The organism is Microbulbifer mixtoriginis (SeqCode) (genome assembly GCF_052467515.1).
Map to the genome: position 1 here is coordinate 3340693 of NZ_CP174314.1, position 57671 is coordinate 3398363.

Consider the following 57671-nt stretch of genomic DNA (forward strand, 5'->3'; position numbering starts at 1 on the left):
GCCCCCCGCCCCCCACGGGTGCCAGGAGTACATCCGGAGTAAAACCCTGATCGCGGCATTGCTGCACCACTTCCAGAGCAACGGTACCCTGCCCGGCGATAATACGACTATCGTCAAAAGGCGGAACCACATGGGCCCCCGTCTCCTCTACTACGGTTTGCAGTGCGGCCTCGCGCTCCGATTGGGTAGGACCACAAATAATTATTTGTGCGCCATAACTCTGTACAGCCTCACGCTTAGCCCTGGGCGCCGTCTCGGGCATCACCACAATGCAGGGTAGGCCCAGCTCAGCAGCAGCCCAGGCCAAAGCAGCACCATGATTTCCCGAGGAGTGAGTCGCTACCACTTCAGTTCCAGCGGGTAGATTGGCAAGGGCATTGGTGGCACCGCGGGCTTTGAAGGCACCTACTTTCTGTAGGTGTTCACACTTGAACCAGAGGTTAGCGCCCCCCACTTGGTCGAGTAATTGGGAGCGAATTAGCGGTGTTCGGTGGACAGAGTCAGCAATGGTTTGCGCGGCACAAAAAACATCCGCACTGGTGGGTAGGTCATTACGATCCGAGGGCATAGCATTTTTATCTAAATAATTTTTGCTGAATGTACCAATTCAGCCCCCCAAAAAACCAGTAAAATCCCCGCTGCTGGTCACACTTCTCAGTATTTCTACTTCTGCAGCATTCTCAACAAACTGAATTTGCGTTTGCTGTAAGGGGCGTAACGTAAATTAACATCCAAAATATTTTTGCGCTTCATTACCGCTTTATAGTGGCTAAAAGTTTTAAAGCCATGTTCACCGTGATAACAACCCATACCGCTGGCTCCCACCCCACCAAATGGCAGATCTTGGGCCAGCATAAACATCATGCAGTCATTCACACAGGCGTTACCGGAACTGCAGCTGGAAAGAATCCGCTCGGCCAAGCTGTCGCTTTTAGTAAAAATATACAGGGCCAGCGGTTTTTCCCGCTGATTGACAAATCCCTCCACTTTTCCGAAGTCATCCAGTTCGACTACCGGCAGGATTGGCCCGAAGATCTCATCTTGCATCACAGAAGCTTCGAGATCGACGCAGCGCATCAGTGTCGGCGCTATATAGCGGTTGTCGGCATCTACCTCACCGCCATAAATAACATCTCCACCACTGAGAAGATCTGCCAGGCGCAGGGTATGCCGGCTATTGACGATACGTCCGTAGTCCGAGCTCTTTTGCGGGTCCTCTCCGAACATTTTTGTCACCGCCTGCTGAATAGCAGGCACCAGGAGATCGGCGGTGTGACGGGTGCACAGCACATAATCCGGTGCGATACAGGTCTGCCCTGCATTGGTAAACTTTCCCCAAGCAATGCGGCGGGCGGCGAGTTCAATATCGGCATCGTCAGCCACAATACAGGGGCTCTTGCCCCCCAGCTCCAATGTAACCGGCGTCAGGTGCTCAACTGCAGCCGCCATAACAATCCTGCCGACTCTAGCACCACCGGTGTACATAATATGATCCCAGCGCTGCTCCAGTAACTTAGAGGTCTCGGCCGCAGCGCCTTCAACACAGGCAAAAGCGTCGTGGTCGAGGTAACGTGGCAGCAGTTCAGCAATCAATTGGGAGGTACTGGGAGCCAGCTCCGAGGGTTTCACAACTGCGCAGTTACCCGCAGCAATCGCGGGAACCAATGGCGACAACAACAACTGCAAAGGGTAATTCCAGGCACCAATAATCAGAACCACCCCAAGCGGTTCCGGCTGGATGTAACTGTTTGCGGGCTGGGTCAAAAGTGGGGAGGGTACTTTGCGAGGGCGAACCCAGCGCTTCAAGTGTTTCAGAGTATGTTCGATATCAGCGTAGAGGAAAGCAATCTCGGTCAGATAAGCTTCTTGTGGCGCCTTATGTAAATCTTCACCCAGGGCCTGAATAAAGCGGGATTCATTTTCACTGAGCATCTTGCGCAGTTGATTCAACTGCCGGCGTCTCCAGCTCAGTTCCACAGTGGCACCACTACGGAAATAAGCCCTAAGGCCAGCAACCAAAGCTGCGGTATTGCCACCACTTGCCACACTGAGATCTGACAGCATTTGTGCTTCCAGTAATGAAACCTTCAACCCCTGCATCCTCCACTAAGTATATGTCGCCCGCAGCCAGGCAAAGAACCTGGATTTTGTAGCGGGCGCAATCTTCTTGGATACTGGTGTTAAGTCAAGTAACTGTTAGCAAATTAATCCCACTTTATAATTTTTTGTGGAACTTTGATTCCAATGGGTGCGAGTGTTCACATTTAGAAAAACAAGACAGTAAGTGCCAGTGCGGTAATCCACAGCAGTAGGGACCTGGATAGTAACGCCTGCAAGCCCTCGATCTCCGCACCACTCTGGCGCTGGATATGGGAGAGATCTGCAGAGGCGCTACACTCACTGGCATCAATCCCTCCCAGGGCCCCCTCCAAATAGGATTCGAGAACCTGATCAGTATCCCGTTCCCGGCACATCAGACACTGCCTCCAGGCCCTGTAACAGCCGGCAAAGTTACCGACAATGGCGAAACTTAGCCCCATCAACCTTACTGGCACCCACTCCAGCAACCACAGCCAGCGCGCGGCCACAGCCTCCTGTTCGGTTCCCCGAGCACGCTCCGCGTAAAGAGCGCTCAGGCGAAACAGCAGCGCCCCCGGAATACCCAGCAGGATAAACCAAAACAAAACGGCAAAAAGTCGCTCGAAGGCGGAATAGGCCGCTCCGCGAAATACCTGCTCATGCAAACGTCCGCCCTCGGCGGCACTCTCGTGAATTTCCCGCAACAGGGGGCGTGCTGCTTCGGCGGCCCCGTTAAAATCACCCCGATACCAGTTGCGCAGATAAGCACTCAAAGTCTCATTAAAATTTCCACGCCCCAGGCAATAGAGCAGTAGAGGGACCCCTAGCAAAAGCCCCCCCAAAGCCCCAGCGGAAGATTGGGCAAAAGCCATTGCCAGCGCCGCCATCAGAACCGGCGGCAGGACGCTAAATCCGAGTAGCAAGCCTTCTTTTCCCTGTAGCGGGGAAAGCCCCTCGATGTGGGTACTCCAGCGATCGAACCAGTGATCGCGATGTAAAGGCGCGCCCGATCCCCAAATTTGTACCAAACCCAAGGTCAATAAAATAATCAGCAAGGTCATAACGTTGCCGTGATAGTGCGTAAAGAAATTCAGTTACCGGCACAAAAGTGCCGAGATTCGATTGTAAGACTCTAATTAATAAATATGCGCCAATAATACCGTTCACAATTACTCGGCGACTTTTTTTACGTCCCCCAGATAGCGCTGCCAGTCAAAGCCTGGGCCCGGATCTAATTTGCGCCCAGGAGCTATATCAGAATGCCCGGTAATTTTATCGACCCCTATCCCTGGATAAGCCTGCATAATCGCTCGGGTAACTTCTGCCAGCGCCAGATACTGAGCATCGGTATAAATATCTGTATCCAGGCCCTCCAGCTCAATACCAATGGAAAAATCATTGCAGTTGCTGCGCCCCCTAAACTCCGACTTGCCCGCGTGCCAGGCTCGCCGGTCCAAAGGCACATATTGAGTGACGATGCCGTCGCGATCGATAAGCAAGTGGGCAGAAACCTGTAAAGCGGCAATTTCCGTGAAGTAAGGGTGGGCATCAATGTCCAACTGCCCAAGGAAAAACGTATCAATATAAGGGCCACCGTACTGACCTGGGGGCAGGCTTATGCTGTGAATCACCAGTAGGTCTACAGGGCAGTTATCCGGCCGGCTGTTGCAGTGTGGGCTGGGAACACGACGCGCCCCTGATAACCAGCCGGAATCCACTTGATATTTCAATCTGCGATCTCCGCTCCAAAAAAACTACCAACCCGAGTAGCCCGGGATTTCAGCAGTAACCATTTTATGGAAGCGTTGATCGATATGCCAATCCGTTTGGAACTGTCTGACGACAGAAGTGGAAACCCGATCTAGACTGCCGGGTATATGAAATTGCCTTTTTATTCCCTAACGCTGTTCACTGCGTTTTTTACGTACATTACCGATTACTGACTGCAGGGCGCGCTCGAACAACATGCCGTCATCTAGGGGTAACAACTGTGCTGAGCGTAGGGCATGGGCCAGTTCCAGGCGGGCAAATTCCGCTACTTTGGCACCATTGCGATTTACAAAAATAAACTGGTCGATATCCCGGATCACCGCCGCCAAACGACAGCGGAACTGTTCCTCTTCGGATCGCTTCAGCTCGAACCAGCTACCCTGAGCCAGGCGGAAGGTCATCTGCCAGTGGGGATCGTCTTCATCGAGTTGTGCCAGTCCCTGCTGCTCTTCGGTAATCGGGGCGACTTCAGCTTGGGCCACCGCCTGCTCTATCTCCTCCATAGGCGGCAGAGCAACTTCCTCCTTGGCTTCGGCACTATCAACCGCTACCCGATCCTCAGCCAAGGCCACTTCGGCTTCTGGCGATTCTGCAACTGCTTCAATCTTGGCTGTTTCAGCCGGTGTTTCCGCCACCACTTCTACGGCAGTAGCCGCTTGGACTTCCCTGGCTACCTGCTCTTTGACTAAGCGCTCACGCTCCTCTGTTAAGCGTTGTGCCAAGGCGAAGCGCTCGCGATAAATTTCCTTAAGGCCAGCAAACAGACTACGGGCCTCAAAGGCATTGTAGGAAAGCGCCTCAATACCTTCCCTCAGGCGCTCCTGCAAAGTTGGCAGAAGGCTCAAAAGCTGCTTGCGTGCTTCCGGCATCGGCGCCTGCACACTCCAGACCAGGTCCCGAGCGGTGCGTACATCGCGACTCCAGGCCTCACTGTCAGTACCCTCTTTAACGCAGGTGAGGAATAAAACGTTATTCCAAACCTTGTTGAGCCAGTCCTGCACAACCGGCGGCAGATCGCGCTCCGCCACCAACGCATCCATAACAGCGGCAACGCGCGCTCGTGCGGCCTGGGTTTTTGCACGGCCATCGGCCTCATCCACCACCCGGCGTTCTAGCATCTCGGCGCGTTTGCGCTCACGGGCTATAAATTCACGCAGGGACTCCAACAAGGCTGAAAAGATATGAATATCCTGATCAAACTCATTCAGGGCGCGCTCAACAATCTGGGAGATTTCCCGGTAAAGAGGGTCGGACTCATAGTTTTCCGGAGCCTGCCAACCCGTGGCTGCATCGGCGAGTTCGTTGAGCAGCTTACGTGCGGGGTGCCCCCCTTTACTAAAGAATGATTTATCGGCGATAGCCACCTTTAGCAAAGGCAGCTGTAAACGACCCAACAAGGATTTAATGGGCGTTGCCAGGCTGCGATCTTCCAGGATAAAGGAGAACAGCATCTCCACCAGCTTGATAACATCACTGTCCACTTTCGCCAGCGATGCCGCTTGGTTTGCCTCTACCAAACGCTGCTGTAATAGCTCACCCACATTGAGCAATTGGGCCGTACCACCGCCCTGGTAATGAGCTCCGCTCTGTAAGGCGCCCAGGTGGCTGAGCAGATCTCCCGCCGGCATGGGGGTCATACCAGCTGTAGCAGGTACTAGGCCCGGAGCAACGTGGCCGCTAACTGGAACGCCTGAAGCAACCGGCCCCTGCCCCTCAGCCGCAGCATGGCCAGTACTCACTGTAGTCTGGGCACCACCTGACACCGGCGTAGAATGTGCAGGCCGTTGGCGCGCCGCACGCTGTTGCTCCCTCAGAGAGGGCAATACCCCCTGCTCCACCAACAACTGGTTACAAAAATCATAAAACCCCCGCAGCTGTTGCATAACAAGCTGCTCAAACTTTTTCAGCAGGGTGAGGCGGGCGCGAATATGTAGATCGAGGGGCTGGATTGCCTCCACAAAGGCGTCGCAAATAACATCGGGCCCCAAGGGGTTGTTCTTGTCGTAAATCTTAACCGAATAAAGGGTGTCCAGGCGCAGACACAATTCCGTTAAAGGTTCTGCAAAATCGCGTTTTGCAGAAGCCACCATGGTATCTGCAGCCACCAACTGCTCTAGATCATCGTTGTGAACCAGTGACAGATTATCTGGAGCAAAACTGGGTGTGTCCTGAGCCTCCTGGCGAATCTGAAAAGCCTGTTGGACATTGCCGATGAAGTTTTCTGCAATATTGCGGCGCTCAACCCGCAACAGGCGCAAGGCTTGGAACAATCCATCTTGCTCTTCCTGACCATGGGCACGCTCGGCCATGGCAAAAAGTGAGTCATCCACTTTGCCAAACAGTGACTTGACCCGCTCGAATAACTCGGCGCAAGCCTTCTCCTTCAACATTGCAACGGCCGATGGAAGCACCATGGCTTTACCTGCAAGCGCCGTAGATCGCTCTGCGCTTTTCTCTGAAAGGGAAACTACCTTGCTGGATTCACTCATTTCCAAGAGGTCCTTCAAATACCATCCGGCTATTACGTATTTGCTGGCTTAAATCTTGTTGGCCGCACAAGTCGCGGTAAATAACCAAGCCTTACTTTTTACCCACACCACTTCTATCAATCAGTGGAAACAGGTTGGGATGCACACCGCCACCACTAATTGAAATTAATCGACATCTTGCTTGAAAAAAACCAATAACCTCTTGATTTTGCTCAGATTTCAAGCTTTTTAATGCAGGTAAATTGAATAGTGAAGACAGGGATAACGTGCGCCTACGCCGATACCCATCCGCCTTGGATTTTACCCATGATAACTGCCCTATTGACACAGTTTCGCGACACATTTGAGACACTTGTCACAGCGAAATGTTGGGGCAGCTGCTATCGGGAAAAATACATGCAAAGGAGTGGCATGGCCCCCCAGGCAATCCAAATCCCATGGGTTTTGGTAAACTGCCCGCGCGTTTATTTCGAGGTTTGCCAATGCACCCTAAAGACTCCACCATCCCAAACATCATGACCGACCTGCAAAGGGCTGTGCGAACGGCACTGGAGGAGGATATTGGCGATGGCGATATCACCGCCCAGCTGATCCCCGCTGATCGCAGTGCCCGCGCCCGCGTGATCACCCGCGAGGACTGCACCCTGAGCGGGCGCGCCTGGGTTGAGGAGATCTTTCGACAACTAGATCCCGACCTGCAATTAACCTGGCATTTTACCGATGGCGATAGGGTTTCCGCCAATAGCGTGATTTTTGAACTCGAGGGCAATGCCCGCACAATCCTCACCGGCGAGCGCACCGCACTTAACTTTCTGCAAACCCTGTCCGGCACAGCAACCACTGCCGCAGAGTTCGCCGAACGCGCCACCGGTACCGAGGTGAAAATCCTCGACACCCGCAAAACCATTCCAGGCCTGCGCAGCGCGCAAAAATATGCCGTACTGTGCGGCGGCTGCCACAATCACCGCATCGGCCTCTACGACGCTTTTCTTATCAAGGAAAATCATATCGCCGCTGCCGGTGGTATCGACAAGGCCGTAGCCCAGGCGAGAACGATTAAACCGGGGGCACTGGTAGAAGTTGAGGTGGAAACTCTCGAAGAACTCCAGCAAGCGCTAGATAGCGGTGCAGATGTAATAATGCTCGATGAATTCAACGATGCGGACACCCGCAGTGCTCTGGATATGGCCAAGGGGCGCGCGAGAATTGAAATTTCTGGCAGTGTAGATCGGGAGCGAATCGCACAGCTGGCGGAACTGGAAGTCGACTACATATCCTCTGGCAGTTTGACCAAGCACCTGCGTGCTGTCGACCTATCGCTGCGTATCGAATTTTAGATTTGATGGGGCACAGTGCTGCTACTGCCGTGCCCCACAAGCCCGCCAACAACAATCAGTGATGATGGTGGTGGCTTTCTTCCTGTGGCTTCTCCTCAACAGATTCCACGGCATTCATAGCACCGTGATTGCTGTGATCTCCGTGCCCCCCATGGCCGAGAGCGCCCCACAATGTCCAAAAGCCAAACAGCATAATCGCAGCGGCAAACCCCAGACGCACCCCTGGCTTCTGCACGAAATTACGCACCTGTGCGGCGGCGGCGCCAGTGGCCAACATGGCTGGCAAGGTGCCTAGGCCGAAAGCAAGCATCGCCAACGCCGAGCGTTCCGCACTGCCCTGGGCCAAAGCAAAAGTCAGGGCGCTGTAGACTAAACCGCAGGGCAACCAACCCCACAGAGAACCCAGTGCAATAGCCTGTCCCGCGGAACGCACCGGCAACAACTTAGCGGAAAGCGGCTGAACATAGCGCCAGAGATAGCTACCGCCCTTCTCCAACCACACCAGGCCGCGCCAGATGCCCGCTACATAGAGCGCCATCACAATCAACATTATTCCTGCAGCAAACCGCAAGGGTGTCAGTGCCGGAATGACAGCAGCCCCCAGGGCACCGGCCAGGCCACCCATCAATGTGTAACTGGCAACGCGCCCCAACTGGTAGGAACCCAGTTGCACCCAGGCAGTCTGCCTACCTGGCACCGCCATGCCCAGCGCGCCAGAAATCCCTCCACACATACCAATACAGTGACTACTGCCGAGAAAACCAATGGCGAGCGCAGCCGCCAAAAAACCCCAATCCCCCACGAACTACTACTCCTTTTCCTCAGTCTTTGTGGATGATGCCTGCAGATCATCTTCAAACAAGATTCGTCGTCCCTCCGTCTCCAGATCGTCATATTGGCCATTATTTACGGCCCAGAAGAAGACCCTTATGGCGAGAGCAACAAATACCACCGCAATAGGAATCAGGAAATAGAGACTGTCCACGCTTCACTCCTCTGTATTAATCCGCCAATCTGGGGCGAATATTGGGCTCTACACGGCTGGTGTCCTCTGTAGAAGGTGCGGCTCGAGACAAGCGCAGTGCATTGATAACCACAACCAGAGAGCTCAGAGACATACCAATAGCGGCAGCCCATGGAGGCACCAGGCCGCACACCGCCAGGGGCAGTGCTATGACGTTATACCCCAGGGCCCAGGCCAGGTTTTGACGTACCACCCGGCGACACTTACGCGCCAGAGCGATAGACTGCGCCAACACTCGCAGATCACCGTTGAGCAGAATCGCATCCGCGCGGGATTGGGCCAGGTCAGCGGCAGACATCATCGCCACCGACGCGTCAGCACCTGACAATACCGGCACATCATTGAGACCATCACCCACCATCAGGACTTTCTCCCCCGCATCCTGCCGCTGCTTCATATGGGAGAGCTTGTCTTCGGGCGATGCACCAGCGCGGAAACCTTCAATGCCCGCCTGGGCAGCCAACCGTTTTACTTCAGCGGATTGGTCGCCGCTCAACAATTCAACTGACAGGCCCATTTGGCCCAGCTGCTCAACCGCCTGTGCGGCGGAGTCCCGCAATTTATCGCCAAGCGCGATCCAGGCGATAGCGCCAATATCATCGGCCAGCAACAGCCACTGCCCCTCTCCCTGTGGAGCCGCAATAGATTGCGTGATGGCAAAATCGGCACGGCCCAGGCGGTAGCGGTTGCCCTCTATCTGCCCCTCCAGGCCGCAGCCTGTATGTACCTTGAGCTGGCTTGCAGTCAGGTTGCCACGCCAGGCACGAAATGCCCGCGCCAGTGGATGGTGAGTTTGGGACTCGAGTGCTGCAGCCACATCTTTGACTTTCTGTTCGGTCCAGCCATCACGCAGTAAATCAATATGCAGGATGCGCGGCTCACCACGGGTCAAGGTACCGGTTTTATCGAACACCACACGACTGATGCGGGGCAAGGTCTCTAAAAGACTGCCGCCAGCAACCAACAAGCCCAGCTCCTGCAGACGCAGAGTTGCTGAGGCCAATGCCGCAGGTGTCGCCAAAGACAAAGCACAGGGACAGGTCACCACCAACACGGATAAGGCCACCCAAAATGCCCTACTCGGGTCCAGTTGCCACCAGACCGCGAAAGCACTCAGGGCTGCAACCAGTACGACTCCGACAAAAATGCCGGCAACCCGATCCGCCAGGGCTACCTGAGCTGGTTTCTCCAGCTGGGCGCGCTCCACAAGACGCTCAATCGCCGACAAGCGCGTGGATTTTCCGGCGGCGGTGACACGCACGGTAAGACTGGAATCGCCGTTGACGCTGCCTGCATACACAGGGCTGCCCACGGTCTTTTGCTGTAGCGCGGATTCACCACTGAGTAGCGATTCATCTACGCCACTCTCACCTTCGAGTACCTCACCATCAGCGGGAATCGTATCGCCGGGGCGCAGTAAAATCCGGTCGCCAGCCGCCAGGGCTGCTACGGGGACGTGGGTAATCTCAGTGCCGTCATATCTTGCCGCGGTCATGGGCAACAGCTGCGCGAGCCCACCGCTGGCTAGTCCCGCTCGGTGGCGCGCGCGCATCTCAACAGTGCGCCCCAACAGCAAAAAGAAGGTAAACATGGAGATGGATTCAAAATATACCTCGCCGGTACCGAATACGGTGGCATAGAAACTGGCCCCATAGGCCAGGCCAATAGCGAGGGAAACCGGCACATCCATACTCAAGTGGCGCGTGCGCAGACTGCGCAGGGCCGCGCTAAAGAAAGGCCGCGCGGCATAGAACACTACAGGAGTGGCTACCAGCAGAGAGACCCAGCGGAAGTAACGTTCGAACTCACCCACATCACCGCTGCCGGCACCAAAATAGAGGGCGATGGCGAACATCATCACCTGCATGGTACCGAGACCAGCGACCCCGAGGCGGCGCAGGGCAGCGCGATGCTCACTCTGGATCACACTTTCGCGATTGGCAGCAGTCGCCGGCGCAGGGCGGTAGCCGATCTGCTCCAGGGCCTCAAACAGGGCGCTGGGTTGAATCTGCTCTGGATCGAAAACAATTTGCGCGCGCTGGGTACTGGCGTTGACCGAGACTTTCTCGATACCGGCCAATTGCCCCAGATGTTTTTCTATCAACCAGACACAGGCGGCACAAGTAATACCACCGATCAGCAGCGCCGCCATTTGGCGCCCGCCATCCCAGTCGTGCACAAACTGCTGCTGCACTTCGGGAAGATCATAAGCACTCCAGCGATCCTGTGGCTGGTTCTGCTCCGGGCGATCACTTTGTTTTTCCCGATAACGGTAAAAGCCGTCCAATCCCCCGGAGACAATTGCACTCGCCACGGCCTCACATCCGGGGCAGCACATGCTGCGCGGGACACCTTCAATCACAACAGAGTGATTACTGCCAGCGGGAACCGGTAGCCCACAGTGATAACAGGGTGACTTCATTGACTGCCGGGATTCATGGGCGCCGCGTTGCCCAGGTCGAAGTTAATCTCGCCTTTCAAACGCCACTCGGCTTGCTGGTGTGCACTTGGGTCAAGTTCAGGCATCAGACGCAGGTACCAGCGGCTTTTTAAGGCGCCCGGTACTTCACCGGAATAGCGCCCCACAGAGAGCTGTGACAACTCGATATGCTGGTCCAGATCCTCTTCCATCGGGTGGCTCAAAGTCAGCAGAAGTTTTTCAGGGTAGTCGGTATTGCCATTCAATTCGACAGTAACGCCACCTTCAGTGCGCTGGAACTGCACCAAGGCCGCCAGCCCCAGAGCCTTGGCACGCTGGTCTTGCTCCGCGGAAAAATGGTACATGCGGCTGTCTTTGTAGTAGGTATCGCTGACCTGATCATCAGCAAAGCGCACGGCAATGGAGACCGTAATAGAGGAGACTACAACCACCGTAATCAACGGTGCCAAGACCATCCAGGCCCAGAATTCCCGATACCAGGGTTTCGACGTTGGTTCATTCATCGCGTTACCAAAATTACCGTTTTATGCAGAAAAGCAGAGCCCGCCTGAGCGGGCCCGTACTTTGCAACGGGAACGGCTTCCCGTCTACTGCTTGGGACCAATAAATACCGCTCGATGCTTATTGACCAGCTCCGGGTCATCGACAGCCTGCACCACGATATCAATATCGTGCTTGGTGTCCTTTAGCTGGGTCTCGGGCACACTCACCCGAATCGGTACCGGGTAGATCTCCCCGGCCTTCAGGTAAATATTGCGCGGTTTGCGCACCGAATAATCATAATTCGGATTGCCCTCAACACGGATCGTGAACTCATGAGCTGCCTGATCCATATTGCTGATCTTCACGGTATACACATTCTGCACCAAACCTTGTGAAACCCGATACATACGGGCACCGCGGTCACGGGTGACTTCTGCCTCGATAGGACTGCGAGTTGCCACCTGATGCGAAAACAATCCTATCATGGCCAGCAAAACGACTGCGTAGCCAAACAGTCGCGGACGTAAAAAGTTCGTCTTGCCAGTCTGTAGCTCGTCTTCAGAGGTGAAGCGAATTAAGCCCTGCTCATAGCCCATCTTATCCATGACGCTGTTACAAGCATCGACACAGAGACCGCAGTTGATACACTCAAACTGCAAGCCATCGCGAATGTCGATATCCACCGGGCAAACCTGCACACACCAATAGCAATCGATACAGTCACCCATACCTTCGGCTTTGTAGTCCACGTTCTTTTTGCGCGGCCCGCGAGTCTCACCACGCTTGGCATCGTAGTAAACCGCAAGGGTATCCTCGTCGTACATCACCGACTGGAAGCGTGCGTAGGGGCACATGTATTTACATACCTGTTCCCGCAAGAAGCCCGCGTTCATGTAAGTGGCAAAGGTAAAGAAAGCTACCCAGAAGACACCTTGCGGATGAGCTTGGAAGGTGGCGAGGTCTACAACCAACTCACGAATGCCATAGAAGTAGCCAACGAAAGCCAGGGCTGTAGCCAGGGAAATCAACAGCCATAAAGCGTGCGTGCCGCCCTTGCGCAGAACCTTTTCCACGTTCCACGGGGCCTTATCCAGCTTCATGCGCTTGTTGCGATCACCCTCGCAAATACGCTCTGCCCACATAAACATCATGGTCCATACGGTCTGAGGGCAGGTGAAGCCACACCAGACCCGCCCCATCCAGGTGGTAACAGCAAATAGGGCGAAGGCGGCAATAATCAGTAGCCAAGCCAGTAGGAAGCCGTCTTGGGGGCCAAAGGTTGTCCAGAAAATATGGAATTGTCGGGTGGGGAGATCAAAAAAGACTGACTGGCGCCCGTCGATATTGATCCAGGGAAGAAAGAAGAAAGCCAGCAACAATGGCAGGCCGGTATATTTGCGGATACGGGTGAAAACACCCTTGATATGTCGGATGTAAATTTTATCGTCCGACTCATACAGCATGCGATAGCGAACCTCGCCATCACCTTCCTGTTCCTCACGGGTTGGAATTAAATCACTCACACAAACCTCACTCTCGCACGGACACATCTTGTACGCGGGCCAGGTAGCCACTTATTTTGAGGCTTTTTTCTCCGTCCCTGCAGCGCCCGGAGTCCCTTGAAAAAACAAGGCCCAGCAAATGCCGGGCCTCAATAGTAAATTACTGCTGTTCTTCGTCCTGCTGGGACAGGCTGTAGACATAAGCCGCTACCAAGCGGATTTTGTCTTCACGCAGTTTATCTCTCTGCGCGGGCATCATATTGGAGCGCCCACTGCGAATGGTGTGCTGGATCTGCTCCCGGCTGCTGCCGTAGAGCCACAGATCGTCGGTCAGGTTGGGAGCACCCAGGGCTTGATTACCCTTGGCGTCCATTCCGTGACAGGCCATACACACAGTGTTAAACACCTTCTGGCCTTCAGCAGCCATCGCCTTGTCGTGATTCAGGCCATTGAGGGAGAGCACATACTCGGTGGCATTACGCACACCCTCTTCACCAATAATCGGACCTTGTGGAGGCATCATACCCTGACGCCCATTGTATAGGGTCTCAAGGATTTTCTCCGGGGTGCCACCGTACAACCAGGCGTTATCGGTCAGGTTGGGGAAGCCAAAGTTACCGCCGGCATCGGCACCGTGACACACCGCACAGTTGTTAGCGAAGATTCGAGAACCCATTTTTAGGGCTTCCGGGCTCTGCGCAATCTGCTCAATAGGCATATCGAGGTATTTGCCAAACTGCTCGTCGAACTTTTCCTGGGCCTTAGCCTGGGAAGCTTCCAACGCGCCGACAGATGACCAGTCACCAAGGCCTTTGAAGTTACCCAGACCTGGGTAGATCACCAGGTATCCTGCAGAGAACACCAGTGTGGCGATAAACAGCATGAACCACCACTTGGGCAGAGGATTGTCGTACTCCTCAATACCGTCGTAGACGTGGCCGGTTGTTTTGTTTTCCGGTTCAGCCTGGTCGTCCACCGCAACCTTTCGGTTGGCGAACAACACCCAGGTAATCAACGCCAGATTGGCGAGGGTGAGTACAATTACCCACACACTCCAGAATGTACTCATTACTTATCCTGCCCCTGTTTTCGTTCAGTCCCGGGCTTTTGCCCGGATTTGGATTCGTCCTTCTGAGCAGCCGACGAATCATCCTTATCGGCTTGCTGCTCATCATCGGCAAATGGCAAATTGGCATCTTCTTCGAAGCGCTTCTTGCGCTTCGGAGAGAAAGCCCACCAGCAAATAGCCAGAAAGGCCAGTGATCCCAGAACCAGTCCGATTTCCCGCAAAGTTTCGATAGTCACGAGTTTCCTTCCTCGCTATTAGCGTTTTTGGGTAACCAGGGTACCCAGCTGTTGCAAGTAAGCGACCAGCGCATCAATTTCCTTCACCTTGCCACCTTTGAAAGGCTCAGCGGCATTGGCGATATCCTCATCGGTGTAGGGCACACCGACCAGGCGCAGCGCTTCCATCTTACGCGCGGTGTAATTACCAGTAACCACATTGTCGAACAACCAGGGGTAGGCCGGCATGATGGATTCAGGCACTACACTGCGCGGGTTGTACAGGTGAGCACGCTGCCATTCATCGGAATAGCGGCCGCCCACACGGGCCAGGTCAGGACCAGTACGCTTGGAGCCCCACAGGAAGGGGTGCTCGTACACGGATTCCTGTGCCATGGAATAGTGGCCGTAACGCTCCACCTCGGCGCGCAGTGGGCGCACCATCTGGGTGTGGCACACGTGACAGCCTTCGCGAATATAGATATCGCGGCCTTCCAACTGCAGTGCGGTCAGCGGCTTCTGACCTGGCAGCGGAGTGTAGTTCGCCTTGGTAAAGAACTGCGGGACAATCTCCACCAGAGCACCAAAGCTGATGGCGATAATGGTGAAAAAGATCATCCAGCCGATATTTTTTTCTACGATGTCATGATTCTTCACGATCTAAACTCCTATGCCGCAGGCACTGCACGAACGGTGTTATCGGCTTCGGCATCGTTTACTTTCTCAGTAATCGTGCGGTAGACGTTGTAAGCCATCAGCAGCATACCGACCAGGAACATGGCACCGCCCAACCAGCGCACCACATAGCCCGGATGGCTCGCAACAACACTTTCCACGAAGCTGTAAGTCAGGGTGCCGTCGGCGTTGAAGGCGCGCCACATCAGACCTTGGGTAATACCGTTTACCCACATCGCAGCGATGTACAGAACCGTACCCACAGTGGCCAGCCAGAAGTGCGCGTTGATCAGCTTGGTGCTGTACATTTCGCGACGCTTCCACAGAACCGGAACCAGGTGGTACAGAGCACCGATAGAGATCATCGCAACCCAGCCCAATGCGCCGGAGTGTACGTGGCCCACAGTCCAGTCGGTGTTGTGAGACAGAGCGTTCACAGTCTTGATGGACATCATCGGGCCTTCGAAGGTGGACATACCGTAGAAGGACAGGGATACCACCAGGAAGCGCAAGGTAGGATCAGTGCGCAGCTTATGCCAAGCGCCAGACAGGGTCATGATGCCGTTGATCATACCGCCCCAGGAAGGCGCCAACAGGATCAGGGACATTACCATCGCCAGGCTCTGCGCCCAGTCGGGCAGCGCTGAGTAGTGCAGGTGGTGACCACCGGCCCATACGTACAGGGAGATCAGTGCCCAGAAGTGCACGATAGACAGCTGGTAGGAGTAAACCGGACGACCAGCTTGCTTAGGTACGAAGTAGTACATGATGCCGAGGAAGGCCGCAGTCAGGAAGAAACCTACCGCGTTGTGGCCGTACCACCACTGGATCATCGCATCCTTGGTACCGGAGTAGATGGAGTAAGACTTGAACGGAGCAACCGGAATTTCCAAATTATTAATAATGTGGAGTACGGCAATGGTGATGATGTAAGCACCAAAGAACCAGTTGGCAACGTAGATGTGGGAAGTCTTGCGCTTCATGATGGTGCCGAAGAACACCAGTGCATAAGCCACCCAAACTACGGCGATCAGGATATCGATCGGCCATTCCAGCTCAGCGTATTCCTTGGTGGAGGTGAAGCCCATCGGCAGGGTAATAGCCGCTGCCACAATAACGACCTGCCATCCCCAGAAAGTAAAGGGAATCAGCCAGCCGCCCCAAAGGCGAACCTGACAGGTGCGCTGCACCACATAGTAGGAGGTGGCAAACAGAACACTACCACCGAATGCGAAGATAACCGCATTGGTGTGCAGTGGCCGCAATCGTCCGAAGTGCGAGAAGGGCTGCCAGAAATCGTTCAGCTCGGGCCAGGCCAGCTGAGCCGCGATCAATACGCCCATGCCCATACCAAAGATGCCCCAGACCACGGACATGATGGTGAACTGGCGCACGATATTGTAGTCATAGTCCGGCACAGGGCCGGTCTTTGCCACCGTTGTCGTCATGTTTTTACTTCCGTTGCTTTTAAAATTCGGTTCCACTGAGCGGGCCTGGCCCACCACTGGGTCTGCAGCAGTCATGTATGAACCCGCTTATAACGTCGAAGGCATACACATAACTGTCACTGTTGGCCAGAAAAGGATTTAAGCGCATCCATTTCCAGCCTTGACTGATCTAAATCAACTAAGCCGACTAAATCAATTTTCTTCCTTTACCGGCGGCGATGCGCAGGCGCAGGGCATTGAGCTTGATAAAGCCCTCTGCATCTTTTTGGTTGTAGGCCCCAGCATCATCCTCGAAGGTAGCGATACGCTCATCGAAGAGGCTATCTACAGAGCGGCGGCCTACTGCACTGACACTACCCTTGTAGAGTTTCAGGCGTACTTCACCATTCACCACTTCCTGGGATTCATCGATAGCGGCCTGCAACATGCGGCGCTCAGGCGACCACCAGTAACCGTTGTACACAAGATCCGCGTAGCGCGGCATCAAGGAATCTTTCATATGCGCCACTTCGCGATCCAGCGTAATGGACTCGATAGCGCGGTGCGCCTTCATCAAAATTGTTCCACCGGGAGTTTCGTAACAACCGCGGGATTTCATACCCACATAGCGGTTTTCCACAATATCCAGGCGGCCAATGCCGTTAGCTCCACCCAACTTATTCAGTTTTTCCAGCAGGGTGGCCGGGCTCAAACGCTCACCGTCGATTGAGACTGGATCACCTTTCTCAAAGCCGATGGTGATGTACGTCGGCTCTTCTGGCGCGGCCTCCGGGCTCACACTCCAGCGCCACATATCTTCCTCGGCTTCCGCCCAGGGATCTTCGAGGATGCCGCCCTCGTAGGAAATATGCAGCAGGTTGGCATCCATCGAGTAAGGGGATTTTTTCTTCGTAGAAGAGAAATCCACTGGAATCTTGTGCTGCTCGCAGTATTGCATCAGCTTTTCGCGGGAATTTAAATCCCATTCGCGCCAGGGCGCGATTACCTGAATACCCGGCTTCAGTGCGTAGGCACCCAGCTCAAAGCGCACCTGGTCGTTGCCTTTACCGGTGGCACCATGGGAAATAGCATCGGCACCGGTTTCGTTGGCAATTTCAATCAAGCGCTTGGCGATCAGCGGGCGCGCGATAGAGGTGCCCAGCAGATACTCACCCTCGTAAATCGCATTGGCACGGAACATCGGGAAAACGAAGTCCCGCACATATTCCTCGCGCAGATCGTCGATATAAATCTCTTTCACACCGAGCGCCTCGGCCTTGGCCCGCGCCGGTTCAACTTCCTCACCCTGGCCAATATCCGCCGTGAACGTCACTACTTCACAGCCGTAAGTATCCTGCAGCCATCGCACAATCACTGAAGTATCCAGTCCGCCGGAATATGCCAGTACTACCTTCTCGATTTTGCTCATTGCTGTCCTCTGCTGCTGGATTTTTGCCGCCACGACCAAAGTGCGGCGATTGGAATCACCTATCTGTGAAGTTTGTTTCGTTCTGGGGGAGGTTATTCTTGGAGGTATGCCCAGGCTCGGTATTTATGGGCACAATTAATACCCACACACTTTATCGGGGCGCGATTGTAGCGCCTCTGCTCGCAATCGACTAGCGCCAAGGTGAGAGTCTATACAATTGATTAACTTTTGACCGGTTCGCGCATCGCATTTTGACCCTGCATCGGGTAGCATGCGCGCCGCACAGAGACACTTCTACAGCAATTGATATCCTGGAGTACCATGACGGAGCAAATCACTCTTCGCGCCCCCGACGACTGGCATATTCACCTGCGTGATGGCACCGCCCTGGAACGCACTGTTGGCGATGCCGCCCGACAATTTCACCGCGCAATTGTGATGCCAAACCTGGTACCGCCCGTCACCACCGGTGAAGGCGCAGCCGCATACCGCGAACGCATTCTCGCGCATATCCCAGCCGGCCGCACCTTTGAGCCGCTAATGGTGATTTACCTCACCGACAAAACCGATGCCGAAGTGATTCGCCAGGCCCACGCCAGCGGCGTAATCGCAGCAAAACTCTACCCGGCTGGTGCCACCACCAACTCCGATTCCGGCGTAACTGACATCGCCAATATTTACCCGGCCCTGGAAGAAATGCAGTCCTGCGGCATGAAGCTGTTGGTACACGGTGAGGTCACCACCAGCGATATCGATATTTTCGACCGCGAGCAGGTATTTATCGAGAAGACCCTAGCGCGCCTGGTAGAAGATTTCCCCACTCTAAAAGTGGTTTTTGAGCACATCACAACCGCCAATGCCGCTGAGTTTGTGCAAAATGCCCGCGAAGGCGTTGCTGCGACGATTACCGCGCACCACCTGCTGTACAACCGCAACCATATGCTGGTTGGCGGTATTCGCCCGCATTTTTACTGCCTGCCAATTCTCAAGCGCGGCGATCATCAGTCCGCACTGATTGAAGCCGCCACCAGTGGCAGCCCGAAATTTTTCCTCGGCACCGACTCGGCCCCCCACGCGCACCACAAGAAAGAGCACGAGTGCGGCTGTGCCGGTTGCTACACCGCTTACTCCGCTATCGAGCTGTACGCCGAAGCCTTTGAGCGCGCCGGTAAGCTGGATAAGCTCGAGGGCTTCGCCAGCAATTTCGGCCCGGATTTCTACGGTCTGCCGCGCAATCAGGACACCATCACTCTGGTGAAGCAGCCCTGGGCACTTCCCGAAGCGCTGGATATGGGCGGCGAAAAGCTGATCCCCCTGGCCGCCGGTGAAACCCTGAACTGGAAGCTCGTATAATTCCAGTTCAAACCCTCGCGGGCCCAAGCCCGCGAATCCCCTACCCCGCCGGATTTATCCCGGCACAACTGAGATTTACAAGGACCCAAAGTGACCCCGGCCGAAGAACCCACAGGACCAAAGAGCTCCCTTGCCCAGCGATTTCGCGGCTTCCTGCCGGTTGTGATCGATCTGGAAACCGGCGGCTTTAATGCGCGCACCGATGCCCTGCTGGAAATTTCGGCGGTAATCCTGGATATGGATGAAGAGGGGAAACTTTTCCCGCTGGAAACACACAGCTTTCACCTGGAACCATTCGATGGCGCCAATGTAGAGCAATCGGCACTCGACTTTATCGGCATCGATCTGGAGTCCCCAGAGCGCGAGGCCTGGCCCGAGGAAATCGCCCTGCCGGAAATGTTCCGCAAGATCCGCAGTGCCGTGAAGAAACACAGCTGCACCCGTGCCATTATGGTTGCCCACAACGCCCACTTCGACCTGGGCTTTGTGAATGCCGCAGTTGAACGGACCGGGATCAAGCGCAATCCCTTCCACCCCTTCTCCTGCTTTGACACCGCTACCCTCGCCGGGCTCGCCTACGGCCAAACCGTGTTGGCGAAAGCCTGCCAGGTAGCCGGTATTGAGTTCGACAATAGCTGCGCCCACTCCGCCGAATACGACGCGGAAAAAACCGCAACCCTGTTCTGCGGTATCGTCAATAAATGGCGGGAACTGGGTGGCTGGCCAGTGGCCAATACCGAACTCCTGGAGCAGGAGACCGAATAATCCTCGTTCGGGCCAGTGCAACTGGCCCTCTCCCACAAACCACCCTTTAGTGACAGTACAACCTCTGTATATGGCGGCAAACTGTGCACTATGAGTGCCACTTAGGCAGTTGGATGCTTTTTTATCCAATTTGCTGTATGATGACTGGCCAACCCAAAACACCGGACAGTCACCGTGGCCAAAAAAGCATCCTCCTCTTCCAGTCGTAAGCAGACCGCCCCCTTAGAGACCAGCGAGAGTATTGAGGCGCAAGTGCAAGCCTTTTTGGAGAAGGGTGGCGAGATCGAGCAGGTCCCCAAGGGTGTCAGCGGCCAGACCAACACTTCCGGTCCCAAACATATCACTCTGGGCAAAAAACCTCGCAGCTAACTGTTTGCAACTAGCTCCGCAAATCACCCCACAGTGAAAACCCCGATTGCAGTGCTTACTTATCAGTGACTGAATAATCGGGATAAAAAAAGGCCGCTAAACAGCGGCCTTTTTTATTTGGAAGCTCTTCCCGATTAGGGCATTTCTTCCAGCTCTGCACCTTCCTTCACCGGCGGCATCAGATCCTCTTTGCTGATCTTCAATGCCATCAGCACGTTCGCAGCGACGTAAACAGACGAGTAAGTACCCACAACCACACCGACGATCAACGCCAGGGAGAAGTTGTGGATCAGCTCACCACCAAAGAACTGCAGTGCCCAAAGCACTAACAAGGTGGTGAAAGAGGTCATAAAGGTACGGCCCAGGGTCTGACTGATGGAGATGTTAATAATCTCCTCCGACTCTGCCTTGCGCACTTTACGGAAATTCTCGCGGATACGGTCGGATACCACGATAGTATCGTTCAACGAGTAACCGATCACTGCCAGCACCGCCGCCAACACGGTCAGATCGAAATCCAACCCCATCAGAGCAAAGAAGCCCAGCACAATAATGACATCGTGCCCCAATGCCGCTACCGCGCCAACCGAGAACTTGTACTGGAAGCGCAAAGCGACGTACATCATCACCAGTGCCAGCGCCACCAACATACCGAGGCCGCCATCGTCGCGCAGCTCGGCACCCACTTGCGGGCCGACCAGTTCGACCCGGCGCAGGGTAACGGTGCCCTCACTGCCGGCACGTAGAACCTCTACCACCTTGTCACCAATAGGCGTAGTGGTCTCCTGATCGGTGGCGCTAATACGAGTCTCTTCTTCGGCTACCTCTGGGGGCAACTTGATCATCAGCTCGTTATCGGAGCCGTAGTTAACAACCGTGGCGCCTTCGAAGCCGGCATCTTCCAACTGAGTGCGCACGTCGTTAATAAACGGAGTAACTTCGTAGCCCACTTCTACCTGCGTACCGCCGGTAAAATCCAGACCGAACTTCAGGCCCTTGGCCGCCAGTATCCCGATCGAAGCCAGCACCAGTACAACGGATAGTACGGTGGCAAACTTGCGCCAGCGCATAAAGTCGTACACGCGCTTGCCCATGTACTCGGTAATCTTTCCGCTTTCCACTTTGGTCTCACTCATGGCCAGCCTCCTTAAATCCAGAGTTTCTGTACACGGCGACCGCCGTAGAACAAATTGATGATTGCGCGTGTGCCCATGATGGCACTAAACATAGAGGTGAGAATACCGATAGACAGGGTCACCGCGAAGCCCTGTACTGGGCCGGAGCCGATAGCGTAGAGGATCACCGCCACAATCAGGGTAGTGATATTCGCATCCACAATGGTGCTGTAGGCGTTATCGAAACCGGCACTAATCGCCGTTTGGGGAGGCATCCCATTCCTGAGCTCCTCCCGTATTCGCGAGAAGATCAGCACGTTGGCATCCACCGCCATACCCACCGTCAATACGATACCGGCGATACCGGGTAGCGTCAGGGTGGCGCCGAGAATCGACATCACCGCCACCAGCAGAATCATATTGACCGCCAGGGCAATATTGGCGGCGAGACCAAATACCCGGTAGGAGATCAGCATACAAATAATGACTGCGAGCAGACCGATCTGTACCGATTGCACACCCACCTTGATGTTATCCGCACCCAAGGACGGGCCGATCACACGCTCTTCCACAAAGTACATGGGAGCGGCCAGCGCACCAGCGCGCAGCAGCAGGGCCAGTTCCTGGGCTTCTGCCGGGCTGTCCAGTCCAGTTACACGAAACTGTTTGCCCAGGGCGCTCTGCACGGTGGCCAGGCTGATAATCTTTTTATCTTCAGTTCTAACCTGCTCGACAATCTCATTGCCTTCGGCATCCGTTTTGGTCTGCGGGGTAAAACGGGTCTCGATAAACAGGGTGCCCATACGGCGGCCGACATTCTTCCAGGTGGCACGGTGCATCAGCTCACCACCACGGGAATCCAGGGTGATATTCACCTGGGGAAGACCGCTCTCATCGTAGCCGACACGCGCATTGGTTACGCTGTCACCCTTGATGATGATCTTGCGCTCCAGCCAGGCGCCGCCGTACATCTGCTGTTGGCGCTCGCTGCGGTACTCGAAGTACTCCTTGTTGGTGACCAGCTCATCGGGGCGGGCCTCCATACGGTATTCCAGGTTGGCGGTCTTACCGATAATCCGCTTGGCTTCGGCGGTGTCTTGAACACCGGGCAGCTCCACCACAATACGGTTGCGCCCCTGGCGCTGTACGATCGGCTCGGCCACACCCAGCTCATTCACCCGGTTGCGCAGGGTGGTGAGGTTCTGGGAAACCGCATAATCCTCAAGTTGCTTGATCTCTTGCTCAGACAAGGTGGCTCGGATTTCCAGGTTCTCGCCACTGCCGGTCTCGCGCAGTTGCAACTGCGGGAATTCCTTGCGCATGGTGGAAAGGGCCAGACTGCGCAGCTCCTCGTTGCGGAAACGCGCCACAATCTCGCGATCGTCGATCAGGTTAACGCTACGGTAACGGGCCTTGGCCGCGCGCAGTTTGGTTTTCACATCCTGCACATAGCCTTCCATATTGGTTTTTACGATGGTGTTGGTATCCACCTCCATCAGGAAGTGCACACCACCGGCCAGGTCGAGACCCAACTTCATCGGGCTGGCGCCGATATCACTGAGCCACTGGGGGGTAGTCGATGCCAGGTTTAGAGCAACCACGTAATCGCTGTGCCCCAGAGCCTCCTGAATCGCGCGCTTGGCAGGTAGCTGCTGGTCGATGGATTCGAGGCGAATCAAAATCGCCTTGTCACCCACCTCACCACCGAAGTGGGGAATACCCGCCTCATCCAGGGCTTTGCGCGCCTTAGTGAGGACGTTCTCGTCCATCTCCATGGCGCTGGACTGCCCGGAAATCTGCACCGCAGGGTCCGGCTTGTAGAGGTTGGGCGCGGCGTAGATCAGGCCGAAGGCCACAACCGCGAGAATCAGAAAGTACTTCCAGATCGGGTAGCGATTCATGCTGTTCTCATTGTTCTAGTGTGACCCCGAGGGCCGGTAAATCTTGGCAATCTGCCTGGATATGTGGGCGCAGTACACAAATTGCAAGGTGCACAGCCGCCGACAAAAGTGGGAGCGATTATACGGGGATCGAATGAACGGACAAATGACAGGGGCACAATCGTGCGATCGACTGTGCCCCAGATAGGATAAAAGTGCGACAGGGTTAGACCTGCAGTGGCGGAACCTCACGGCCCAGACCGCGGTAGAACTCCGCGACATACGCCTCCAGCTCATTGGCGGCAATGGCGTCGCGCAGCTTTTGCATCAGACGCTGGTAGTGGCGCAAATTGTGAATCGTATTCAGCTGCGCACCGAGAATTTCACCGCAGCGATCCAGGTGATGCAGGTAAGCGCGGGAGAAATTCTCACAGGTGTAGCAATCGCACTCTTCTTCCAAGGGGCCCGTATCATGGCGGTGCTTGGCGTTGCGGATTTTCACTACACCTTCAAAGGTAAATAGGTGGCCGTTGCGCGCATTGCGCGTGGGCATGACGCAGTCGAACATATCCACACCGCGGCGCACCGCCTCGACAATATCTTCCGGCTTACCCACGCCCATCAGGTAGCGCGGTTTATCTTCCGGCATCTTGTGCGCCAGGTGATCCAATACCTTGATCATCTCCTCTTTCGGCTCACCCACAGACAGGCCGCCAATGGCATAGCCATCGAAACCAATATCAGTTAGCCCCTTAAGGGACACATCGCGCAATTCCGGGTACATACCGCCCTGCACAATACCGAATAGCGCCGATGGGCTATCGCCGTGGGCCTTCTTGGAGCGCTCCGCCCAACGCAGGGACAACTCCATAGATTTGCGCGCTTCATCGGTGGTGGCCGGATAAGGCGTGCACTCATCGAAGATCATGACGATATCGGAACCCAGGTCCCGCTGAACGCGCATGGATTCTTCCGGGTCCAGGAATACCGGGCTGCCATCGATCGGCGAGCGGAAAGAAACCCCCTCTTCGGTAATCTTGCGCAGCTCACCCAGGCTAAACACCTGGAAACCGCCGGAGTCGGTAAGGATCGGGCCGGACCACTGGGTAAAATCGTGCAGATCGCCGTGGGCTTTAACCACTTCGGTACCCGGGCGCAGCATCAGGTGGAAGGTGTTGCCCAGAATAATCTGTGCACCGATCCCTTCGATATCCCTCGGCAACATGCCTTTCACGGTGCCATAAGTGCCCACCGGCATAAACGCCGGGGTTTCCACCACACCGCGAGGGAAACGCAAGCGACCGCGACGGGCCTTGCCATCAGTGGTATCCACTTCAAACTGCATAAAACATTCGCGGCTCACTGGGTATCTCCTTTCGCTGGTGCGACTTCTTCTTTTTTGGCATTGGGATCGCGGGTAATAAACATGGCATCGCCGTAACTAAAGAAGCGGTAACGCTCCTCAACTGCGGCCTTATAGGCGGCCATCGTATGCTGGTACCCGGCAAAGGCGCTCACCAGCATCAATAAGGTGGATTCTGGTAGATGGAAGTTGGTGACCAACTTATCCACAACCTGGAATTCATAACCGGGATAAATAAAGATATCTGTCTCTCCCACGGTGGCCTGTAACTGGCCACTGCGCGCCGCACTTTCCAGCGCGCGCACGCTGGTGGTACCCACCGCAATCACGCTGCCATTGCGCGCGCGGCAAGCGGTTACCGCATCCACCACTTCCTGGGAGACATCCAGCACTTCGCTGTGCATCTGGTGCTCGTAAATATTGTCCACGCGCACCGGCTGGAAAGTACCCGCCCCCACATGCAGGGTAACGAAGACAACCTCGACACCTTTATCCCGCAGCGCACCGATCATTTCATCATCAAAGTGCAGCCCCGCCGTCGGCGCCGCCACTGCACCGGCGTTGCGGCCGTATACGGTTTGGTAGCGTTCCCGATCACTGGCATCGTCTTCTCGATCAATATAAGGAGGTAGCGGCATATGGCCGAGGCGATCCAGAATCGCCAGCACACCCTCTTCTTTGGGGAAGGACAATTCAAACAGTGCATCCTTGCGGCCGGTCACCTCGATACGGGTACCGTCTTCAAGGACGATGGTGGAACCGGGCTTGGGCGACTTACTAGAGCGCACATGGGCCCAGATATCCGTCTCATTGAGCACCCGCTCCACCAGGATTTCCAACTTACCGCCGGTCTCCTTCTGCGCGAACAAACGCGCCGGGATCACCCGGGTATCGTTAAAGACTATCAGGTCACCTGCCTGTACCTGATCGAGAATATCTGGGAACTGCCGATGTGCAATGGCCCCGCTGGGCCCATCCAGACACAAAAGACGGCTGCCGCGGCGCTCTTCAGTAGGCGCGCGGGCGATCAGCTCATCGGGCAGATGAAAGTCAAAGTCCTGACGCTGCATGGAATCCTGGAAATCTAGAAACTATGGAGAGGTCGCGAAGGTTATAGGAAATTTTAGGAGCTGTTAACTGGGACGACAGAAAATGCGCTAAGTTATTGAAATCACTGGTTGACCCAGACCAAAGCATTGCTATAATCACGCCCTCTTCGCACCGACCCCAAGGTCGAGCAGCGAAAGTGCCAGAGTGGTGAAATTGGTAGACACAGGGGATTCAAAATCCCCCGCCCTTAAAAGCGTGCCGGTTCGAGTCCGGCCTCTGGTACCATATCTCAAACCCGCGTCAGCCCTAGCTTTCGCGGGTTTTTTAATTCTGAATTACCTTCCCCCAATTTTGAAGAATGGCGCTTAAAAGCTCTAGAATGTCCACATTGTGTCCACACAGGATTTTTTTGTCTCTCCCCCGCCCACATGTGGACACCATCCATCTATTGCTTTCCCTCTATGAAACCCCTCTTCATTTCTCTTCCCATCTCTTCAAAGTGTGAAATCCAAAGTATTCCCAAACCCCGCACTAACTCAGGCCTGGGCCGACGGTCTCATTTCACCAAATAAAAGAGCACCCAAAATCGGCAGGCGTGGGAAGGAGTGACCGGCGGCCCTTTTGCTGGTTTATTTATGATCAGATTTACATAGAAGCTACAGAAATTGCGGGGCTTGAAGGGGAATTGATAGTTTTGGTTGCTTCAGGGAAGAGGGAAGAGATTCGAAATTTCGTTAGGGCGTGATTAGTGTGTGCTACAGGTTTTGGAGCACCTTCTCTGAATGATAAGATTTTATTAAGAAATACATTCTAAGCGCAAACAATGTAAATCCTATAAGAAAAGTTAGTGCTAACCCTAAAGCACATTTTATTTTGGAAGGAAGACATGGATATTATTTATGAAGCAATTTTCTCAAAAATAAACGAAATAATTAAGTCAAAATTAGATCTTAAGACCGTTGATGTTTATGAGGCTGCCCAGGAGCTGCTATCAGGGTCACATGAGGATAAATTTAAAAAAAACGAAATAAAATATGATGAAATAATCAGCACTCTTGTCAAAGATAATACAATTGCCGCAGATTATGGAACCAGCTCTTTCGTCGCTGGAGCAACTACATTTTACCGGTTAGACAATCAGATAAAATCAGCAGTTTTCATTCTACCTAGCATTGAGGGTAACGCACTTCAAGAAGCCTTAAGATATATTGCACTCTTGCATGAATTAGGTCATGTTTCCGACTTTGAAAATGGCAAAAATATACATTTTGACGGCGAGAAAGTTGATGTAGTTAAAGCTGAAGGTTATGCCGAAGTATTTGCACTCAAACATCTTGACAGGAATAAAACCGATAAAATAGATAAGCTTACAAAAAGTATATTCGCTGAAGCCCTTCTGAAGCGTAAGGACAAAAATAAAATGTATGAAGACATACATAAAGAGATAACCAAGTACTTCCGAGAGAAACGGCTTAGGAAGTGGGCGAATACAAACTTTTGACTCACTTGGCGTGGTGCGGCCCTACAAAAAGAATCATTACCTTTAAAGGATGTAAAAAATGAAGCAAAAGTTTTGTATTTTTTGCGGACAGAGCGGCATGAGCAAAGAGCATTTTTGGCCCAGCTGGATCAGAGAACACATTAAAAAAGACAACAGAAAAAGATATATTCATGGATCAGTCCAGGGGGCACCAAAAGGTAATGAATCCGAAAATAATGAGTATTACCGTTCTGGAGATGTCACAACCATAACATTCAGAACCGTTTGCAAAAGTTGCAATAATGGCTGGATGAGCAACCTAGAAGAAAACCTCAAACCTATCATTTTGAATTCCATGGGCAATTGCGACCAACATTTGTCTGAATCTGAAACTCTATGGTTAGCAAAATGGATAACAATGAAAACCATGGTTTCAGAGCACACAAAATTAGATAGGCATTCCACACCTGAAAGTGATTTACTAAGCTTTGGCGCTAACAGGATCATACCCAAGCACTTTCAAATATATGTAGCAAAACATAACTCTCCTAAAATCGCAGACTACTCAAGAACAACAACAAGATTAGGAACGGCGGCAACAATTCACTTACACCTCAATAAAACCTCACCTAACACCCAAGCTGTATCATTTTATCTAGGAAAATTATTCATATTCATATTCTCCTGCACTGACCCTACAGTTAATGTACTCAGTGAATTCAAATTAAACCAAATGACACATCTTAAAGATAATAAAGTAGGTCAATTAAACTTCAAAACTTTAAATATTCTCAGCGAGCGCGAACAAAAAAATATTACCCATGGATTAGAAAAATTCATTAACCGAGAAGAAACTAGAGCAATAACGTAAAAAAAAAGAGGCCCAACCTATAAGAAAGCCATCAGCCACAGTTTCAACTATAGCCCTTGAAAGGGCTGGAGTTGGTCGCTTGGGGGCGGGAGCAATCCCTAGAAGAACACTGATTACCTTCTTTCTAAAATCCCACCCCACTTTATCGAATACTCGGAATAGCTTCCGGTCGCAATATCTAAAATCTGTAACCAAGAATAAAACGTCGCTTTCTTTGACTTCGCAATTTCTTCCGCTAGCTCCATTGCCGCCTCTTCAGTAGGCGCAGAACCTCTGAAACTCTTTGCCCCGCCATTCATCAAGTGAACCCGTTCTGCGAAAATGGCATACCTGTTTACTCTATTATTCATAACTTCTCTCCTTTTAAGTGTATAACCAGCTTAAGCCCGAACCGTACTAAGCTGAGATTTCAAACTATCCGCACTGCCTTTGTGCCCATTAATTACCGCTTCCTGGTCTGGTTTTTTGCCATTACTCTGGTGCGTGTGTGTAGCGAGTGTTCCGGCCAGGGACGACACTACGCCGATTAAATCTTCTAATACCTTCAGCACATTTAAAGATTCACTACCTAACCAAAGCTTTCCGCCGTCTTTTACTTTGATGGTTTGGCGGACCTTGGCCACTGATTCGCGAATATTTCCGATCTGTTCTTTTAAGTCGCGCCCCACTGAAATATTAATATCACTACCGCTTGTAATATTTAGATTGTCTAGGACTGACAAGTTCAGGCCACCAGCAGATAAGAAACGTAAAGCTCCAAGAGCTTCAATGATTTTTACGCCAGCCACCTCTTCCACAGAATGTTCATGGACTTGGCGGTGTTCGCTGTCACAGTTTGTCTTTATTTCCGCGGCCTCTGTAATCCTGCGTAATGATTTCTCACGTATATCCCCGTGGGTTTCCCGGCTCCAGTCTGTGCTGTCATCCACTTTTAGTCACACTGAGTCGCATTGCTGCCACATTAAACTCCACGGTCGGGTACTAGGTGCCCTACCCCGTGCGATGACACCGTACGAACAAATGGCTCATCAGCCATTGCCTGCATAGTGCAGCGATAGCGGTACAAAAAACAGGCAAGCAATCAAATGAAAAACCTCTACCATCTCGTAATTTATATCGAAATAGGACGGATAAATAACTAGCCAAGCTACCAACATTTATGTTTACATCACGTTGTGTGATCTGCATTTACAATTCAAACAAATCATCTTGTCGATAATAAAAAAGCATACTTAATTTAGATTCTTATTTTAAGCCAACTTTTACATCTACAGGCTCAATATATGAATAGTGAGAATACAATTACTTCCGGTGGTTGCTTGTGTGGAGCTGTGCGGTACGAGGTTAAAGGGCCACTACGCAACGTAGTTAACTGTCATTGTAGTATGTGTCAAAAGTTGCATGGAAGTTTCGGCCCTCACACAAAAGCTCGCAAAATAAATATCAAGATAACAAAAGATGACGGGCTGGCGTGGTATAAAACATCAGAAGTGGCCCGCAGAGGCTTCTGCCAGCAATGTGGCTCAAGCCTATTCTGGGAACCATTTAATCTCGATGCAACTGGAATTATTGCGGGCTCACTAGATGGCCCAACCGGGTTGAAAACTATGGGGCATATTTTCACTGGCGAAAAATCTGATTTTTACGAAATTGATGACGATCATCCTCAATTCAAAAAGTCATCAAATGGACAGCTTGTCAACGACTACAAATAAATCATTGTTTTTTTGACTGAGGGAAAACCACAGACCTAAACGAAGAAAAGAAACATAAAATTAATCTTTCGGTCATAGGCTCAACCCCTATCTGACTGAAAATAATCAATTTAAATAGCAAGTGAGCTGACACTTAAGTGAAAATATCGGCTTTAGTGACAGCTCAAATTAAAATTGGAACAGTGCAAAACAACATAGCTAATAGCCTTTTGGCAGTAAAACAACCTCTCGGGAAAGGGGTTTTCCTGGCAACTCTCGCAACGGTTAAGGCCCCCATCTAAGATGCCTTCTTCACTTTCATGGAACCTGACTGAAACCAGAGGGTGTCATTTATTAGCTATTCAGTTTTTACTATCCGAACACTCTCTTTCCTCCAACACCCCACCGGTCTTGATTGAATACTCGGTATAGTTGCCAGTCATAACATCGAGAATTTGCAGCCAAGAATAAAACACCGCTTTTTCAGACTTAGCAATTTCTTCTGCCAGATCCATGGCGGCTTCTTCTGTGGGTGCAGAATCCCTAAAACTTTTTGCACCGCCATTCATCAAATGAATTCGTTCTGCAAAAATTGCGAATCGATTGATCTTTCTTCCCATGATCTATCTCCTTATCGATAAAACTGCTTAAGCACTTACATTCTTATGCAGTGACTGCCAGCCAATCCATACTGCGCTCAACCTCCCGCATCTGCGTCAATGTCAGATCCAACTCCTTGCGCAGATTTACACCTACAGAAACTGAAAAGCTGCGCACATACTTCGTATAATTCAGCATACAGATAGCATACATTGCTCGGTTGTCATAATCCGAGCGATACCGGCAAATCCGGACAGGCTCTCCGTCGAAAATGATGCTTCTGGTTCCCATAACTACCCTTACCAAACTACTGTATATGAATACAGTATAAGATATGGTGATCCTGCTTTGTCAACCAACAATGAACTCAACACCCTTAATGAGCCCTGAATAGGCTAAAAATCAACCTGTTATCACAAAGTGGTGTCTTGAAGATTTTTGAGGTCTGAATGAATCGCGGAATAAACTGGGAACTGTTAAACGACGAAAAACCGCTATAGAACATCACTAAAAATTGGTCGTTCAGTATGGTAGCCCTGCACCAATTACAAGTAGTCAAGGGAGACTGAACTCCATTCAACGCTACTCTACTTATTAAGAGAAACAGATTTTCTGAAATACGGCCTGAATAACCGATTTAAGCGCTCACTAGCTTATCTTGGTTTATATCGTTGAGTAGATAGCGCTAACTTGGTCGATCCGCACAATTATTCACTAATGGTAGAAGGTATTCCAATCGTTCAGTTTGCACAGCATTGGTTTTATATACCATCGTTTTGCCAATACATGCTGTCATTTTTAATAGCCTGTTTTTATAATCCAGAACATTCAAAATTTAGTATTGACTAACAATTGTCACTTGAAATTGAAAGGCGAGCAACATAAAGTGTCAACATTATTAATAACAGTCAATATCGCTATTTTTGGTATTAGGTTTTTAACATTATTGGACTATCAAATGGAAAAGGTTGCCATTCTTGTTGACGTGCAGAATGTTTATTACACATGCAGGCAAATCCATAAACGAAACTTTGATTATAATAAGTTTTGGTCTGAAGCAACTAATGGAAGGAAAGTCGTAAAAGCCGTGGCCTACGCCATCGATCGCGGCGATAGAAAACAGTATCAATTTCAAAATATCTTAAGATCTATCGGTTTTGAAGTGAAGTTAAAACCCTTCACTCAACGGTCCGATGGTTCCGCCAAAGGTGATTGGGATGTGGGGATAACGATAGATGCAATGGAATATTCAAGCTTAGTAGACACTATAGTTTTAGTATCAGGTGATGGTGACTTTGATATTCTTGTGCATAAGCTCAGATTAGATAGAGACAAAAAGGTTGAAGTATATGGCGTACCAGAGTTGACAGCTGCCACATTATTCAACGCGGCAAGTAAATTTATTCCAATTGATAACAAGCTTTTACTTTAACAACTATCTATCTAAGTATACGGCTCTTTTATAGGCTAATATGCATCTATAGGAACCCAGCATAAACTCCAAAGCCAAACATCAAAAAAGGAGCCTGGTGCTAACTTGAATGTTTTATACAGGAAGTATGATTCTCGATACACATGACTCTCTGCGACTACAGTTCAATCAAACAAATAAAAACTTCGAAAATTATACGGCTAGCTAATGCGAAGAATAAAAATTTTGAAGTTTTATTATGATGAATGTAAAGGGTTTGCTTTAATAACTCTCTTTTTTTTATTAGTTCTGTTCCACGTAATCAACCTAGCGAGCAATACTGAAAAGGTAATAGAACAGACTGGCAGAATTACATCAAAATATCACCATGGTTTTTCTGGTGCAGGTAGCAAGGGGACACTAGAGTATTCATATAATGTAGAGCTGAATAATAGGAGAGTGATTCAGGTAACTAGTGATTTGAACCTAAACATAGGTGATACTGTTTGTGTCGCAAGTATAACCTTTAAAAACAGCTTAAAAGTTGCCAAATATGTAATAGAGACCAAGGGAGTCTGCCGTCAATAGCGAGTTACATAGGTAGGTCAAGAATATATCTCCATACTGACATAATCATATCTTTACGATTACTTGAGGTATAAATAGAAAAATGATGCCACATACCTTGGTAGAGATTAGTCAGCTTATACAAATAGGAACGATATAAGTATAAATGGAAATAATCAGGAACTTTTAAAAGCTTAATATAGCTTGTTGGCTTATTGCGTATTGACCCCCTCATTACTCTCATGAATAGAGCCTATATAAATACAGTATTTTATTATAAATTTTAAATATAGCCGAAAGATTAACTTTTGTAAGCTCGTAAAGATTAACGAGATAACCCCTGAATTGGAGAGACACTATCTTCGAATAAGACATGTCGCCGCCGAAATGTTTTGCCCTTAAGGTATTCCGGTTTATTAATCCTGTCCATTCGAAAATGACGAAAGTCTTTGCGTGCGGGATCCCAAGCTACCAGATACCATAGAGGTGGTAAAATCAGCATCGCCTGTGGTTCAACAACCCTACTGGTTACAGACCCCTTTGCATCACGGTATTGGAAGCTTAGTTGTAACCGTTGGAGAAAAGCTGTCTCGAAAGTGGGGAGCAACGCGGGCTCCATTTCCTGAATATTTGATACGTCTACGTGTGGTGAAAGCTTACCTATATATAAGCAGTCTAAAAACCGGCGTAAATCACGTACTTTGTCCGGTGGCAAAGCCTTCTCTATTTTGGCAAGCCCAGTATCTGCAAGCCCCGAAAAAGGTAAATTCCCGGCCGCACGCATTGATGCAACGCTGATAAGGAGTGCAAAGACCTCGGCAACCGAGAGGCGCGCTGTGGTTTGGACCGATTGCGGGTCTAATTGTAGGCCGCCCCCAGGACCAGGGTCAGAGTGAATAACAAAGCCCTCATCACGCAGTGCGCTAATATCACGCAACACTGTACGCCTGGATACACCGACCTCTTCTGCTAAGTCAGCAATCGTAGAAGTACCATTTCGGCGAAGGCTGCGCACGATGGCGTCTTGTCGAAGGCGAACACTCATTTTTTAAGGATATTATTAAATGGTGACATTATTTGGCACTATTTGATTTTAGCCTATGTCTGCTCTTTTCAGCAAAGGAGTTCTGAAATTGCAACGTACATCAGTAGCCCCAAGTCGAAGAAAAGGGGCTGTCCGGCACATAAGGCATTGTTGAGCCTCAAAAAAGGAGAAATACATTGTTTAATCTAACCGAATTCCCCAAGCCCACTCTTATTCCAGTCAACGGCGTTGAGTTAGAAGTCTTTGAAGCAGGTCAACAGAATACGGGAAAACCAATTGTGCTTTGTCACGGCTGGCCAGAGCATGCCTATTCTTGGCGCCACCAGCTGCCTGTACTTGCCGCAGCCGGCTACCACGTTATCGTTCCAAACCAGCGTGGTTATGGCAATTCATCCCGTCCTGCCGATATAACTGACTATGGCATTGAAAACTTGTCGGGTGACCTCGTCGCGCTTCTTGATCACTACGGATACAAAGATGCCACGTTTATCGGCCATGATTGGGGCGCAATGGTGGTTTGGGGGCTTGCGCTATTACATCCAAACCGGGTCAACAAAGTTATAAATATGGCCCTACCCTACCAGGCTCGCACAGAAAAGCCGTGGGTCGAGTTTATGGAAGAATTTCTAGGAAGCGACTACTACATTGTTCACTTTAACCGACAGCCAGGCATCGCGGACACTGTGTTAGATGCAAATACTTCACAATTCCTTCGCAATATATTCCGCAAGAACGTACCTCCAGCACCACCAGAGCCTGGAATGATGATGATCAATCTCGCCAAAGCAGAGGCGCCACTTGGCGAGCCCTTAATGAGTGATAGCGAACTGGCTGTTTTTGTTTCCGCATTTGAGAAAACAGGGTTCATGAGCAGTATTAATTGGTATAGAAACCTTGACCGAAATTGGCAGATCTTGGCAGATGTAGAGCCAACCATCCAAAAGCCAGCACTTATGATTTACGGCGATCGAGACTTGATCCCTAAGGCTCCAAACTTAAAAGAGTTCGTTCCCAATGTTGATATAGTCAGTCTCAACTGCGGCCATTGGATTCAACAGGAAAAACCGGAAGAGACAAATCAGATCATTCTAAAGTGGTTAGAAAAACAGGATGCCACTTAGCGTAAAAGTCTATTCGATATAAAAAGTATTTAATTAAAGCATTTGAGTAATTTACGGGTACACTAAAATCCACTATTTCTCGTTACTAAGATACTTTTCTCGTACTTGATTAATCATGCCACCAGCCTCTAGCACTTCGATTTCATCTGCTGACAAGTCACTGCGCAGATTAATACTCTCGCCGGATGACTTAATCAAAAGCTTTACAGAATTGTTTGATTTCAGTTGTGCTATTGGCTTGTCAATCTCAAGGATTGAATCCTGCTCCAGTCGATCGTAATCATCAAAGCTCTCAAAAAGTAGTGGCAGAACACCAAAATTAATGAGATTACGGCGGTGGATACGAGCCATGCTTTTTGCAATTATGCACCTTACCCCAAGAAATCGTGATGATACCGCTGCATGCTCACGGCTGGAGCCTTGCCCATAATTTTCACCACCAACAACAAAACAGTCACCATTCAATTTTATCGCCCGCTGGTAAAAGTTTTCATCAATACGGGAAAATGTATAGCGACTAATGGCGGGGATATTTGAGCGTAAAGGTAAAATCTCCGCTCCAGCAGGCAGTATTTCATCTGTCGAAACGTTATCACCCGCTTTCAGTAATAGCGGACCCGTTAAGGTGTTTGGAAGCTTTTCAAAGTTTGGTAACGGTTTGATATTCGGACCTTTAATCAGCTCAACGGCTACCGGGATTTCTTGAGGTGGCTGAAGTAAAGGTCTTATATCTGGCAGATATTCCGGCTCACTAAATCTGGGATAGTCCATGTCCAGATCACGTGGATCGGTGATCACACCCTTCAGTGCACTGGCAGTGGCGGTTTCTGGGCTGCATAAATAGACTTGGTCATCTGCTGTGCCGGATCGACCGGGGAAATTACGTGGCACAGTACGTAGGCTGATACGGCCAGTGGCCGGAGCCTGCCCCATACCGATACAACCGCCACAACCTGTTTGGTGCAAGCGCGCACCCACTTCAAGTAGTTTTGTGAGATCGCCACTCCGGCTAAGCTCCTCGAGCAATTGGCGCGAGGTTGGGTTGATATCAAAAGAGACATCGTCGGCTAATCGACGACCTGCGACGATACGCGCTGGTATGGCGAAATCCCTCAGCCCAGGGTTAGCAGAAGAGCCAATATAGCTCTGGTAAATAGGGCGACCAGCCACTTCACGTACGGTTACCACTTTGTCTGGACTGGATGGGCAGGCGATCAGCGGCTCAAGATCAGATAAATTAATGGTATCTTCTTCGTCATAGCTCGCACCCTCATCGGCTTTCATTTCTACATAATCGCTTTCCCGATGCTGTTGTTTGAGGAAGGCCTTCACAGCGTGATCGGCAGGAAAGACACTGGCCGTGGTACCCATCTCCTGCCCCATATTGGCGATTACATGGCGGTCCATAGCAGTAAGATTGGCGAGGCCTGGGCCGTGGTACTCGACAATCTTATTCACACACCCCTTGACCGTTTGCCGGCGCAACATTTCCAGGATGATGTCCTTGGCACTGACCCAGGGCGGTAATTCACCCTCAAGCTTTACGCCGAGCACTTTCGGCATTTTCAGCGCGAAGGGAACGCCAGCTATAGCCATGGCCACCTGTAGACCACCAGCACCAATGGCCAGCATACCCATAGAGCCGGCTGCACAGGTATGGCTATCGGCGCCAAGTAACGTCTTTCCGGGAATATCAAAGCAAGCCATATGTACCGGGTGGCTTACACCGTTTCCAGGGCGTGAAAACCAAAGCCCAAACTTGCGACAGGCGCTTTGCAGGAACAGGTGATCATCCGCATTTTTGAAGTCCGTCTGTAGAAGGTTGTGGTCTACATACTGTGCGGAAAGCTCAGTTTTGATTTGTGATAAACCAAGCGCCTCTAGCTCTAACATCACCAGAGTGCCAGTACCATCCTGAGCCAGTGTCTGGTCAATCTTAATCTCTATTGGGCTGCCGGGTTCCAATGAACCGCTCACGAGATGACTCTTAATCAGTTTCTGTGCAAGGTTCATAGCCATAGTGGGTACCCTTGAGCAAATTTCCTTAATCTGAGAAGCTCCACTTTCGGCGCCTCTTAAACCTGATTCATTGTAGTCCGGGTCAAGATAGTTACTATGTGTGTCTAAATGCCCTTCTGTATTGGCATGATTAATTAAGCGCAGGGCCGACAACCTAAGGCCTTGGACAATTCGAAAACACGCTAGCCTCAATATGCCATTAAAAATGGCCTTCTCTTTTTCCTTTTGACAAACCAGTGATCAAACCCAACAAAACTCACGCCCTGTGCTTATGTGAATTTTCTTTAAAATTAACTTATTCATTTTATGAATACGGCCGTACTGCTCAACATGTATTTATTAATACCAGAAACTTATTTTTACATCCATTAATCACCGCTCACATTTAAGGCATTAACCATTGAGCCTAGTGCTATCTTTCTACAATTGCACTCAATGAATGAATCATGGGAGATTTAACAGTGGCGATCCGAATCCTATCTATTGATGGAGGGGGAATAAGAGGCATACTGCCCGGTGAAATATTGGTCTCTCTTGAACATAAGCTAAAAGTGCAATCAGGCAACCCCGACGCCAGAATAGGAGATTTTTTTGACCTCATTGCAGGAACAAGCACTGGCGCTGTATTAGGCGCAGCCTATATTTTCCCTAATGAAGAAGGAAGACCAAAATTTTCAGCCCAAGAAGCAGTTAATATTTATTTTAAAGAAGGAGACAAGGTATTTAATGGTGGAATCTGGCCTTACCTGGATAAGCTGAGACTACTCAAGGAAGAAAAATACTCTACACATGAACTAGAAAAGATATTGAAGAAATATTTTGGGAAAACAAAGCTTAGTGAACTATTAAAACCTACCTGTTTTATTTCCTATGACATTAAAAAGCGCGAGCAAGTTATCTTTAGGCAACACTGCGCATTAGTGAGAAATGAAGACTTTCTAGTTAGAGATTTACTACGAGGCAGCATCGCCGCGCCAACCTACTTTGAACCCGCACGTATTTACTCACTATCACCAATTCACAAAAAATATATACTGGTAGACGGTGGTATGGTTGCCAGTGACCCCGCATTATGTGCTTACTCAGAAGCCATTAAGTTTAGCGGTGTGAGTGGGATCAAGGATATGATTATTGTGTCTCTTGGTACTGGTAAGCAGCTAACAAGTTACAAATACAAAGAAACGAAAAATTGGGGTATTTTCAACTGGGCAAGGCCAGCTATAGATATTGCATTAAGTGGCGGAGCTCAAATGACCCATTATTACCTGAAACAAATTTCATCAACCGTAGAAAACACAAAGTACTACCGAATTCAGCCAGATCTCTATGATGCGAATTCTGCATTAGATGATGCATCTCCCAAAAATTTGAAAAAACTGAAGAAGTCTGGTGAAAGAAATGCAAAGTACTATGATAAGTTATTAGATGACATTGCTCGGACACTGACAAATACACAAGATAACCATCAATATGTGCAAAGATACTGATACCTATCAATACCAAATTAGCTATATTAATAAATAATCATTCAAGCATCTCGTCAAACAGATACCACACATTAAAAACTTTCTATAGAGTTTACCAATACTCAAACCATATCTATTCTTGAGCTTTAATGCGCTATTTTTAATTGAACAATATAGAAACAATCGGCAGCAACACTAAGCTTGTAAAGCTCATATGATTCTTTATTCAGGCCTCACACAAAACAATGTTTATTAACTTTTCCACTCGATCTCCAATATTACTCTCTCCATATTCAATATGCCTTTCACAGCATAGAACCCTAAAGCCAGCTTCAATTAATTGAGTCCGAATATCGCTTTCATCAAAAAGCTGAAACCCAAACGATGTAAATGATAAATTCTGCATAAAGGACTTATCACCAAAAGCTAAGCAAAACTTTCCTTCAGGCACCAGTACTCTGCGTATTTCAGACAAATGCGTTTTGATAGATTCCCAAAAGTAGATGGTGTGGACAGTAATCACCTTCTCGAATTGACTGTCAGCAAACGGTAACCTCTCCGATGTTCCAACTTTAAAGTCCATCTGTCCCGATTCAATGTGTTTAGAGTTGAGAGTTTTCGCGCTCGCTACCATTTCACTAGACCAATCAATTCCGGTATAGCGAATGCTGGAACCTTTTCGAAGTACATCGACTGCAAATTTACCATTGCCAGGCCCAATCTCAAGAATATGGTCATGATCCACCACACGAAGTAATTCTAGTGCGGCCAGGTTCGTTGCTTTATTAGCCTTATTCATCTGCAGTGCAGTATCTGAAGCTAAGGCGCCAGATGGCTTCCTTAGTTGTTCGGCAACTAGTTGAGGATCTTTAGACATTGTATCTCCATTTAGTATTCATCATAAAATGTATATTAATATCCAAAATATATTATTTATGATACTTACAAATTGACATTCATTCAGAGATTAAAAATAGTCCTTTCGAGGTGGTTTTGCCTTAGTGTTTAGCCGCCACAAATAATTTACCATCTTTTATTGCTTAGCTTATAAAGCTCATCATTGAATTTAGAAAAATACACCAAAAACACCCAAATACTTTTATAGAAAGCCCTAGAGTGCAAAATAGATTATCCTAAGCAACTTCAACATATAACGTTAAGCGGGTTCATCAGGAAGTTTTAAATGTCGATTAAAATAAAGACTAAAGGTATTGCTCCTGCATTCGCCATAGCGCAGCAAAAGTACGTACATATACAACTATGTAGCTGTGGGTAGATAGTAGCTAATGCTCACCCGGATTCTCAAAAACCAGCACCTATCAATTAAACTACTAGATACCGGCATAATCCTTAAAGAGAATCTGGCATGCTAAATGGCGCTATGCTTGTCTGGTTTATTTTCGCGGCTATAAGTGTAGTCTTTGTCGTTTGGGATTCTATCACCAACGCGCCGACCAGCTGGGTACAGCGCATGGCGTGGATACTGGTTGTTGTATATACAGGTGTTGTTGGGTTGATTCTGTATTTACTGACTTGCCGGCGCCCCTTTCCCGGTGGCCACGATTCATTTACGCGCGCCACTTGGAAACAGAGTGTCAATAGTGAGATGCACTGCCTGGCCGGTGATGCCACCGGTATTGTTATTGCCGCATCCATTGTACCCTTCTTTGGACTCACCAATGGCTGGGATGCCACCATTGAGTATGTTGCTGGCTTCATTTGCGGGCTGTTCATTTTTCAGGCGTTGATGATGCTGGGTATGTACCAGGGCAACTATTTGAAAGCGGTGCGCAAGACATTTTTTGCTGAAACGGTTTCTATGAATATGGTAATGGGGGGAATGATTCCTACCATGGTGATTCTGGCTTCACTGTGGCCAGAATCGGAAGATCCCACCAATGCCACATTTTGGTTTCGAATGAGCCTTGCAAGCATTGTCGGTGGCTTTATCGCTTATCCCATCAACTACTGGCTGGTAAAAAACCACCTAAAACACGGATGCATGACCCTACCAGGACTGGATGGTCCTGCGCCCTGTCTAGGGTTCTGTTCACCGGAAACTGATCCTGATATCAAGAATAGCCTGCCAATCCCCTCATTCACCCATGATTCACAATCCGAACATGAGGGGCATACCATGACAATGCAAACATTGCCTTTTATTGCATCCAGTTTTTGGGTAGTGGGAACTTTTCTGTTTCTCTTATTTGCGATACTAGTGACTAATCAGTTTGTGCCGTTGAAGTTTTAACTGTTTATTTAATAATCAGTCTCGAAAAGATCAGCAAGTAAGATTGAATTATCCTCTGATTCGAGGATTTATGGTAGGATTCGGTTCATTCATCAGTGTCCTCTGGAAGCTAAGAACCGTTCGCTTTAAGCAATAAGGCTCATTTCCTTGACCTGATTTTAAGTATAAATTGCCTTGTAAAGGCTTATCATTGTACTTAATTACGGCTCGCCTTAAATGCTATTTATAGCATTTCAAGCTTGCCCGTAGCAGCGAAATAAATTCTAAAACCTATGGGTTTTCCTCTGCTGATTAAAGGAATACAGCAAATCTATGAATAGCCGTTTACTTAACCTTGATGCACTGCGGGGGCTTGCAGCAATTCTTGTTGTTTGGCAACACAGTAGTGAAGTTTTTATTCGTAATTCCAGTATCGCCCAACATGGCACCGAGCTGGCTGAGTTTGTGAACCAACTAGATTTTGGCCGAATAGGAGTAATCTGTTTCTTTTTAATTTCGGGCTTTGTTATTCCTTTTAGCCTCTCTAGTGCTCAAAGCTCCTTAAAGAACTTTGCCATTCGCCGTTTCTTCCGTCTTTATCCAGCCTACTGGACATCGCTATTTATGGCACTTGGGCTAACTTGGCTTATCAGCGACTGGATGTATCCTGCGGCCACTATTGCCGCAAACACAACCATGCTACAGGGGTTAATGGGGTTTGATAATGTGCAAGGGCTTTACTGGACCTTGACAGTTGAATTAATTTTTTACTGCTTATGTGCATTGATTTTTGCCAAACGGCAACTTGCTAACCCCCTGGTCCTGCTACTCTTCTGTTGGGGGGGATTATCCCTATTTATAGGTTGGCAATTATTAGAACAATTACCCATTAAGCTGCCAGAGATGGCTCCCACCATTACTTATATTCCTTTCTGTATCGCCGTTATGTTCTGCGGAACCTTGATCCGACATAGTTATGTGCGTAAGACAAACTACTGGTATGCCATTCTCGCAGTAGCAGGCACCTTCTCTATTCCGCTGATGGTTTTGTTTCTTTATTTCCTCGGTAAACCGGTCACCGAAGACCCTTTGCGCTTTGCCCTACCGCATCTCATTGCTTTGGCTATTTTCTTTGTAGTTCTGCTAGTACCCTTTAGGCCATGGCGCAGTCTGGTAGCATTGGGAACCATCAGTTATTCCGTTTATCTATTCCACCCCATTGTGATGCGTGGGCTGAATTGGGCCATACAGCAATCGTGGGCACAGTCATTTTCTGCTTATTCCGTAGAGGTCTATATGTTGGCCACGACTCTTGTGAGTATTGCCCTGGGAACTTTGGTGTACAAGCTGATTGAGAAGCCGGCTATCAATATGGGTCGCCACTTAAGCAGAAACGCAGAAAATAAAGAGATGGCCATTGCCTAAGGGGAAGCTGCCACCAGTTAGTGTTTTTTAACTTGAGGTTATTGAGAAATGCCTGGATAAACGTGTTTTATCCAGGCATGTATGCATCAGAGCAGTGAGCCAATAAAATTTACCTGCCACCACTCCACATTAAGTGAACTTACTACTGTGCCCAGAGAAGGCTGGCAGCAATCGACCACATCATAATACCCACCAGTACATCCAGTACTCGCCATGTTTTTGGGTTCTTAAACAGCGGCTGCATCATACTGCCACCAACCGATAACAGCGCAAACCAAAGCACCGAGGCACTGCAAGCGCCAATCACAAAGAATAAAGTACCTTCCCCTGCATACTGGGCACCAACCGAGCCAATCAGGACAACCGTATCCACATAAGCATGGGGGTTTAACAGGGTAAGCGCCACAGCGGTAATCAAGGCAGAGCGCCTGGATTTAACCCACTCTTTCTTATCCTCTAGCCCCTTATTGGTAAAAGCTGAACGAAACGCCATAGCACCATAGCCAATCAGGAAGGCCACGCCCAACCAGGTCAACCAGACCATCCAGTTTCCTTCTGCTTGGGCCAAGTGTGATACCAGGTAGACACCACTGGTGATCAGGACAATATCCATCAGAACACACAGCGCAGCGATACTGTAGTGATACTGACGGCGAATACTCTGCGTCAATAGATAAGCATTCTGCGCGCCAATTGCCATGATCAAGCTAATAGTAGTGATAAAGCCCTTGGTCAGAGGGGCTAGCAACAAACCCGAAATCACGTTGCCTCCTGTGGTCATTGGGGTCTGCCCGCGGTGTGCGGGTCGGAAAGTGGCGGGAGATTAAGAGTCGAGCTAGAATAAGTAAATTTAATTATATTGATACCTCATAAGAAAATCTTATGTTAGATCTCAAACAGCTTCAGGCCTTTGCTTTCGTGGTAGAGGAGCAGAGTTTTGATAAGGCCGCCGCTTTGCTTCACGTCAGTCAATCTGCAGTATCCCAGCGAATCAAAGCGCTTGAGGGACAAGTCGGGCAGGCCCTACTCATCCGATCAACACCACTACGCCCTACTGAAGCCGGTCTTAAGGTGCTGGGTTATTTCCAACAGATGCACCTTTTGCAACACGAGCTGTTAGCAGACATAGACCCAGAGGGCAGCAAAACCCGTTATAGCAACCAAAATAAGGTGCGTATCGCCCTTAACTCGGATAGCCTGGATACTTGGTTCCTTAAAGCCGTAACCCCCATCATTCGTTCCCACCACCTACTTGTTGACTTGAAGGTCGATGACCAGGAAGCCACCTTAGAGTTGCTCAAGAACGGAGAAGTCATTGGCTGTATTAGTTCGGTAACCAGTAACCTGCAGGGCTGCCAGTCCATTCTATTGGGACACATGGCTTACTACCCGGTATGCACTCCGGCTTTTAAGGCACACTACTTCTCGGACCCAGTCGATGTGGATGAATTTCGCTATGCCCCTGCAGTTGAATTCAACTATAAGGACCAGCTGCAAAGCCGATACTTAAAGCAGTTTTGGGGAATAGAGGCCGGCCAATACCCGTCTCACGAAATCCCCTCCTCTAAGGGATTCCTCAATTTTCTGACATTAGGCTTGGGCTGGGGAATGGCCCCAGATATACAAGTGGAGGATTTGTTAAGACAAGAGAAACTTATCAAGCTGACTCCAGATCAGCATCTGAAAATCCCCTTGTACTGGCATGTTTGGAATTTGAAATCCAAATTAATTAAAGAAATCACGCATACTTTGGCTGAGTATGCTCATAAAGCATTGCACCAGTAAGCAGCACTGGTGCAAATAAATACTTGACCTTAGCTACGCCTCATCTCACTACCTGTTTCAAAACACCGAAATAGTTACTGGCCAGCTCAACATCATCGTAATAACCACGATCCTTTAGCAACTTATGCAACGCCCTGAGGTTATATGTGGGCACCGCCATGTAGGCATGATGTTCACAGTGGTAACTCAAACCTTCTGTGGGACTGACAAACAGAAGCCCTAAAATACCCCTAGGCACCGAACGCGTATTGTATTTTGGTTCCAAGTGGTAAAGATCTTTGACCCCAGCGTGTTCGGCGATCTGACGCATCCGAATAATAGCCATATACACGGTAAGATAAGCCACAATCCACAATAGATATAACTGCGGGACACCAAAAGCCCACAGTATGGCAAACATTACACTATTAACGAATAAACCTCGGGTTAACTGAAAATTCACTCGCTTTTTACGGCTTAGTAAGTCTCGCCCACTCAAAAATAAATATAAATTCGCTTTTAAACCAGTTAACCCCAAAAAATCTCTGGAAAACTTCCTAACCAAACTCTTTTTACTGACAGGATAATCCTTATAGTTTTGCAGGTCTGGATCTTGATCTGTGCCGGCTTTGCGGTGATGCATCATATGACTTTTTATATAGGTTTCTCCATCCATTAACAAAAACGGTGAAGACAACCACTTACAAACAAACTTGTTATAGGCTCGAGTTGCGAAAAGTGTTTTATGACCAGTTTCGTGCATAATGGCTGCCAGGGCCTGCTGCCGTCCAGCAAGTAAAAATACTGCAACAATATAAATTGCCCAATGTGGCAATAACGCTGCTATGGTAAAAATTCCCATTATACCGAGCCAAGTACTGACCACTATCCACCAGGCCTTGGCATCACTGCGCTGTAGGAACGGCTTAACCTCTTCTTTACTAAGGGGGATATTCATTGCAAGTCACCATTTTGTGATTATGTGTCAACGCCTAACTTCTGCAATTGTTCCAACCAAATATTGCGACCTGTACGGTCATACTTGCGTACAATATTTTTTAGTTCCTGGTATTTATTTTGTGGTCTGATTACTTTTGGTAGTAAAGGATCAGTCGCTAAACGATGGATAGCCTCGCCACCCAAGCGGCATGTTTCAGATAACGAAGCTTTGGCAGGCTTTGATGCCAGGTTTGTAAGACTGCTCTGAAGAGCATCTATCAAGGCATCATACTCTCGATCTAAACGTTCAATATCCCACAAATCGTGTCCCCATTGATTAACCAGTGTGTCCGATACATCCTGCAAGACAAAGCAGTGCGCATTGGTTTCGAGACCTAGTGTAATCAGCATGTCGGTTAATTTTGCATGACTCAGTGTGAGATTATTGGGCCGCACCAATAGGTGATCCAAACCTTCAGCAAATCCATACCACTCAAGTACCATTAATGATTTCTTACGAACTGCACGTGCTGCTCTTTTAGGTAGGTGGCAGGCTATCCACCTAAAATCCCAGTTATCGTATAGAAAGGTATTGTTTTTCCAACGGTTTATAAAAGCGCGTTTGGACAGTGCTTTTTCTGTCAAACTGTAAATACCACGCCGATTTTGAGTGATCAGGCCGGTGCCCACCAATCTATTTAGTGTCACCCGTAAATTATTTGTGGAAACATCAAATGCATCAGATATGAAACCCAGCTGATTGGTTGCCAGTTCATGTCGCTTATTAACACCCATCAAATCCAATAGAATATTTTTGGGGGTAGGCTCATAGGTAAACTGATACATAGTGAATATTACGTCATTAGTCTTGAGATACCTTTTGTGTAATATTACAGAACTAGACCCAACACACAACACTTTGTAATTTTGATTTTAGAAAAAGTCATTTAAATCAACATAAACATTACCTGGAGATTACTACAGGTATTCAGATCGCACTCTCACTTATTGTCACCTAATAGCATTGCGATTAATAAAACACCCTAAACATACCCATAGGATGACACATTTCCCCACATCCTACTTAGACAAGCACTATACAAATCGCTTGCCACTACTGAACTCCTTTAATTGTTGATCCAATTTACACAAAAAGGGGGCCACCCATATAAACGAACAACCAAATAAAATATATTGACCAATAAATTAGCACTTCCAAAAATGGCAAGATTAAAATTAACCTACCGAAGATCTGGAGCAACTTTCATTGAAAACCTGCTGGAACTTTTACTGAGCGATCGCTATTAGTCCATATTTGTTTTAATCGCAGCTACAACTCACCTTGAGATTCCGGACCAATAGCCTCAAGAGAAATCCGGGCTACTTAAAGTAAGTTTACTCTAGGGCACCATTCAATAAATATCATGCTGCTTCACTTTCCACTATTACAAAAATCATGCATCAAGATTAAAAAACGAAAAATAAATAAATTTTTCACTAATTAATTTACCTTCTCAACAGTCCATAAAGCATCAATCATATTGCAATAAAATACATGTCACGCTTCACAGAATAACGGAAATGCCTCTCTATAATTCGCTCGATTTTATAAAAGTACAACGTGTAAAGTGGTTTGATATGAATGATTCCCTCAAACTAATAACAGCTATCTGTTTATCCGCCCTCCTGACTTCCTGTTCAGGTGGCGGGGGTGGTTCCGACAATGACAATAAAGGCATTCCTGAGGTTAATGATGATGGAGGGATGAACCAAAATCCCAGTCCTGATCCCGATCCCGATCCCGATCCCGATCCCGATCCCGATCCCGATCCCGATCCCGATCCCGATCCCGATCCCGATCCCGATCCCGATCCCGGTGAAGATGGTTCCTTTGAACTCTCTTTGGAACAAAAACGTATCATGTTAGACACTCATAATGAGTACCGGGAGAGATGCGCGAAGGGTGAATCTGGAGAAGGTAACGGCCCAGAATCTGCCGGTAATATGCAGACCCTTTTTTGGGATGATGCTTTGGCAAAAATGGCCAAAGAAAGAGCATCAGCCTGCTATTTTGGTCACTTAAATGAGGCAACCGGTATTAGAGAGGCATTTGAAAAAGTTAAAGGTGAAGTATCTTTTGTATTGCCCGCTGGTAGTATTGAAATCGGAGAAAATGTTTCAATTAATATTTTTAATCCACCGGCATCGCAGTATGCTGCCGAGACCTGGGCCGGCTCAGTTAAATCTTGGTATGATGAAAGCTATGGGTATGACTGGGATAATGAATTCTGTCATGCGGAAACATGTGGCCATTGGGCCCAGGTATGCCATGGAGAAACCCGTTATGTTGGCTGTGCTGTAGCGGAATGCGATAGCATTATTGGTTCTAGTAACCCTGCCTATAACGATGGCGCACATGTGGTGGTATGTAATTACTTCCCCTCATTAGATAAGAGCCGACGTATTCCTTTCACCAACGGCTGGGGATATGAAACCTGTAGAACGTGCCAAAACTACGACCTTCCCTACTGTGTTGATAACATGTGTACAGGAGGGATAGCCAAAGATTGGAATGCCTCAGAAAAAAGAAACAAGAATGTAGATCAGTGTACCGATGGCTTGGGCAGAGATATAGTACCTTGTAGCTTTTACGATAATGAGGGTGTTCCCCCCCAGGTAACAGGGTTCAAATATAAATACTCTGAAGGAAAAGTAATATTAACATGGAATGAAGCCATTAAAAATGGTGGCACACATCACTATAAGATTTTCCGCGATGAGGAGTTTGTAGGTAAAACTCGCCACTTGACCTACAGTGACTCTGATTTAGGTCAGGAAAAAAATTATAGATATAAAATAATTGCTGTGGATCATGCTGATCAAAGAAGTCAGCCAGCATTTCTGGATATAATTATTGATTAAGTTTACAAGGTCCTAATATAGCACTTGATGACTCAAGGGACCAAGAAGGTTATTAGGGTCTACCTACTTCAATTATCGTAGATAGAATAATGAGTGTAGGCAGGCCCTAGTAAGAGTCTCAAGAGTTGTTCTTCGTAATAAAAATTGCAGCCAATATAAATTGGCTCAATGCGTACCTTGATGATCCGATTTATTAACTCACCGATCTCTAACCGCTAATAACTATTTTATCTGTTACAGAGGACCATAATTTTAGCTTTTCCATAGTCAGAACTCCTTATAGCGGCTCTAAAAGAGCCCTGAAGAATACGGTAAATTTTCCTTACCTGATGGGTAATAGGGAGCTATATGGGCTTCCAGCCTATGCCATGGGAGGAGACCATCCATTTGAGAAAGGAATTTTCCCAGCGGGTTTTAGGACGCTTCAAACGGTATCCTGCTTCGGCAAAGGTGACTTGATGCATGATCTATCATAGCCTTGACTGACAACCGAATACTATTAGATTTGATCCGAATTATTGAGGCCCCTTAGAAAAGAAGGTAGCCTCCATGATAACTACCTCAATGTAGTTATCATGGCAGGGGTTTAGTGCCTACTAATACTTCAAGATAAGGGGATAAAATAAACTAAAGCACGTCATCTAAGTGCTGTAAGAAGGGTACTATTGTTTGATTCCTCACATCCTGACTCATATCTCGACCGATACTCGTATGATCCAAATTTACCCATCTCTGTGAATACCATCCCAGGTCAGTATCTTGAGCTGTATAAGCAAAAGAGTGAACCCCAGATAATTCAATGACCTCAGCCCCACCAGTCAACTGCCTAAGATATAAATTATCTTTGTAAGGAAATTGTGTATTGAGATCAGTGTAATAGCTTAAGTAACTAGAATTCATGGGATTACGATGGAATGAAGAAGTTACTCCCAACTCATTTTGGGTCCACTTACAAACACCATCAAAACTGTGTACAACAGTTCGTATATTACGAAAATCGGGATCCGCTCGCATAGCTTTCGCCAATCTCATAACGAGACAACCACCACGAGAAGAACCCGCCAAGTAAATAGTCTCTAGATTGGAGGCATAAGCCTTTGACTTTAGCCAACTGAGGTATGCCTTTTCTATACGAGACTTCTCATTACCACTAATCATCTGGTTAAATTGTGTATCAAAAGCAATCGCCAAGAAGGTCTCATCTGTTGGAAAATGCTCTGAATCTAGCAACTGTCGAGCAAGTGAACGTCCATCTATACTGCGAGAGCAAGATCTCTTTAGTACTCCACAGTCTTTTTTATAGCCAGACCTCTGGCCTGTCACAGAACTTTCTGCACCATTTCCTGGTGGCTGTTGTCCTGCAGCAATAAATACCAACTTTTTTACTTTATCGCGTGCTGGGTTTTGTACTCTAGCAATCTGAGTATGAAGTTGACGGCTATTACTAACACCCTCTATCTCCCAGGCTCGATACTCAGATAGGGTGTCTTGTTTGAGGCACCAAAATTCCTGGCAATACCGAACCCGCTCCAAATTCACCGAAAAATCTGACTTTGGCTCGAAAGCTTGAGTCTGGACACAATTAAAAGCAATCGACAGCCAAAATAATTTTTTTATTATTTGAAATTTCATCATTCACCAATAGTGTACTTTAACAATCTAATGACCAATGGGGGCCCAAACCTCATATAGCCCTAATTACTGCCTTTAGCAATGAAGTAGACCGCAATTGAACAACTATACTACTCCAAGCGAAATAGCCATCCATGGCTCTCACTGTAACAGTAATTACTCAACGGTTTCCGGATTATTTATATTCTCGGCATCAGATTTAGAAACATCAGTATGCCGGAAAACTATTCTATCTACCTTAAATTTCTGTGAACGGCCTGACATCACCAGCTTATACGTTTCGCCTGCTTTTAGCTTATAAACGGCGACACGTTTATTATTATGGCCGCCAGGATCAAATTTATTGCCAGATTCCCAGATGAATTTATTATGTTCTCCACCAAAGAACTTTGTATCTTTTTTTAATAGTTCCAGAGGAGCGTCTTTACCGTGACTATTCCCAGCATTAGGTCCCGCCTCATAATTTCCTTCAAGTCGAAAGTAAGCGTCATTTGCTAGGTCTGTACGGAACTCACCCTCATACACTAAGTTTTCTTTCGCAGCGTGCAGATGCAAATAGTACAAACCACTTCTTGTTATATTAAAAGTGTACTCCAAGGGAGATTTAGGTGGGCCGTTTAGTGGCGTATTACCATTAAACTCAAGATAACCGCTCCCTGTATGGCCGCCAATATCATTTTTCTTGATCCATTCATCTAGATTTGAGTAGGTATTTTCAGCCTCCATAATTACCAGGCCGTTTTGTTCCGTGTAGTCACCTTCAGGTTGATCTGGGTTTAACTTATCAAAATTCCACCTCGGGCCAATATGGCCACACCCTTCTTTACCTATATCCACACGACCTGGACAGTAATCCTCATCACCGGCATCATTTGCCGGGCCGTTGCCGCACTGAATATCATTGTATTTGGGACGGCCAGCCGATCCTGGGCCAGGGCCAATTAAGTCACAAGCTTCTTTAACCGTTATTGTTCCATGGTCGGTCGAAACCATAATATCGGCAATATTGTGGTCAAAAGTTGACTCACAAAAACATTGATCCCCAATAGAATAACTATCCATCCAATTAGCTTGAGGTTCGAGTAAAACATCATTAGGGTTAATTGGTAGAATTTTTACAATATCTGGGTGAACATTGCTATTTATACCTTCCGATTTGATGACTACTGCCCAGTCCTGATTAGCTTCTGTTGGGGCAGTGCCAATACTATGAGGACCTATTCCGTCAAGTTGATTACCCGTTGTCAACTGGCCACTTCTTGGATTGAACCAGTAAATCTTATAGGTATCCTCATTTGGAATCTCTATATTCGTTGTGCCGCCTTCACGCAAGTAAATTAGATAAACATTACCGCTATCTGAAAGTACCCAATCGTTATTGGTTGAAGTTACCTCATTATCTACATTCAAACTGTGTAGATTAACTTCAAGTTGGTTTTGCAAAATATCATTAAAAAATTTAACAAAGTGACCTGTTTGCTCCCAATGGTTATCAAACTCTCTTAAGTTCTCTACTGCTAAATCATACGCGTGGCCAGCCCCAGGATTTTTTAAGTACCATTCAAACCCTGCGCCGCCTCCCATAACACTGCCCCACATCCAGTTGACCCTCTGAACTTGGGTAACTTCAGAATGGGGCACTGGCGCTTGCCCGCCAGAAGCTTCAGTGAAAGTAACATACCAAAGATGGTTATTATTCTGGGATTCTGTCAGCCATTTTCTGCTCATCTGATATGGCGCACTGCGATGGTTGGCATCACTAGGAATATTACCAATTTGAATACTCGGACCATTAAAGTTGCTATCTCCCAACAATGGTCGATAGTGCTGATCCCATTGGCCACCATACGTATGAAGCAGGGTGGGATGATCGTAGGGGTCTACATCTTTTAAATATTTAGCGATTGCCTTGTGTTGCTCTTGGCTAAGAGTGCTCTCCTCACCCATATTCCATTGTAGCGCCGGGTGGTGTCCAAAGCGGGATATCATCTCCCGGTAATATAGTTTACGTTCAAGTCCTAAATTACCGTTATTCAGAATTTTATTATTTTCTGTTTCCTGTGTCATAAAGTGAATCAACATACCCTTACTGGTCATGTGATCCATTACTACTTCCCACTGATCTAATTTGCTGACATCAAAAGCCCGATGGTTACCATCATATACTGCCCAAGGATGGGCATCACAACCATCACCACTTTCGGTGTTTGCCATAATATAAATTGCGTTGACATTTTTTTCAGCTATATAGTTCACTAAACCAATAAGGCTTTTTCCTTTACCGTCTTTCCAGGTGGGGTCTCCATTATTCCAATCACCAAGATGGGGTTCAAAACTGTGTAATATGCCTTTGCAGGAATTTACGTTATAGTGTTTTTCTGTATTATCAAAGCCTGAATAACCAAAGATATTTTCAGGGCTATCCATTCCACCTTCTATATATACCGACTTATCCCCCAGATGCTGCAAGTAGCGGGTTCCTTTTTTATGTACCAGTAATCCCTTACTCCTCATATCAAGCTCAGGTGCTGTGGATTGTAATACTGGGAAATAACCACTTTCACCATCAAATGAAATAGCATTACCTGCATTTGTATCTAGATCAACCGCAACCTGGCTCCCTTGCCTCATAGATATATCGAAGAACCATTTACCTGAAGTTGGCGGTGAAAAGTAGGCACGCCACTTAGTTCCTTCAGTTGCACCTGTATTTGCTGAATTGCCATCAGCGGCGAAATGTCCAGGCACTGTGTAAGACAAGTCACCCTGTGTAAATATCACGTTATATCGATAATCGGTAAACGTAACATCATCATTTTCTGATGCATACAAATCATCACAAGTGATCGTTATACGGTGCCACTTTTCCAGCGTACCGGAAACAGTACAATGTTCACTATGGCCGATATCATCCGGGTCAACTGGACCCGGAGGATCTGTTGGATCTGGGTCTGGATCTGTAGGATCGATTCCATCTTTCTGCTTTACAGTAAATGTAATTGAGGCACTGGTTCCGGCAGTGCCTGCCCCATCATCCAGAGAATAAGGTGTTGCGGTAAGGGTGTAAGTTCCAACTGCGGGGGTCCAATGATTAAAATCACCCTGATCATCACCAAATAGAGCATAGGGCGAGACATTTTCAGTCATATTGTGCGTCTGAGCCCCTGCCAACTCAAATATTACACTCTCTGCCTGATCACTATTTGCCCTAATATTTAACTGGCTTCCAACCTGGCTTAGATATATCTCTGCACCATCGGTAAGTGAAAAAATATCCGAGTTGCCCTGTGAATTGACCAGAGTGAAAGACGATATTGCTAATCCATTCCCAGGGTCCGTTATATCAGAACCTGTCGAAGGAGGCGGGCTCTCATTATCAGATTCCCCAGATGACGAGTCGCCACCACAACCAGCCAATGTGGCGGTAATCAGAAGTGCCAAAGGCAAGCTACTGTTATTCATTTCCAGTTTTCTCTACTTTAGAAGTAAACAATTATTTACTAATTACAGGATTTAATGGGCATATAGAAATTGGCTACAGCATGCAGCACTGGCCAGATACTAAATCGCTCAGATACTTACCTACCGTGAATTCAGTCACACGCAATCAGGACTAGTTCCACAGCTTATAGATTGGCGAAAAAAACTATTTTTTTTCATTTTTCTCAAACAAGAAGGTTTTGATCCACCTTCACTTTAATAGCATTAGAATTACCCTTATCAAATCATTAAGCTAACCAACAAACCAACAAACCGACAAAAAGATTCCGAATAGAACCATAAGAACCATTGACTCCAACAAAATAAAATAGTGAGAAAAAGATGAACAGTGCTAAGAAATTATTCGACGGAGCGGGAAACCTGGACGATGCTATACCTCACTCAAAATATACACCTACGAGAAAATTATCTGTTACGATAGAAGAGATTACTTAACCCGATAATTTATAGCTTCAGATCATATTAAAAGCTTTCGCGCGATATTACGATAGCGCTTTTATTTTCACTCCTGATATATATTAAACCATTTTTAATTTATATCTCCGCGGACTAGACAAATTGGAACACCAACTGCTCCGCAAGGAGCAGCTAAAATTGGAAGCGTTACCGCCAGCGTAGTAAAAATTATACTTTGTAAGTACTGGAGGAATTTAATCTCACCAAACCCAAATCGTCAGTCAAAAAAACTGGTTCAAAATCACACTTTAAATGTTAAACTCATACTATAATGGCGTCGCTTTATACATTAACTTAAGAAATTCACTAAAATAATTTATTTGTCATTTGGCGACCAATTTCATAGATTATTAGCAGTACAAAAAAAATTAGTATGACTACCAATAACCAGGAACTTTATGCTTCTGAGCCAACAGGCTTGGCAACTTCCACTTATCGTCACGTACTATACTGGCAACACCTAGGGTTTCCAAAAGATAAGTTAAAGAATATATATGGTGATCATTACTCTCAGTTTCAAAACCTACAACACCGTGTACCAGTAAGGCTGACTGGACAAGCACTTCAAGAGGTATCTGACTACTTCAGTGATAACACCATAGCGTTTCGTACTGGTCTAGATGTGTCAATTTCCAGCATTCAAGCATTTGCTCATGTCCTAATGGCTTGCCCTACTGTCAGACATCTTGTTAGCCTCGGTACGCAATTCCAACAACTGGGCACGCAAGGCTATCAAGGGTTATTCAGTGAGGGGAATGAACGCTCCAGCTTTGATATTTTAATTCCTAGCTTTTCGCCTCTCACTACACAACAAGTTGAATTGAATATTGGAGTCATCTTTAAGCTAATTTCAGATATTGTTGTCGATTATGAAAGCTGCCATCCGGTTATTCACTTTGCTCATCATAATTCCGAATTAATGAATAATGCCTCCTCCTTAATTAATATTCCCATTGAGTTTGGACATCAAAAAAATTGCATTAGCTTTGATAACTCCATTCTTGATAAACAACTATGTAGCCCAGGAAAATCCTCCCTTGACTTTAATAAGCTAACTGCAAAGAAGCAGCTCCAGAAGATGAAGTCAGATGAATCATTACCCAATCGATGTAAAGATATTATCAAAGATTATTTATCAGAGGGTGCAGCCAACCTGGATTTCTTGGCAGACATACTGCAAATTAATAAGCGCTCCTTACAGATTCGCCTAAATGCACAAAATACATCTTTTAGACGTTTATTGGATTTAGCCCGGAGAGAAAAACTGAATTCACTGGACATCCAGTCCATGGACAAGTTACAAGTCGCAAAAGAATTAGGGTTCTCAACAATTATAGCGTACGAAGAATCCCACAAACGTTGGAAAAATATTTGATCAATCCTATCAAATAAAAAGTAAATAAAAGAGAAAATCAACACACTACCAATCAAGATAATCTTATTTAAACTCTAACTGTTAACTCTACAGCCCACGAAAATACTGCCAGCGAGCATATAGATGTCATTCGATCTATATTGCTCGCCCCCAGAAATTCAACTATCTATTCTCCAACAACTCCTATGGAACCTTTTAGATCATGCTTTCACAACTGAAATTTTAAGAGTGGACCTGGGATCAATCTTCTATTTTTGAAACTCTGGAGAACGTCAGCATCTTCATAAATCGAATCAAACAAAATAAGCCATCTAGAAGCAAATCAATCGCCCCAAAATCTAAAGGCTCACATTTAACAAAATTAGTGGCGATGTATCTCCCCCACTAAACACCGATCTATATCTCCTGGAGCACTTTCTAATTGCTTCAATTGCTTTTGGCTCTCCAGCAGAAGATTATTGTTAGCCTGATATTTAGGCTTAAAACCCATAAGCCGCTGGTAAGCAGCACGATAAATATTCTTCGCTTCAGCACTCATCAGAAAATCTGTAATCGTGCTACTAAACAACAAGCGATGATTGTAAAACGCCCCTTCAAGCTGAGCCCTCTGAAGTAAACTAGATGGCTCTGAAGAAATATTTCTAGCTCGATAATTTGCAGGAATATCTATTTTACAAACATTTTCCACATACGGTTTCGACTCAAATTTATATCTACAATCAGACTTAAAACTCTGCTTCAGCCTTTCTATATTCTTCCCAAAATCCGGATCTGATTGGCCATATATAACTCTAGAGACCTCAAGAAAAATCATCATACCTCCACACATCATACAGGGCTCCAGAGTGCTGTAGATCGTAGTATCATTAAGGTAATTAGTCTCTTTCCCTCTACATTTACTGCCGATACATTGCTGCATTAATCGCACTTCAGCATGTTGGGTTTTATCTCGACACAAACCAACTGAATTGCGCTGTACTCCTATAATTTTTTCCTGCACATTGTCATACAGGACTGCCGCAATATTGTAGCCGCGCTTCTGTTTTTCTTTTGGCTCCACCCAATCAAGGTAAGCTACCGAGTAAGCAAGCAGCATTAGTATCTCGTCTTTCTCCTGCTGAACAACTGAGCTGGGCGGCAACTCAGCCTGAGCACCCATGGCAATAATCCCAAAATATAACCAGCAAATAAAACGCAACATAAAATGTCCGAAGTATTCTAACGGTTTAAAGCCACTCCCTAGCTAAAGCAACCACAGTTTTTACCCGCGCCGGTAACGCCTTGTGGCGACGTGTAATTAGAAATAAAGTCTCAGTGATAGAGTTCGCCAAGCGATGAGGCTTAATTTGCGTAAAATTATGAAAGGCATTGACTGCATGAGCGGGTAATACCGTAAAACCCAAGCCCATACTGACCGGTTCCAAGATCAGGCCAATTTGGTTACAAAATCCCTTGAGTTTAAACATATCTACATGCTGGAATTCTGAGAAATTTGCCCCCAGTAACAAGCCCGCTTGATGAGCACCATCAGGGTGACCGATATAACCCAACTCTAGCAGCACCCTCCAACTCAACTTCTTGACTGACGCAGGGGTCACAAGCAGTAATTCTTCACTGCCTACTGGCTGACTCGCTATCTCCGCTATTGTTGACGGATTAGTTACAAACCCAATGTCTGCCTTATATCCAAGTATGGATTCTTCCACAGCCTGATTAGGAGCAAAACGATAGTCTATGGTCAGTTTCGGGTATTCTCTTTGCAGGTCCAGTAATTTTGGATAGAGCTTTAGACCCACACTACCTGGGGATTGAATACTCACTTGTCCCTCATAAGCTGGATCTTCGCCAAGTCGTTGACCCAGTGTAGAGAGGGATTCGACGATATCTTGAGCCTCTAGGTATAGCTTTTCGCCTGCCTCGGTCAGGGTGAATTGTTTCCCCTGCCGATGAATCAGCGCCAACCCAAGGAAGTCTTCCAGGCGGCGTAAGTGTTGACTAACGCCAGATTGGGTCATATGCAGGTGCTGCGCCGTTTTGGTAAAGCCATCCTGCTCCACCAAAGTACAGAAACTACGCAGCCACACAGGATTAATCATTACAAAATTTACTCAAAAAAATCACAAATCATAATTATACGTAATGATCTGGGCACAGTAACTTATGCGAAAGTAATTGTTGGAGAGTGACTAATGAAGAGTGTTTATCCGAGAAACTTTTCTCATATCGGTATTTCAGTGCCAGATTTGGAAGCTGCCGTTAAGTTCTACACAGAGGTCATGGGCTGGTACCTGATTATGCCACCAACGGAAATCAGTGAAGATCACAGCGCCATTGGTGAGATGTGTACCGATGTCTTTGGAGCCAAGTGGGGTAGTTTCCGCATCGCTCACCTTTCCACCGGCGATCGTATCGGTGTGGAGCTATTCCAGTTTCCCAACCAGGAAAACCCCAAGGATAATTTCGAATACTGGAAAACCGGTGTATTCCACTTCTGTGTTCAGGACCCGAACCTGGAAGAACTGGCAGAGAAAATTGTCGCAGCTGGGGGCAAAAAACGTATGCCAAAACCCAGATATTACTATCCAGGAGAAAAGCCATATCGCATGATTTATATGGAAGATCCGTTTGGCAATATTCTGGAAATATACAGCCACAGTTACGAACTGATTTATAGTAGCGGTGCCTACAACTGATTCTAAAGTGAACCGGCACCGGTACTTCCGGTGCCATAATCAGCATTTGGTTGATCGCTGGCAGTTTGTATTTCTAGTGCAAGACTTTATTGTCTGAGAGGAAATCGGCAATCACCTTGCCTAGAACCGAGTGTTGATCCTCGTCTAAATGAATACCATCCCGTTCACTGACTTTGACCCACCTATTTGCATCCAGAAATAAGGTCCCCAGATCGTTAGAGACTTTTTCCAGCTCCTGCGGGAAACCTTCACAGCGTTTTTTCGCACCAGCAAATTTATAGCCAATAATGCCGCAAGGATTGTTGATCGTTAAGGGAGCAACAATTAGAACCTTAGGTACTGGCATACCAGGCTCGATAGGTGCACTGCGAATTACGGAGACTAGCTTAGCCACCCCCTGGGCAGACATACTGGCTTTATTATCGTGAGTATCCTGGAAATCATTGGTGCCCAACATTAGGATTACACAATGCAATGGGGAATGCATTTCAATCACCTGTGCCAATCCCTCAACACCCCGCCGGCCCTCACGAAATGGATCGTCCCAAACGGTCTTGCGACCATTCAGGCAATTTTCAATCACTCGTACATTATGCTTATTTTCGTTTAAGTGGAACTCCATAACT

At 48.0% G+C, this 57671-nt stretch carries 51 protein-coding genes and 1 tRNA gene (2 of these 52 only partly in view); 18 read left to right on the forward strand and 34 right to left on the reverse strand.

Annotated elements, in window-relative coordinates:
* The 5 genes from ACJJIT_RS14465 to ACJJIT_RS14485 all read right to left on the reverse strand — a co-directional run.
* A protein-coding gene (locus ACJJIT_RS14465; protein WP_444898845.1) for a threonine ammonia-lyase crosses the window boundary here: on the reverse strand, positions 1–568 show its 5' portion. It extends 419 nt beyond the left edge of the window; only the first 568 of its 987 coding nucleotides appear in the window; it begins with the start codon at positions 566–568; its stop codon lies beyond the left edge, outside the window.
* 95 nt (positions 569–663) lie between these two features.
* On the reverse strand, positions 664–2091 hold the full coding sequence (locus tag ACJJIT_RS14470) for an aldehyde dehydrogenase family protein (RefSeq protein ID WP_444898846.1): 1428 nt from the start codon (positions 2089–2091) through the stop codon (positions 664–666).
* Between the two features lie 173 nt (positions 2092–2264).
* Positions 2265–3140, reverse strand: a complete 876-nt coding sequence (gene ampE / locus ACJJIT_RS14475) for a regulatory signaling modulator protein AmpE (protein ID WP_444898847.1) — start codon at positions 3138–3140, stop codon at positions 2265–2267.
* Positions 3141–3248: 108 nt separating this feature from the next.
* Positions 3249–3809 carry a 1,6-anhydro-N-acetylmuramyl-L-alanine amidase AmpD gene (ampD, locus tag ACJJIT_RS14480; RefSeq protein WP_444885774.1) on the reverse strand — a complete coding sequence of 187 codons (561 nt, stop codon included), beginning with the start codon at positions 3807–3809 and terminating at the stop codon, positions 3249–3251.
* A 168-nt stretch (positions 3810–3977) separates the two neighbouring features.
* Positions 3978–6338, reverse strand: a complete 2361-nt coding sequence (locus ACJJIT_RS14485; protein WP_444898848.1) for a DUF1631 domain-containing protein — start codon at positions 6336–6338, stop codon at positions 3978–3980.
* A gap of 515 nt (positions 6339–6853) precedes the next feature.
* Between ACJJIT_RS14485 and nadC the strand changes: the two genes are divergently transcribed.
* Positions 6854–7675, forward strand: a complete 822-nt coding sequence (nadC, locus tag ACJJIT_RS14490) for a carboxylating nicotinate-nucleotide diphosphorylase (protein ID WP_444900921.1) — start codon at positions 6854–6856, stop codon at positions 7673–7675.
* A 55-nt stretch (positions 7676–7730) separates the two neighbouring features.
* On the opposite strand, the gene ACJJIT_RS14495 is transcribed toward nadC, so the two are convergent.
* From ACJJIT_RS14495 to ACJJIT_RS14540, 10 genes are all read right to left on the reverse strand, one after another.
* On the reverse strand, positions 7731–8477 hold the full coding sequence (locus tag ACJJIT_RS14495) for a sulfite exporter TauE/SafE family protein (protein ID WP_444898849.1): 747 nt from the start codon (positions 8475–8477) through the stop codon (positions 7731–7733).
* Between the two features lie 6 nt (positions 8478–8483).
* Positions 8484–8660 (reverse strand): cbb3-type cytochrome oxidase assembly protein CcoS, encoded by a 177-nt coding sequence (gene ccoS / locus ACJJIT_RS14500; protein ID WP_444898850.1) that lies wholly within the window; start codon positions 8658–8660, stop codon positions 8484–8486.
* Between the two features lie 16 nt (positions 8661–8676).
* Complete coding sequence (locus ACJJIT_RS14505) at positions 8677–11121, reverse strand: heavy metal translocating P-type ATPase (RefSeq protein ID WP_444898851.1); 2445 nt, start codon at positions 11119–11121, stop codon at positions 8677–8679.
* The gene (locus tag ACJJIT_RS14510; RefSeq protein WP_252084949.1) at positions 11118–11642 is read right to left on the reverse strand and encodes a FixH family protein; all 525 of its coding nucleotides are present in this window, start codon (positions 11640–11642) and stop codon (positions 11118–11120) included. Before ACJJIT_RS14510 ends, ACJJIT_RS14505 begins: the two co-directional genes overlap by 4 nt.
* Before the next feature lie 84 nt (positions 11643–11726).
* On the reverse strand, positions 11727–13145 hold the full coding sequence (ccoG, locus tag ACJJIT_RS14515) for a cytochrome c oxidase accessory protein CcoG (protein WP_444891026.1): 1419 nt from the start codon (positions 13143–13145) through the stop codon (positions 11727–11729).
* 139 nt (positions 13146–13284) lie between these two features.
* Positions 13285–14193, reverse strand: coding sequence for a cytochrome-c oxidase, cbb3-type subunit III (gene ccoP, locus ACJJIT_RS14520; protein WP_444885779.1), 909 nt, complete (start codon positions 14191–14193; stop codon positions 13285–13287).
* Complete coding sequence (locus ACJJIT_RS14525) at positions 14193–14429, reverse strand: cbb3-type cytochrome oxidase subunit 3 (RefSeq protein ID WP_252084946.1); 237 nt, start codon at positions 14427–14429, stop codon at positions 14193–14195. Before ACJJIT_RS14525 ends, ccoP begins: the two co-directional genes overlap by 1 nt.
* Before the next feature lie 18 nt (positions 14430–14447).
* Positions 14448–15065, reverse strand: a complete 618-nt coding sequence (ccoO, locus tag ACJJIT_RS14530) for a cytochrome-c oxidase, cbb3-type subunit II (protein WP_152452172.1) — start codon at positions 15063–15065, stop codon at positions 14448–14450.
* A gap of 11 nt (positions 15066–15076) precedes the next feature.
* On the reverse strand, positions 15077–16531 hold the full coding sequence (gene ccoN / locus ACJJIT_RS14535) for a cytochrome-c oxidase, cbb3-type subunit I (protein ID WP_444885924.1): 1455 nt from the start codon (positions 16529–16531) through the stop codon (positions 15077–15079).
* Between the two features lie 187 nt (positions 16532–16718).
* The gene (locus tag ACJJIT_RS14540) at positions 16719–17939 is read right to left on the reverse strand and encodes an argininosuccinate synthase (RefSeq protein WP_252084944.1); all 1221 of its coding nucleotides are present in this window, start codon (positions 17937–17939) and stop codon (positions 16719–16721) included.
* Between the two features lie 321 nt (positions 17940–18260).
* Between ACJJIT_RS14540 and pyrC the strand changes: the two genes are divergently transcribed.
* The 3 genes from pyrC to ACJJIT_RS14555 all read left to right on the forward strand — a co-directional run bounded on the left by pyrC (position 18261) and on the right by ACJJIT_RS14555 (position 20426).
* Positions 18261–19292 (forward strand): dihydroorotase, encoded by a 1032-nt coding sequence (pyrC, locus tag ACJJIT_RS14545; RefSeq protein WP_252084943.1) that lies wholly within the window; start codon positions 18261–18263, stop codon positions 19290–19292.
* Positions 19293–19382: 90 nt separating this feature from the next.
* The gene (gene rnt, locus ACJJIT_RS14550) at positions 19383–20057 is read left to right on the forward strand and encodes a ribonuclease T (protein ID WP_252084942.1); all 675 of its coding nucleotides are present in this window, start codon (positions 19383–19385) and stop codon (positions 20055–20057) included.
* A gap of 174 nt (positions 20058–20231) precedes the next feature.
* Positions 20232–20426, forward strand: a complete 195-nt coding sequence (locus ACJJIT_RS14555) for a hypothetical protein (protein WP_252084941.1) — start codon at positions 20232–20234, stop codon at positions 20424–20426.
* 134 nt (positions 20427–20560) lie between these two features.
* On the opposite strand, the gene secF is transcribed toward ACJJIT_RS14555, so the two are convergent.
* The 4 genes from secF to queA all read right to left on the reverse strand — a co-directional run bounded on the left by secF (position 20561) and on the right by queA (position 25854).
* Entirely contained in the window at positions 20561–21562 is a 1002-nt protein-coding gene (gene secF / locus ACJJIT_RS14560) for a protein translocase subunit SecF (RefSeq protein ID WP_252084940.1), read from the reverse strand.
* An 11-nt stretch (positions 21563–21573) separates the two neighbouring features.
* Complete coding sequence (gene secD, locus ACJJIT_RS14565; protein ID WP_444888287.1) at positions 21574–23442, reverse strand: protein translocase subunit SecD; 1869 nt, start codon at positions 23440–23442, stop codon at positions 21574–21576.
* 205 nt (positions 23443–23647) lie between these two features.
* The gene (tgt, locus tag ACJJIT_RS14570; protein ID WP_444900922.1) at positions 23648–24766 is read right to left on the reverse strand and encodes a tRNA guanosine(34) transglycosylase Tgt; all 1119 of its coding nucleotides are present in this window, start codon (positions 24764–24766) and stop codon (positions 23648–23650) included.
* Between the two features lie 14 nt (positions 24767–24780).
* Positions 24781–25854, reverse strand: a complete 1074-nt coding sequence (gene queA / locus ACJJIT_RS14575) for a tRNA preQ1(34) S-adenosylmethionine ribosyltransferase-isomerase QueA (RefSeq protein WP_444888286.1) — start codon at positions 25852–25854, stop codon at positions 24781–24783.
* Between the two features lie 178 nt (positions 25855–26032).
* Here queA and ACJJIT_RS14580 point away from each other — a divergent pair.
* The 3 genes from ACJJIT_RS14580 (at position 26033) to ACJJIT_RS14590 (ending at position 28185) form a co-directional block, all read left to right on the forward strand.
* Positions 26033–26119, forward strand: a tRNA-Leu gene (locus ACJJIT_RS14580).
* Positions 26120–26720: 601 nt separating this feature from the next.
* Positions 26721–27335 carry a hypothetical protein gene (locus tag ACJJIT_RS14585; RefSeq protein ID WP_444898852.1) on the forward strand — a complete coding sequence of 205 codons (615 nt, stop codon included), beginning with the start codon at positions 26721–26723 and terminating at the stop codon, positions 27333–27335.
* Between the two features lie 58 nt (positions 27336–27393).
* Positions 27394–28185, forward strand: coding sequence for a hypothetical protein (locus ACJJIT_RS14590; protein ID WP_444898853.1), 792 nt, complete (start codon positions 27394–27396; stop codon positions 28183–28185).
* A 113-nt stretch (positions 28186–28298) separates the two neighbouring features.
* Here the strand turns inward: ACJJIT_RS14590 and ACJJIT_RS14595 are convergent, their stop codons facing one another.
* Entirely contained in the window at positions 28299–28535 is a 237-nt protein-coding gene (locus ACJJIT_RS14595) for a hypothetical protein (RefSeq protein WP_444898854.1), read from the reverse strand.
* Positions 28536–28565: 30 nt separating this feature from the next.
* Complete coding sequence (locus ACJJIT_RS14600; protein WP_444898855.1) at positions 28566–29114, reverse strand: hypothetical protein; 549 nt, start codon at positions 29112–29114, stop codon at positions 28566–28568.
* Positions 29115–29468: 354 nt separating this feature from the next.
* Between ACJJIT_RS14600 and ACJJIT_RS14605 the strand changes: the two genes are divergently transcribed.
* On the forward strand, positions 29469–29900 hold the full coding sequence (locus ACJJIT_RS14605; protein ID WP_252084912.1) for a GFA family protein: 432 nt from the start codon (positions 29469–29471) through the stop codon (positions 29898–29900).
* 341 nt (positions 29901–30241) lie between these two features.
* Here the strand turns inward: ACJJIT_RS14605 and ACJJIT_RS14610 are convergent, their stop codons facing one another.
* Together ACJJIT_RS14610 and ACJJIT_RS14615 are read right to left on the reverse strand one after the other, a co-directional pair.
* Complete coding sequence (locus ACJJIT_RS14610) at positions 30242–30499, reverse strand: hypothetical protein (RefSeq protein WP_444898856.1); 258 nt, start codon at positions 30497–30499, stop codon at positions 30242–30244.
* A 43-nt stretch (positions 30500–30542) separates the two neighbouring features.
* The gene (locus ACJJIT_RS14615; protein ID WP_444891034.1) at positions 30543–30770 is read right to left on the reverse strand and encodes a hypothetical protein; all 228 of its coding nucleotides are present in this window, start codon (positions 30768–30770) and stop codon (positions 30543–30545) included.
* Positions 30771–31437: 667 nt separating this feature from the next.
* On the opposite strand from ACJJIT_RS14615, the gene ACJJIT_RS14620 reads away from it, so the two are divergent.
* Positions 31438–31911 carry a LabA-like NYN domain-containing protein gene (locus ACJJIT_RS14620; RefSeq protein ID WP_444898857.1) on the forward strand — a complete coding sequence of 158 codons (474 nt, stop codon included), beginning with the start codon at positions 31438–31440 and terminating at the stop codon, positions 31909–31911.
* A 207-nt stretch (positions 31912–32118) separates the two neighbouring features.
* Entirely contained in the window at positions 32119–32478 is a 360-nt protein-coding gene (locus ACJJIT_RS14625; protein WP_444898858.1) for a hypothetical protein, read from the forward strand.
* Positions 32479–32782: 304 nt separating this feature from the next.
* On the opposite strand, the gene ACJJIT_RS14630 is transcribed toward ACJJIT_RS14625, so the two are convergent.
* On the reverse strand, positions 32783–33502 hold the full coding sequence (locus ACJJIT_RS14630) for a helix-turn-helix transcriptional regulator (RefSeq protein WP_444898859.1): 720 nt from the start codon (positions 33500–33502) through the stop codon (positions 32783–32785).
* 176 nt (positions 33503–33678) lie between these two features.
* Between ACJJIT_RS14630 and ACJJIT_RS14635 the strand changes: the two genes are divergently transcribed.
* Positions 33679–34623, forward strand: a complete 945-nt coding sequence (locus ACJJIT_RS14635; protein ID WP_444888272.1) for an alpha/beta fold hydrolase — start codon at positions 33679–33681, stop codon at positions 34621–34623.
* Positions 34624–34695: 72 nt separating this feature from the next.
* Here the strand turns inward: ACJJIT_RS14635 and ACJJIT_RS14640 are convergent, their stop codons facing one another.
* The gene (locus ACJJIT_RS14640; RefSeq protein ID WP_444898860.1) at positions 34696–36642 is read right to left on the reverse strand and encodes an aconitate hydratase; all 1947 of its coding nucleotides are present in this window, start codon (positions 36640–36642) and stop codon (positions 34696–34698) included.
* Positions 36643–37103: 461 nt separating this feature from the next.
* Here ACJJIT_RS14640 and ACJJIT_RS14645 point away from each other — a divergent pair, with 461 nt between their 5' ends.
* Positions 37104–38129 carry a patatin-like phospholipase family protein gene (locus ACJJIT_RS14645; RefSeq protein WP_444898861.1) on the forward strand — a complete coding sequence of 342 codons (1026 nt, stop codon included), beginning with the start codon at positions 37104–37106 and terminating at the stop codon, positions 38127–38129.
* Positions 38130–38334: 205 nt separating this feature from the next.
* Here ACJJIT_RS14645 and ACJJIT_RS14650 read toward each other — a convergent pair whose 3' ends face one another.
* A complete protein-coding gene (locus tag ACJJIT_RS14650) occupies positions 38335–38985 on the reverse strand; it encodes a class I SAM-dependent methyltransferase (RefSeq protein WP_444898862.1) in 651 nt (216 codons plus the stop codon).
* A gap of 489 nt (positions 38986–39474) precedes the next feature.
* Here ACJJIT_RS14650 and ACJJIT_RS14655 point away from each other — a divergent pair, with 489 nt between their 5' ends.
* Positions 39475–40359, forward strand: coding sequence for a DUF4396 domain-containing protein (locus ACJJIT_RS14655; protein WP_444898863.1), 885 nt, complete (start codon positions 39475–39477; stop codon positions 40357–40359).
* 312 nt (positions 40360–40671) lie between these two features.
* Positions 40672–41763, forward strand: a complete 1092-nt coding sequence (locus ACJJIT_RS14660) for an acyltransferase family protein (protein WP_444898864.1) — start codon at positions 40672–40674, stop codon at positions 41761–41763.
* 142 nt (positions 41764–41905) lie between these two features.
* Here the strand turns inward: ACJJIT_RS14660 and ACJJIT_RS14665 are convergent, their stop codons facing one another.
* On the reverse strand, positions 41906–42544 hold the full coding sequence (locus tag ACJJIT_RS14665) for a LysE/ArgO family amino acid transporter (protein WP_252084900.1): 639 nt from the start codon (positions 42542–42544) through the stop codon (positions 41906–41908).
* A 101-nt stretch (positions 42545–42645) separates the two neighbouring features.
* On the opposite strand from ACJJIT_RS14665, the gene ACJJIT_RS14670 reads away from it, so the two are divergent.
* Positions 42646–43548 (forward strand): LysR family transcriptional regulator ArgP, encoded by a 903-nt coding sequence (locus ACJJIT_RS14670; protein ID WP_444885796.1) that lies wholly within the window; start codon positions 42646–42648, stop codon positions 43546–43548.
* A gap of 40 nt (positions 43549–43588) precedes the next feature.
* Here the strand turns inward: ACJJIT_RS14670 and ACJJIT_RS14675 are convergent, their stop codons facing one another.
* Together ACJJIT_RS14675 and ACJJIT_RS14680 are read right to left on the reverse strand one after the other, a co-directional pair.
* Complete coding sequence (locus ACJJIT_RS14675; RefSeq protein ID WP_444898865.1) at positions 43589–44389, reverse strand: fatty acid desaturase family protein; 801 nt, start codon at positions 44387–44389, stop codon at positions 43589–43591.
* A gap of 116 nt (positions 44390–44505) precedes the next feature.
* Positions 44506–45312 carry a hypothetical protein gene (locus ACJJIT_RS14680; protein ID WP_444898866.1) on the reverse strand — a complete coding sequence of 269 codons (807 nt, stop codon included), beginning with the start codon at positions 45310–45312 and terminating at the stop codon, positions 44506–44508.
* A gap of 792 nt (positions 45313–46104) precedes the next feature.
* Here ACJJIT_RS14680 and ACJJIT_RS14685 point away from each other — a divergent pair.
* Positions 46105–47388, forward strand: a complete 1284-nt coding sequence (locus tag ACJJIT_RS14685; RefSeq protein WP_444898867.1) for a CAP domain-containing protein — start codon at positions 46105–46107, stop codon at positions 47386–47388.
* Positions 47389–48015: 627 nt separating this feature from the next.
* On the opposite strand, the gene ACJJIT_RS14690 is transcribed toward ACJJIT_RS14685, so the two are convergent.
* Both ACJJIT_RS14690 and ACJJIT_RS14695 read right to left on the reverse strand, forming a co-directional pair.
* On the reverse strand, positions 48016–49020 hold the full coding sequence (locus ACJJIT_RS14690) for a hypothetical protein (RefSeq protein ID WP_444898868.1): 1005 nt from the start codon (positions 49018–49020) through the stop codon (positions 48016–48018).
* A 156-nt stretch (positions 49021–49176) separates the two neighbouring features.
* On the reverse strand, positions 49177–52482 hold the full coding sequence (locus ACJJIT_RS14695) for a DUF5060 domain-containing protein (protein ID WP_444898869.1): 3306 nt from the start codon (positions 52480–52482) through the stop codon (positions 49177–49179).
* Between the two features lie 868 nt (positions 52483–53350).
* On the opposite strand from ACJJIT_RS14695, the gene ACJJIT_RS14700 reads away from it, so the two are divergent.
* Positions 53351–54352 (forward strand): AraC family transcriptional regulator ligand-binding domain-containing protein, encoded by a 1002-nt coding sequence (locus ACJJIT_RS14700; protein WP_444898870.1) that lies wholly within the window; start codon positions 53351–53353, stop codon positions 54350–54352.
* Between the two features lie 361 nt (positions 54353–54713).
* Here the strand turns inward: ACJJIT_RS14700 and ACJJIT_RS14705 are convergent, their stop codons facing one another.
* The gene (locus tag ACJJIT_RS14705) at positions 54714–55553 is read right to left on the reverse strand and encodes a nucleoside deaminase (protein WP_444898871.1); all 840 of its coding nucleotides are present in this window, start codon (positions 55551–55553) and stop codon (positions 54714–54716) included.
* A 25-nt stretch (positions 55554–55578) separates the two neighbouring features.
* Complete coding sequence (locus ACJJIT_RS14710; RefSeq protein WP_444898872.1) at positions 55579–56448, reverse strand: LysR family transcriptional regulator; 870 nt, start codon at positions 56446–56448, stop codon at positions 55579–55581.
* A gap of 93 nt (positions 56449–56541) precedes the next feature.
* Between ACJJIT_RS14710 and ACJJIT_RS14715 the strand changes: the two genes are divergently transcribed.
* Positions 56542–57045: a lactoylglutathione lyase family protein gene (locus ACJJIT_RS14715; RefSeq protein WP_252084890.1), complete on the forward strand. Its 504-nt coding sequence runs from the start codon at positions 56542–56544 to the stop codon at positions 57043–57045.
* A 73-nt stretch (positions 57046–57118) separates the two neighbouring features.
* On the opposite strand, the gene ACJJIT_RS14720 is transcribed toward ACJJIT_RS14715, so the two are convergent.
* Positions 57119–57671, reverse strand: partial view of an SGNH/GDSL hydrolase family protein gene (locus tag ACJJIT_RS14720; protein ID WP_252084889.1) — the 3' portion only. It continues 92 nt past the right edge of the window; only the last 553 of its 645 coding nucleotides appear in the window; its start codon lies off the right edge, out of view — the gene reads right to left on this strand; its stop codon occupies positions 57119–57121.

Bases quoted from the DNA above. Each gene is read 5' to 3' on its own strand.
- ampE (WP_444898847.1), bottom strand. From the start codon at position 3,140: ATGACCTTGCTGATTATTTTATTGACCTTGGGTTTGGTACAAATTTGG.
- ACJJIT_RS14485 (WP_444898848.1), bottom strand. From the start codon at position 6,338: ATGAGTGAATCCAGCAAGGTAGTTTCCCTTTCAGAGAAAAGCGCAGAG.
- nadC (WP_444900921.1), top strand. From the start codon at position 6,854: ATGACCGACCTGCAAAGGGCTGTGCGAACGGCACTGGAGGAGGATATT.
- ACJJIT_RS14505 (WP_444898851.1), bottom strand. From the start codon at position 11,121: ATGAAGTCACCCTGTTATCACTGTGGGCTACCGGTTCCCGCTGGCAGT.
- ACJJIT_RS14510 (WP_252084949.1), bottom strand. From the start codon at position 11,642: ATGAATGAACCAACGTCGAAACCCTGGTATCGGGAATTCTGGGCCTGG.
- ccoP (WP_444885779.1), bottom strand. From the start codon at position 14,193: ATGAGTACATTCTGGAGTGTGTGGGTAATTGTACTCACCCTCGCCAAT.
- ccoN (WP_444885924.1), bottom strand. From the start codon at position 16,531: ATGACGACAACGGTGGCAAAGACCGGCCCTGTGCCGGACTATGACTAC.
- ACJJIT_RS14540 (WP_252084944.1), bottom strand. From the start codon at position 17,939: ATGAGCAAAATCGAGAAGGTAGTACTGGCATATTCCGGCGGACTGGAT.
- pyrC (WP_252084943.1), top strand. From the start codon at position 18,261: ATGACGGAGCAAATCACTCTTCGCGCCCCCGACGACTGGCATATTCAC.
- secF (WP_252084940.1), bottom strand. From the start codon at position 21,562: ATGAGTGAGACCAAAGTGGAAAGCGGAAAGATTACCGAGTACATGGGC.
- secD (WP_444888287.1), bottom strand. From the start codon at position 23,442: ATGAATCGCTACCCGATCTGGAAGTACTTTCTGATTCTCGCGGTTGTG.
- tgt (WP_444900922.1), bottom strand. From the start codon at position 24,766: ATGCAGTTTGAAGTGGATACCACTGATGGCAAGGCCCGTCGCGGTCGC.
- queA (WP_444888286.1), bottom strand. From the start codon at position 25,854: ATGCAGCGTCAGGACTTTGACTTTCATCTGCCCGATGAGCTGATCGCC.
- ACJJIT_RS14585 (WP_444898852.1), top strand. From the start codon at position 26,721: ATGGATATTATTTATGAAGCAATTTTCTCAAAAATAAACGAAATAATT.
- ACJJIT_RS14590 (WP_444898853.1), top strand. From the start codon at position 27,394: ATGAAGCAAAAGTTTTGTATTTTTTGCGGACAGAGCGGCATGAGCAAA.
- ACJJIT_RS14595 (WP_444898854.1), bottom strand. From the start codon at position 28,535: ATGAATAATAGAGTAAACAGGTATGCCATTTTCGCAGAACGGGTTCAC.
- ACJJIT_RS14605 (WP_252084912.1), top strand. From the start codon at position 29,469: ATGAATAGTGAGAATACAATTACTTCCGGTGGTTGCTTGTGTGGAGCT.
- ACJJIT_RS14610 (WP_444898856.1), bottom strand. From the start codon at position 30,499: ATGGGAAGAAAGATCAATCGATTCGCAATTTTTGCAGAACGAATTCAT.
- ACJJIT_RS14615 (WP_444891034.1), bottom strand. From the start codon at position 30,770: ATGGGAACCAGAAGCATCATTTTCGACGGAGAGCCTGTCCGGATTTGC.
- ACJJIT_RS14620 (WP_444898857.1), top strand. From the start codon at position 31,438: ATGGAAAAGGTTGCCATTCTTGTTGACGTGCAGAATGTTTATTACACA.
- ACJJIT_RS14625 (WP_444898858.1), top strand. From the start codon at position 32,119: ATGCGAAGAATAAAAATTTTGAAGTTTTATTATGATGAATGTAAAGGG.
- ACJJIT_RS14630 (WP_444898859.1), bottom strand. From the start codon at position 33,502: ATGAGTGTTCGCCTTCGACAAGACGCCATCGTGCGCAGCCTTCGCCGA.
- ACJJIT_RS14640 (WP_444898860.1), bottom strand. From the start codon at position 36,642: ATGGCTATGAACCTTGCACAGAAACTGATTAAGAGTCATCTCGTGAGC.
- ACJJIT_RS14650 (WP_444898862.1), bottom strand. From the start codon at position 38,985: ATGTCTAAAGATCCTCAACTAGTTGCCGAACAACTAAGGAAGCCATCT.
- ACJJIT_RS14655 (WP_444898863.1), top strand. From the start codon at position 39,475: ATGCTAAATGGCGCTATGCTTGTCTGGTTTATTTTCGCGGCTATAAGT.
- ACJJIT_RS14660 (WP_444898864.1), top strand. From the start codon at position 40,672: ATGAATAGCCGTTTACTTAACCTTGATGCACTGCGGGGGCTTGCAGCA.
- ACJJIT_RS14665 (WP_252084900.1), bottom strand. From the start codon at position 42,544: ATGACCACAGGAGGCAACGTGATTTCGGGTTTGTTGCTAGCCCCTCTG.
- ACJJIT_RS14670 (WP_444885796.1), top strand. From the start codon at position 42,646: ATGTTAGATCTCAAACAGCTTCAGGCCTTTGCTTTCGTGGTAGAGGAG.
- ACJJIT_RS14675 (WP_444898865.1), bottom strand. From the start codon at position 44,389: ATGGGAATTTTTACCATAGCAGCGTTATTGCCACATTGGGCAATTTAT.
- ACJJIT_RS14680 (WP_444898866.1), bottom strand. From the start codon at position 45,312: ATGTATCAGTTTACCTATGAGCCTACCCCCAAAAATATTCTATTGGAT.
- ACJJIT_RS14685 (WP_444898867.1), top strand. From the start codon at position 46,105: ATGAATGATTCCCTCAAACTAATAACAGCTATCTGTTTATCCGCCCTC.
- ACJJIT_RS14690 (WP_444898868.1), bottom strand. From the start codon at position 49,020: ATGAAATTTCAAATAATAAAAAAATTATTTTGGCTGTCGATTGCTTTT.
- ACJJIT_RS14695 (WP_444898869.1), bottom strand. From the start codon at position 52,482: ATGAATAACAGTAGCTTGCCTTTGGCACTTCTGATTACCGCCACATTG.
- ACJJIT_RS14700 (WP_444898870.1), top strand. From the start codon at position 53,351: ATGACTACCAATAACCAGGAACTTTATGCTTCTGAGCCAACAGGCTTG.
- ACJJIT_RS14705 (WP_444898871.1), bottom strand. From the start codon at position 55,553: ATGTTGCGTTTTATTTGCTGGTTATATTTTGGGATTATTGCCATGGGT.
- ACJJIT_RS14710 (WP_444898872.1), bottom strand. From the start codon at position 56,448: ATGATTAATCCTGTGTGGCTGCGTAGTTTCTGTACTTTGGTGGAGCAG.
- ACJJIT_RS14715 (WP_252084890.1), top strand. From the start codon at position 56,542: ATGAAGAGTGTTTATCCGAGAAACTTTTCTCATATCGGTATTTCAGTG.